This window comes from Variovorax sp. Soil_C_17 (assembly GCF_057657265.1).
This window is the reverse complement of sequence record NZ_JBDGIT010000008.1, coordinates 108,836-163,894: the sequence shown is the minus strand read 5'-3', so window position 1 is coordinate 163,894 and position 55,059 is coordinate 108,836. Positions and strand designations below refer to the sequence as shown.

General features: G+C 69.0%; 54 protein-coding genes, 3 pseudogenes and 1 riboswitch (2 of these 58 only partly in view). Of the genes and pseudogenes, 40 read left to right on the top strand and 17 right to left on the bottom strand.

Annotated elements, in window-relative coordinates:
• The 23 genes and pseudogenes from AC3A6Y_RS28275 to AC3A6Y_RS28165 all read left to right on the top strand — a co-directional run.
• Positions 1-399, top strand: partial view of an isovaleryl-CoA dehydrogenase gene (locus AC3A6Y_RS28275; RefSeq protein WP_487871551.1) — the end only. It extends 774 nt beyond the left edge of the window; the window shows 399 of its 1,173 coding nt (coding positions 775-1,173); its start codon lies off the left edge, out of view; it ends in the stop codon at positions 397-399.
• A gap of 27 nt (positions 400-426) precedes the next feature.
• Positions 427-2,130 carry an AMP-binding protein gene (locus tag AC3A6Y_RS28270; protein ID WP_487871550.1) on the top strand — a complete coding sequence of 568 codons (1,704 nt, stop codon included), beginning with the start codon at positions 427-429 and terminating at the stop codon, positions 2,128-2,130.
• 82 nt (positions 2,131-2,212) lie between these two features.
• Entirely contained in the window at positions 2,213-3,835 is a 1,623-nt protein-coding gene (locus AC3A6Y_RS28265; protein WP_487871549.1) for a carboxyl transferase domain-containing protein, read from the top strand.
• Between the two features lie 16 nt (positions 3,836-3,851).
• Positions 3,852-4,361, top strand: a complete 510-nt coding sequence (locus tag AC3A6Y_RS28260; RefSeq protein ID WP_487871548.1) for a DinB family protein — start codon at positions 3,852-3,854, stop codon at positions 4,359-4,361.
• Entirely contained in the window at positions 4,358-5,146 is a 789-nt protein-coding gene (locus tag AC3A6Y_RS28255; protein WP_487871547.1) for an enoyl-CoA hydratase/isomerase family protein, read from the top strand. The genes AC3A6Y_RS28260 and AC3A6Y_RS28255 overlap by 4 nt, the downstream gene beginning before the upstream one ends.
• Before the next feature lie 18 nt (positions 5,147-5,164).
• Positions 5,165-5,827 carry a DUF4126 domain-containing protein gene (locus tag AC3A6Y_RS28250; RefSeq protein ID WP_487871546.1) on the top strand — a complete coding sequence of 221 codons (663 nt, stop codon included), beginning with the start codon at positions 5,165-5,167 and terminating at the stop codon, positions 5,825-5,827.
• Positions 5,828-6,011: 184 nt separating this feature from the next.
• Positions 6,012-7,403, top strand: a complete 1,392-nt coding sequence (bioA, locus tag AC3A6Y_RS28245; protein ID WP_487871545.1) for an adenosylmethionine--8-amino-7-oxononanoate transaminase — start codon at positions 6,012-6,014, stop codon at positions 7,401-7,403.
• Positions 7,387-8,619 (top strand): 8-amino-7-oxononanoate synthase, encoded by a 1,233-nt coding sequence (gene bioF / locus AC3A6Y_RS28240; RefSeq protein ID WP_487871544.1) that lies wholly within the window; start codon positions 7,387-7,389, stop codon positions 8,617-8,619. The genes bioA and bioF overlap by 17 nt, the downstream gene beginning before the upstream one ends.
• A 76-nt stretch (positions 8,620-8,695) precedes the next feature.
• On the top strand, positions 8,696-9,394 hold the full coding sequence (gene bioD / locus AC3A6Y_RS28235) for a dethiobiotin synthase (RefSeq protein ID WP_487871543.1): 699 nt from the start codon (positions 8,696-8,698) through the stop codon (positions 9,392-9,394).
• Positions 9,395-9,420: 26 nt separating this feature from the next.
• Positions 9,421-10,422 carry a biotin synthase BioB gene (gene bioB, locus AC3A6Y_RS28230; RefSeq protein WP_487871542.1) on the top strand — a complete coding sequence of 334 codons (1,002 nt, stop codon included), beginning with the start codon at positions 9,421-9,423 and terminating at the stop codon, positions 10,420-10,422.
• Positions 10,423-10,451: 29 nt separating this feature from the next.
• The gene (locus AC3A6Y_RS28225; RefSeq protein WP_487871541.1) at positions 10,452-12,533 is read left to right on the top strand and encodes an acetyl/propionyl/methylcrotonyl-CoA carboxylase subunit alpha; all 2,082 of its coding nucleotides are present in this window, start codon (positions 10,452-10,454) and stop codon (positions 12,531-12,533) included.
• A 10-nt stretch (positions 12,534-12,543) separates the two neighbouring features.
• Entirely contained in the window at positions 12,544-13,473 is a 930-nt protein-coding gene (locus tag AC3A6Y_RS28220) for a 2-hydroxyacid dehydrogenase (protein ID WP_487871540.1), read from the top strand.
• Between the two features lie 27 nt (positions 13,474-13,500).
• Positions 13,501-14,421: a hydroxymethylglutaryl-CoA lyase gene (locus AC3A6Y_RS28215; protein WP_487871539.1), complete on the top strand. Its 921-nt coding sequence runs from the start codon at positions 13,501-13,503 to the stop codon at positions 14,419-14,421.
• Entirely contained in the window at positions 14,421-14,912 is a 492-nt protein-coding gene (locus AC3A6Y_RS28210; protein ID WP_487871538.1) for a YbaK/EbsC family protein, read from the top strand. The genes AC3A6Y_RS28215 and AC3A6Y_RS28210 overlap by 1 nt, the downstream gene beginning before the upstream one ends.
• Complete coding sequence (locus tag AC3A6Y_RS28205) at positions 14,909-15,166, top strand: DUF1289 domain-containing protein (RefSeq protein ID WP_487871537.1); 258 nt, start codon at positions 14,909-14,911, stop codon at positions 15,164-15,166. Before AC3A6Y_RS28210 ends, AC3A6Y_RS28205 begins: the two co-directional genes overlap by 4 nt.
• Positions 15,163-15,807, top strand: a complete 645-nt coding sequence (locus tag AC3A6Y_RS28200) for a 2-hydroxychromene-2-carboxylate isomerase (RefSeq protein WP_487871536.1) — start codon at positions 15,163-15,165, stop codon at positions 15,805-15,807. The genes AC3A6Y_RS28205 and AC3A6Y_RS28200 overlap by 4 nt, the downstream gene beginning before the upstream one ends.
• Before the next feature lie 140 nt (positions 15,808-15,947).
• Positions 15,948-17,642 (top strand): MFS transporter, encoded by a 1,695-nt coding sequence (locus tag AC3A6Y_RS28195; RefSeq protein ID WP_487871535.1) that lies wholly within the window; start codon positions 15,948-15,950, stop codon positions 17,640-17,642.
• A gap of 91 nt (positions 17,643-17,733) precedes the next feature.
• Positions 17,734-17,904, top strand: coding sequence for a hypothetical protein (locus AC3A6Y_RS28190; RefSeq protein ID WP_487871595.1), 171 nt, complete (start codon positions 17,734-17,736; stop codon positions 17,902-17,904).
• A 143-nt stretch (positions 17,905-18,047) separates the two neighbouring features.
• Positions 18,048-18,473: pseudogene (locus AC3A6Y_RS28185) on the top strand (ESPR domain-containing protein); the annotation flags it as partial.
• Between the two features lie 380 nt (positions 18,474-18,853).
• Positions 18,854-24,691: pseudogene (locus AC3A6Y_RS28180) on the top strand (excinuclease ABC subunit UvrA); the annotation flags it as partial.
• 66 nt (positions 24,692-24,757) lie between these two features.
• Positions 24,758-25,120, top strand: a pseudogene (locus tag AC3A6Y_RS28175) (hypothetical protein); the annotation flags it as partial.
• Positions 25,120-26,166: a histone deacetylase family protein gene (locus AC3A6Y_RS28170; RefSeq protein ID WP_487871534.1), complete on the top strand. Its 1,047-nt coding sequence runs from the start codon at positions 25,120-25,122 to the stop codon at positions 26,164-26,166. The pseudogene AC3A6Y_RS28175 and the gene AC3A6Y_RS28170, both read left to right, overlap by 1 nt.
• Before the next feature lie 90 nt (positions 26,167-26,256).
• The gene (locus tag AC3A6Y_RS28165) at positions 26,257-27,213 is read left to right on the top strand and encodes a tripartite tricarboxylate transporter substrate binding protein (protein ID WP_487871533.1); all 957 of its coding nucleotides are present in this window, start codon (positions 26,257-26,259) and stop codon (positions 27,211-27,213) included.
• A 4-nt stretch (positions 27,214-27,217) separates the two neighbouring features.
• Here AC3A6Y_RS28165 and AC3A6Y_RS28160 read toward each other — a convergent pair whose 3' ends face one another.
• The gene (locus AC3A6Y_RS28160; protein ID WP_487871532.1) at positions 27,218-28,063 is read right to left on the bottom strand and encodes a GNAT family N-acetyltransferase; all 846 of its coding nucleotides are present in this window, start codon (positions 28,061-28,063) and stop codon (positions 27,218-27,220) included.
• 75 nt (positions 28,064-28,138) lie between these two features.
• Here AC3A6Y_RS28160 and trxC point away from each other — a divergent pair, with 75 nt between their 5' ends.
• Positions 28,139-28,576, top strand: a complete 438-nt coding sequence (gene trxC / locus AC3A6Y_RS28155) for a thioredoxin TrxC (RefSeq protein ID WP_487871531.1) — start codon at positions 28,139-28,141, stop codon at positions 28,574-28,576.
• Positions 28,577-28,636: 60 nt separating this feature from the next.
• Here trxC and AC3A6Y_RS28150 read toward each other — a convergent pair whose 3' ends face one another.
• Complete coding sequence (locus AC3A6Y_RS28150) at positions 28,637-29,449, bottom strand: HAD-IIB family hydrolase (RefSeq protein ID WP_487871530.1); 813 nt, start codon at positions 29,447-29,449, stop codon at positions 28,637-28,639.
• Between the two features lie 92 nt (positions 29,450-29,541).
• Between AC3A6Y_RS28150 and AC3A6Y_RS28145 the strand changes: the two genes are divergently transcribed.
• From AC3A6Y_RS28145 to AC3A6Y_RS28135, 3 genes are read left to right on the top strand one after another with little or no spacing between them, the layout of a single operon-like run.
• Entirely contained in the window at positions 29,542-30,537 is a 996-nt protein-coding gene (locus AC3A6Y_RS28145) for an ABC transporter ATP-binding protein (RefSeq protein WP_487871529.1), read from the top strand.
• A 2-nt stretch (positions 30,538-30,539) separates the two neighbouring features.
• On the top strand, positions 30,540-31,373 hold the full coding sequence (locus tag AC3A6Y_RS28140) for an ABC transporter permease (protein ID WP_487871593.1): 834 nt from the start codon (positions 30,540-30,542) through the stop codon (positions 31,371-31,373).
• Position 31,374: 1 nt separating this feature from the next.
• Positions 31,375-32,178 (top strand): ABC transporter permease, encoded by an 804-nt coding sequence (locus AC3A6Y_RS28135; protein WP_487871528.1) that lies wholly within the window; start codon positions 31,375-31,377, stop codon positions 32,176-32,178.
• 7 nt (positions 32,179-32,185) lie between these two features.
• On the opposite strand, the gene AC3A6Y_RS28130 is transcribed toward AC3A6Y_RS28135, so the two are convergent.
• Positions 32,186-33,814: a peptide chain release factor 3 gene (locus AC3A6Y_RS28130; protein ID WP_487871527.1), complete on the bottom strand. Its 1,629-nt coding sequence runs from the start codon at positions 33,812-33,814 to the stop codon at positions 32,186-32,188.
• 95 nt (positions 33,815-33,909) lie between these two features.
• Positions 33,910-33,977: riboswitch (S-adenosyl-L-homocysteine riboswitch) on the top strand.
• A gap of 62 nt (positions 33,978-34,039) precedes the next feature.
• Here AC3A6Y_RS28130 and ahcY point away from each other — a divergent pair.
• From ahcY to AC3A6Y_RS28110, 4 genes are read left to right on the top strand one after another with little or no spacing between them, the layout of a single operon-like run.
• On the top strand, positions 34,040-35,467 hold the full coding sequence (gene ahcY, locus AC3A6Y_RS28125; RefSeq protein WP_487871526.1) for an adenosylhomocysteinase: 1,428 nt from the start codon (positions 34,040-34,042) through the stop codon (positions 35,465-35,467).
• Positions 35,468-35,486: 19 nt separating this feature from the next.
• Entirely contained in the window at positions 35,487-36,284 is a 798-nt protein-coding gene (locus AC3A6Y_RS28120) for a TlyA family RNA methyltransferase (RefSeq protein WP_487871525.1), read from the top strand.
• A complete protein-coding gene (gene metF / locus AC3A6Y_RS28115) occupies positions 36,262-37,095 on the top strand; it encodes a methylenetetrahydrofolate reductase [NAD(P)H] (RefSeq protein WP_487871524.1) in 834 nt (277 codons plus the stop codon). Before AC3A6Y_RS28120 ends, metF begins: the two co-directional genes overlap by 23 nt.
• Positions 37,092-37,775, top strand: a complete 684-nt coding sequence (locus AC3A6Y_RS28110) for a septal ring lytic transglycosylase RlpA family protein (protein WP_487871523.1) — start codon at positions 37,092-37,094, stop codon at positions 37,773-37,775. The genes metF and AC3A6Y_RS28110 overlap by 4 nt, the downstream gene beginning before the upstream one ends.
• 12 nt (positions 37,776-37,787) lie before the next feature.
• Here AC3A6Y_RS28110 and AC3A6Y_RS28105 read toward each other — a convergent pair whose 3' ends face one another.
• The gene (locus AC3A6Y_RS28105; protein WP_487871522.1) at positions 37,788-38,690 is read right to left on the bottom strand and encodes a 23S rRNA (adenine(2030)-N(6))-methyltransferase RlmJ; all 903 of its coding nucleotides are present in this window, start codon (positions 38,688-38,690) and stop codon (positions 37,788-37,790) included.
• Between the two features lie 78 nt (positions 38,691-38,768).
• Between AC3A6Y_RS28105 and AC3A6Y_RS28100 the strand changes: the two genes are divergently transcribed.
• From AC3A6Y_RS28100 to erpA, 5 genes are all read left to right on the top strand, one after another.
• Entirely contained in the window at positions 38,769-39,440 is a 672-nt protein-coding gene (locus tag AC3A6Y_RS28100; RefSeq protein WP_487871521.1) for a hypothetical protein, read from the top strand.
• Positions 39,441-39,451: 11 nt separating this feature from the next.
• A complete protein-coding gene (locus AC3A6Y_RS28095) occupies positions 39,452-40,681 on the top strand; it encodes a S1C family serine protease (protein WP_487871520.1) in 1,230 nt (409 codons plus the stop codon).
• 169 nt (positions 40,682-40,850) lie between these two features.
• On the top strand, positions 40,851-41,282 hold the full coding sequence (rplM, locus tag AC3A6Y_RS28090) for a 50S ribosomal protein L13 (RefSeq protein ID WP_066704192.1): 432 nt from the start codon (positions 40,851-40,853) through the stop codon (positions 41,280-41,282).
• 11 nt (positions 41,283-41,293) lie between these two features.
• Entirely contained in the window at positions 41,294-41,686 is a 393-nt protein-coding gene (rpsI, locus tag AC3A6Y_RS28085; RefSeq protein WP_487871519.1) for a 30S ribosomal protein S9, read from the top strand.
• 130 nt (positions 41,687-41,816) lie between these two features.
• Positions 41,817-42,182: an iron-sulfur cluster insertion protein ErpA gene (gene erpA, locus AC3A6Y_RS28080; RefSeq protein ID WP_106557718.1), complete on the top strand. Its 366-nt coding sequence runs from the start codon at positions 41,817-41,819 to the stop codon at positions 42,180-42,182.
• Between the two features lie 88 nt (positions 42,183-42,270).
• Here erpA and AC3A6Y_RS28075 read toward each other — a convergent pair whose 3' ends face one another.
• Positions 42,271-43,386 carry an anhydro-N-acetylmuramic acid kinase gene (locus AC3A6Y_RS28075; RefSeq protein ID WP_487871518.1) on the bottom strand — a complete coding sequence of 372 codons (1,116 nt, stop codon included), beginning with the start codon at positions 43,384-43,386 and terminating at the stop codon, positions 42,271-42,273.
• A gap of 20 nt (positions 43,387-43,406) precedes the next feature.
• On the bottom strand, positions 43,407-44,756 hold the full coding sequence (locus AC3A6Y_RS28070; RefSeq protein WP_487871517.1) for a peptidoglycan DD-metalloendopeptidase family protein: 1,350 nt from the start codon (positions 44,754-44,756) through the stop codon (positions 43,407-43,409).
• A 157-nt stretch (positions 44,757-44,913) separates the two neighbouring features.
• Here AC3A6Y_RS28070 and tyrS point away from each other — a divergent pair, with 157 nt between their 5' ends.
• Complete coding sequence (gene tyrS / locus AC3A6Y_RS28065; protein ID WP_487871516.1) at positions 44,914-46,146, top strand: tyrosine--tRNA ligase; 1,233 nt, start codon at positions 44,914-44,916, stop codon at positions 46,144-46,146.
• Positions 46,147-46,153: 7 nt separating this feature from the next.
• Here tyrS and AC3A6Y_RS28060 read toward each other — a convergent pair whose 3' ends face one another.
• Positions 46,154-46,768, bottom strand: coding sequence for an OmpA family protein (locus AC3A6Y_RS28060; RefSeq protein WP_487871515.1), 615 nt, complete (start codon positions 46,766-46,768; stop codon positions 46,154-46,156).
• The gene (locus AC3A6Y_RS28055) at positions 46,765-47,262 is read right to left on the bottom strand and encodes a FecR family protein (RefSeq protein WP_487871514.1); all 498 of its coding nucleotides are present in this window, start codon (positions 47,260-47,262) and stop codon (positions 46,765-46,767) included. The genes AC3A6Y_RS28060 and AC3A6Y_RS28055 overlap by 4 nt, the downstream gene beginning before the upstream one ends.
• A 111-nt stretch (positions 47,263-47,373) precedes the next feature.
• Between AC3A6Y_RS28055 and AC3A6Y_RS28050 the strand changes: the two genes are divergently transcribed.
• Together AC3A6Y_RS28050 and dtd are read left to right on the top strand one after the other, a co-directional pair.
• Positions 47,374-48,318, top strand: coding sequence for a cation diffusion facilitator family transporter (locus AC3A6Y_RS28050; protein WP_487871513.1), 945 nt, complete (start codon positions 47,374-47,376; stop codon positions 48,316-48,318).
• The gene (dtd, locus tag AC3A6Y_RS28045) at positions 48,315-48,755 is read left to right on the top strand and encodes a D-aminoacyl-tRNA deacylase (RefSeq protein WP_487871512.1); all 441 of its coding nucleotides are present in this window, start codon (positions 48,315-48,317) and stop codon (positions 48,753-48,755) included. Before AC3A6Y_RS28050 ends, dtd begins: the two co-directional genes overlap by 4 nt.
• On the opposite strand, the gene ybeY is transcribed toward dtd, so the two are convergent.
• Together ybeY and AC3A6Y_RS28035 are read right to left on the bottom strand one after the other, a co-directional pair.
• Positions 48,749-49,201: an rRNA maturation RNase YbeY gene (gene ybeY / locus AC3A6Y_RS28040; RefSeq protein ID WP_106557728.1), complete on the bottom strand. Its 453-nt coding sequence runs from the start codon at positions 49,199-49,201 to the stop codon at positions 48,749-48,751. The two genes, dtd and ybeY, sit on opposite strands and share 7 nt — an antisense overlap.
• Positions 49,201-50,148 carry a PhoH family protein gene (locus AC3A6Y_RS28035; protein WP_487871511.1) on the bottom strand — a complete coding sequence of 316 codons (948 nt, stop codon included), beginning with the start codon at positions 50,146-50,148 and terminating at the stop codon, positions 49,201-49,203. Before AC3A6Y_RS28035 ends, ybeY begins: the two co-directional genes overlap by 1 nt.
• Positions 50,149-50,182: 34 nt before the next feature.
• Here AC3A6Y_RS28035 and ruvA point away from each other — a divergent pair, with 34 nt between their 5' ends.
• On the top strand, positions 50,183-50,755 hold the full coding sequence (ruvA, locus tag AC3A6Y_RS28030) for a Holliday junction branch migration protein RuvA (protein WP_487871510.1): 573 nt from the start codon (positions 50,183-50,185) through the stop codon (positions 50,753-50,755).
• 4 nt (positions 50,756-50,759) lie between these two features.
• Here the strand turns inward: ruvA and AC3A6Y_RS28025 are convergent, their stop codons facing one another.
• The 7 genes in view from AC3A6Y_RS28025 to AC3A6Y_RS27995 are tightly spaced (at most 56 nt apart) and all read right to left on the bottom strand, a layout consistent with a single transcriptional unit that may run on beyond the window.
• A complete protein-coding gene (locus tag AC3A6Y_RS28025) occupies positions 50,760-51,101 on the bottom strand; it encodes a type II toxin-antitoxin system RelE/ParE family toxin (RefSeq protein ID WP_487871509.1) in 342 nt (113 codons plus the stop codon).
• Positions 51,101-51,376, bottom strand: coding sequence for a type II toxin-antitoxin system Phd/YefM family antitoxin (locus AC3A6Y_RS28020; protein ID WP_487871508.1), 276 nt, complete (start codon positions 51,374-51,376; stop codon positions 51,101-51,103). The genes AC3A6Y_RS28025 and AC3A6Y_RS28020 overlap by 1 nt, the downstream gene beginning before the upstream one ends.
• Positions 51,377-51,432: 56 nt before the next feature.
• On the bottom strand, positions 51,433-52,386 hold the full coding sequence (locus AC3A6Y_RS28015; protein ID WP_487871507.1) for a phosphatidate cytidylyltransferase: 954 nt from the start codon (positions 52,384-52,386) through the stop codon (positions 51,433-51,435).
• Between the two features lie 9 nt (positions 52,387-52,395).
• On the bottom strand, positions 52,396-53,079 hold the full coding sequence (locus tag AC3A6Y_RS28010) for a lysophospholipid acyltransferase family protein (RefSeq protein WP_487871506.1): 684 nt from the start codon (positions 53,077-53,079) through the stop codon (positions 52,396-52,398).
• Positions 53,080-53,105: 26 nt separating this feature from the next.
• Entirely contained in the window at positions 53,106-53,540 is a 435-nt protein-coding gene (locus AC3A6Y_RS28005) for a hypothetical protein (RefSeq protein ID WP_487871505.1), read from the bottom strand.
• Complete coding sequence (locus AC3A6Y_RS28000; protein WP_487871504.1) at positions 53,533-54,858, bottom strand: phosphatase PAP2/dual specificity phosphatase family protein; 1,326 nt, start codon at positions 54,856-54,858, stop codon at positions 53,533-53,535. The genes AC3A6Y_RS28005 and AC3A6Y_RS28000 overlap by 8 nt, the downstream gene beginning before the upstream one ends.
• A protein-coding gene (locus AC3A6Y_RS27995; protein ID WP_487871503.1) for a bifunctional alpha/beta hydrolase/class I SAM-dependent methyltransferase crosses the window boundary here: on the bottom strand, positions 54,855-55,059 show its 3' portion. It continues 1,559 nt past the right edge of the window; 205 of the gene's 1,764 nt are visible here — the last part of the coding sequence; its start codon lies off the right edge, out of view; its stop codon occupies positions 54,855-54,857. Before AC3A6Y_RS27995 ends, AC3A6Y_RS28000 begins: the two co-directional genes overlap by 4 nt.

Sequence of the window (55,059 nt, the reverse complement as noted above, 5' to 3'; positions counted from 1 at the left end):
ATGGCCGCCTGCATGGACGCAGTGCTCCCCTTCATCCACGAGCGCCGGCAGTTCGGCCAGAGCATCGGCGAGTTCCAGCTGATGCAGGGCAAGCTGGCCGACATGTATTCCACCTGGCAGGCAACGCGTGCCTACGTCTACGCGGTGGGCAAGGCCTGCGATCGCAAGGACCATGCGCGCACCTTCCGCAAGGACGCGGCCGGTGCCATTCTCTATTCGGCCGAGAAGGCGACCTGGATGGCCGGCGAGGCGATCCAGGCGCTGGGCGGCGTGGGCTACACCAAGGAGTTTCCGGTCGAGCGGCTGTGGCGCGATGCCAAGCTGTACGAGATCGGGGCGGGGACGAGCGAGATTCGGCGCATGCTGATCGGACGCGAACTGTTCGCCGAGACGGCCTAGGGTTGGACTTCATTCAGGAGACCGCACATGCCATTGACCCAAAGCCTCGACCGCGGCCCCACCGATGTTCCGCTGATCGAGCAGACCATCGGCGATTTCTTCGACGACATGGCGCAGCGCCAGGGCGATCGCGATGCGCTGGTCAGCGCGCACGAGCAGCGGCGCCTGAGCTACCTCGAGCTGCAGCGCGAGTCGAACCGCCTGGCCAGAGCGCTGCTGGCGCTGGGCCTCGGCCCGGGCGACCGCGTCGGCATCTGGTCGCACAACAACGTGGCGTGGGTGCTAATGCAGCTTGCGACCGCCAAGGTCGGCATCGTCCTGGTCAACATCAACCCGGCCTACCGCACCTCGGAGCTCGAATACGCGCTCAACAAGGTCGGCTGCAAGGCGCTCGTCACGATGCAGCGCTTCAAGACCAGCGACTACGTCGGCATGCTGCGCGAACTGGCGCCCGAGCTCGCGAGCGCGCAGCCCGGCGCGCTGCAGGCCGCACGCCTGCCGCAACTGCGCACGGTGGCCTGGATCGACAAGCCCGGCGAGGGCGAGGAGCTGCCGGGGCTGATGCGCTTCTCCACCCTGCTCGAAAAGGGCCAGCCCGACGACTCCCGCGTGCCCGCGATCGCCAAGACCCTGAAGGCCACCGACCCGGTCAACATCCAGTTCACCAGCGGCACCACCGGCTTCCCCAAGGGCGCGACGCTGACCCACCGCAACATCCTCAACAACGGCTTCTTCATCGGCGAATGCATGAAGCTCACGCCCGAAGACCGGCTCTGCATCCCGGTGCCGCTCTACCACTGCTTCGGCATGGTGCTGGGCAACCTCGCCTGCCTCACGCATGGCGCCACCATCGTCTACCCCAACGACGGCTTCGACCCGCTGACCGTGATGCAGACGGTGCAGGCCGAGCGCTGCACCGGCCTGCACGGCGTGCCCACCATGTTCATCGCCGAGCTCGACCATCCGCGCTTCGGCGAGTTCGATCTCTCGACGCTGCGCACCGGCATCATGGCCGGGTCGCCCTGTCCCACCGAGGTGATGAAGCGCGTGGTCGACCAGATGCACCTGCGCGAAATCACCATCGCCTACGGCATGACCGAGACCAGCCCGGTGAGCTGCCAGAGCTCCACCGACACGCCACTTTCCAAGCGCGTCTCCACCGTCGGCAAGGTGCAGCCGCACCTCGAGATCAAGATCATCGACCCCGAGACCGGTGCGATCGTCGCACCCGGCGTCTCGGGCGAGTTCTGCACCCGCGGCTACTCGGTGATGCATGGCTACTGGGACGACGAGGAAAAGACCCGCGAGGCCATCGACGCCGAGGGCTGGATGCACACCGGCGACCTCGCCACCATGGACGCCGAGGGCTACGTCAACATCGTCGGCCGCATCAAGGACCTGGTGATCCGCGGCGGCGAGAACATCTATCCGCGCGAGATCGAGGAATTCCTCTACCGCCATCCGAAGATCCAGGACGTGCAGGTGGTCGGCCTGCCCGACAGGAAGTACGGCGAGGAGCTGTGCGCCTGGATCATCCCCAAGCCGGGCCAGGCCCTCACGGCCGACGAAGTGCGCGAGTTCTGCAAAGGCCAGATCGCGCACTACAAGGTCCCGCGCTACATCGAATTCGTCAAGGAGTTCCCGATGACCGTGACCGGCAAGATCCAGAAGTTCAAGATCCGCGAGGCGATGAAGCAGCAGCTCGGGCTTGGTGAAGAGAAGACGGCATGAACGCAGCGCAGAACCGCTTCAAGCAAGTTCGCGTCCCCTCGGGGGGCCGCGAGGACACGTCGGTGCCGAGCGTGGGGGCTCAATGAAACTCGAAACCAAACTCAACGCCCGCTCCGCCGAGTTCCAGGCCAACGCCACCGCGATGCGTGCGTTGGTCGACGACCTGCACGCGCAATTCGCCAAGGTCGAGGCCGGCGGCGGAGAGGCCGCGCGCAGCAAGCACACCGCACGGGGCAAGCTGCTGCCGCGCGAGCGCGTGGCGCAGCTGCTGGACCCCGGCACGCCATTCCTCGAGATCGCGCCGCTCGCCGCCCATGCGATGTACCACGGCGCGGCGCCGGGCGCCGGCCTGATCGCCGGCATCGGCCGCGTCAGCGGCGTGGACTGCATGGTCGTGTGCAACGACGCCACCGTGAAGGGCGGCACCTACTACCCGATGACGGTCAAGAAGCACTTGCGCGCCCAGGAGATCGCCGAGCAGAACCGTCTGCCCTGCATCTATCTGGTGGACTCGGGTGGCGCCAACCTGCCGAACCAGGACGAGGTCTTCCCGGATCGCGATCACTTCGGCCGCATCTTCTACAACCAGGCCAACATGAGCGCCCAGGGCATCGCGCAGATCGCGGTGGTCATGGGTTCCTGCACGGCAGGCGGCGCCTACGTGCCGGCGATGAGCGACGAGTCGATCATCGTCAAGGAGCAGGGCACCATCTTCCTGGGCGGGCCGCCGCTGGTGAAGGCGGCCACCGGCGAGGTGGTGACGGCGGAGGACCTGGGTGGTGGCGACGTGCACACGCGCCTGTCGGGCGTGGCCGATCATTTGGCACAGAACGACCTGCATGCGCTGGCGCTCGCGCGCTCGGCGGTGGCGAATCTGAACCGATCCCCAACCGTTCAGGCCGAGCTTGCCGAAGCCACGGTGCGAACGGGTTGGAGCGATCCCGTCTTTCCCGCGGATGAACTCTACGGCGTGATCCCCACCGACACCCGCAAGCCCTTCGACGTGCGCGAGATCATCGCCCGCATCGTCGACGGCAGCGAGTTCCACGAGTTCAAGGCCCGCTTCGGCGCCACGCTCGTGTGCGGCTTCGCCGAGATCGAGGGCATGCCGGTGGGCATCGTGGCCAACAACGGCATCCTGTTCTCCGAGTCGGCGCAGAAGGGCGCGCACTTCATCGAGCTGTGCTGCCACCGCAAGATCCCGCTGGTGTTCCTGCAGAACATCACCGGCTTCATGGTCGGGCGCAAGTACGAGAACGAAGGCATCGCGCGCCACGGCGCCAAGATGGTGACGGCCGTGGCCACCGCCAACGTGCCCAAGTTCACCATCATCATCGGCGGCAGCTTCGGCGCGGGCAACTACGGCATGTGCGGCCGCGCCTATTCGCCGCGCTTTCTCTGGATGTGGCCCAACGCGCGCATCAGCGTGATGGGCGGCGAACAGGCCGCGAGCGTGCTGGCCACCGTCAAGCGCGACGGCATCGAGGCCAAGGGCGGGCAATGGAGCGCCGAGGAGGAAGAAGGCTTCAAGGCGCCGATCCGCCAGCAGTACGAGCAGCAGGGCCATCCCTATTACGCCACCGCGCGGCTGTGGGACGACGGCATCATCGACCCGGCCGACACGCGCCGCGTGCTGGCGCTGGGCCTGGCCGCGGCGCGCCACGCGCCCGTGCCCGAACCGCGCTTCGGCATTTTCCGCATGTGACACCGAGGAGACGAGCATGTCCTTGCCGAACTACTTCGCGAGCCTGGGGCGCTACCACGTGTGGGCCACGAACAAGCTGCTCTCGTCCAACCTGAAGAACCTGTCGGACGCCGACTGGCGCCGCGATTGCGGTCTCTTCTTCCGCTCGGTGCACGGCACGCTCAACCACCTGCTGGTGGCCGACAACCTCTGGTACGCGCGCTTCGCCGAGGGCCGCTCCCCGCGCATCCCGCTCGACACCGAGCTGCACTCCGAGCGCGCGGCCGTGTGCGAGGCGCTGGCGCAAGCGGTCACGCGCTGGAGCCCCTGGCTCGCCACGCTCGCGCCCGAGCGCTACGACGGCGAGCTCGCCTACACGCGCAACAACGGCGAGCAGGTGCGCATTCCCTTCGCGCCCGCGCTCGGCCACGTGTTCAACCATGCGACCCACCATCGCGGCCAGCTCACGGCCGCGCTCACCGGCATGGTCCATCCCGGCCCCGAGCTCGACTGGGTCTACCTCCTCCAACAGGAAGCAAAGCAATGACCTTCACCACGCTGGAGCTCGCCTTCGAAGGCGCCGTCGCGCGCATCTGGCTCAATCGGCCCGAGCTGCGCAACGCCTTCGACGAGGTCGCCATCCACGAGCTGAGCGAGGCCTTCTCGCAGGCCGGCGCCGCGACCGAGGTGCGCGTGATCGTGCTGGGCGCCAATGGCCCGGCCTTCTGCGCCGGCGCCAACCTCAACTGGATGCGTCGCGCGGCCGAGTTCACGCACGAGCAGAACCTCGCCGATGCGGGTGGGCTGGCCGAGATGCTGCGCACCATCCACGAGAGCCCGAAGCCGGTGATCGCGCGCGTGCAGGGCGACACGTATGCCGGCGGGATGGGGCTGGTCGCGGCCTGCGACGTCGCGGTGAGCGTGGACACGGCCTGCTACTGCCTGAGCGAAGTGAAGATCGGCCTGATCCCCGCGACCATCAGTCCCTACGTGCTGCGCGCCATGGGCACGCGCGCCGCGCAGCGCTACTTCCTGACCGGCGAGCGCTTCAGCGCGGCCGAGGCGCATCGCATCGGCTTCGTGCACGAGGTGGTGGCGGCCGATGCGCTCGATGCCAAGGTGGCCGAGATCGTGAAGGCCTTCACCGGCGCCAGCCCGGCGGCGGTGCGCGCCTGCAAGCAGCTGATCGCCGACGTCGAGGGCCGCGAGATCGACGATGCGCTCATCGAGAAGACCGTGCAGGGCATCGCCGACATCCGCGCCAGCGACGAAGGCCGCGAAGGCGTTCAGGCTTTCCTGCAGAAGCGCAAGCCCTCCTGGATTTCCGGCTGAGCCCTTCGGCGCCGCACCATGGACACCCTCGACCTGCCCCAGTTGCTCGCCCTGTCCGCTGCCATCGGCTGGGCCAGCGGCGTGCGCCTGTACCTGGTCGTGCTGCTGACCGGCCTGGCCGGCTACCTGGGCTGGGTGCCGCTGCCAGGCGGGCTGCAATTGCTGGCGCATCCGGTGGTGATCGCGGCCAGCGGCTTCATGGTCTTCATCGAGTTCTTCGCCGACAAGATCCCCGGCCTGGACTCGCTCTGGGACATGGTGCACACGGTGATCCGCATTCCCGCGGGCGCCGCGCTGGCGGCCAGCGTGTTCGGTGCCGACCATGCGGTGATGGCGATCGTCGCCGCGCTGCTGGGCGGCAGCTTCGCGGCCACGGCGCATGCGGCCAAGGCCACCACGCGAGCCGCCATCAACACCTCGCCCGAGCCTTTCAGCAACGTGGGCGCTTCGCTGCTCGAAGACGGCCTGGTGCCTGCCGGCCTGTGGCTCGCGGTGGCGCATCCGCTCGTGTTCCTGCTGGTGTTCGTCGTGCTGCTGGTGGTCTCGGTCTGGTTGATCCGCAAGAGCTGGCGCTTCCTGCGCGCGCTCTTCGGCCGGCTGGCGCGCATCTTCAGCGGCCGCCCCGATCCCGGCGTGACGCCGGCCTTTCGCCTGAACAGGCGCGAGGACGGGCAGTCTTGATTTTTTTTTAACAGCACGGGCGGCAAGAAGCCGGACCGTTGCGCGACGTTGAGGCAAAGATGATTCGTACGGCAGCGAACGTCGCGCAAGCGGCACGCATCTCGCAGGCAAGCGCTCGATTGCGGCGCTGCGCCGGCATGCCTACGATGCGCGGCCCAAGCCTTATCCAAAGAGGAACAACCGCGTGCTGAGTCCTGCTTCTCCGTCCCCGTCCGCCGCATCGCGCAACGCCGAATGGCAGCAGCGCAGCCGGCGCCATGTGTGGCACCCGTGCACCCAGAGCATCCGCCTCGAAGCCGTGCCGCCGCTGCCGATCGCGCGCGGCGAAGGCGTCTGGCTGATCGACCATGACGGCCGCCGCTACCTGGACGCCACCAGCTCCTGGTGGGTCAACCTGTTCGGCCATGCGCATCCGGCCATCAATGCCGCGCTCAAGGAGCAGCTCGACACGCTGCCGCACGTGATGCTGGCGGGCTGCACGCATGCCCCGGCGGTCGAACTGGCCGAGCGCCTGTCCGCGCTGACCGGCGGCGCGCTGGGCCACTGCTTCTATGCCTCCGACGGCGCCTCGGCGGTGGAGATCGCGCTGAAGATGAGCTTCCATGCCTGGCGCAATGCGGGCCGCGGCGACAAGCGGCGCTTCGTGGCACTGCGCCAGGGCTACCACGGCGAGACCCTGGGCGCGCTGCATGTCACCGACGTCGCCGTCTTCCGCGATGCCTATGGGCCGCTCCTGGGCGATGCGCACCGGGTGCCTTCGCCGGACGCGCGCGGCGCGCAGCCGGGCGAAGACGCCGCCGCCGTCGCGCGGCGCGCGGCCGATGCCCTCGGCGCGCTCCTTGCCGAGCAGCACGACAGCATCGCCGCCGTGATCGTCGAGCCGCTGGTGCAGTGCGCCGCCGGCATGGCGATGCACGACCCCGAGTACCTGCGCCTCGTGCGCGCCCTGTGCGACCGGCACGGCGTGCACCTGATCGCCGACGAGATCGCCGTCGGCTGCGGACGCACCGGCAGCTTCTTCGCATGCGAGCAGGCGGGCATCTGGCCCGACTTCCTGTGCCTGTCCAAGGGCATCAGCGGCGGCTACCTGCCGCTGGCGCTGGTGATGACGCGCGAGGCCATCTACCAGGGCTTCGTGGACGACGACGTGGCACGCAGCTTCCTGCATTCGCATTCCTACACCGGCAATGCGCTGGCCTGTCGTGCGGCGCTGGCCACGCTCGACCTGTTCGCGCAGGCAGACGTGCTGAACCTCAACCGCGCGCGGGCCGCGCGCATCCTGCAGCGCCTGCAGCAAGGCCTGGGCGCGCGCCCGGTCGCGCACCTGCGCCAGCGCGGCATGATCACGGCCTTCGACGTGCGCGAGCCCGGCGAGCGTTTCGCCGAGCGCTTCCATCTGGCCGCGCGCGACCAGGGCCTGCTGATGCGCCCGATCGGCGGCACCGTCTACCTGATGCCGCCCTACGCGATCGCCGACCACGAGATCGATCGCCTCGTCGAGGGCACGCTCGCCACCGTGGACGCGGTCGCCGCGCCGCACGCCGACCGGGAGGCCCGCGATGTCGCGCTTGCTTGACCGCCTCCAGCACGAGATCGCGGCGCTGGACGCGCAGACCCTGCGCCGCCGCCGGCTGATCGCCGAGACGCCCTGCGCCCCCGAGCAACTGCTCACGCTGGCCGGCGCTGCCGCGCCGCGCAGCATGCTGACCTTCAGCAGCAACGACTACCTCGGCCTGGCCGCGCATCCGGCTCTGTCGGCCGCGCTGGCCGAAGGCGCCTCGCGCTATGGCGCGGGCAGCGGCGGCTCGCACCTGATCCTCGGCCACTCGCGCGCGCATGCGCAGCTGGAGGAGCGCCTGGCCGCCTGGATGGCGCCGCACATCCCCGAAGCGCAGAGCCTGTTCTTCTGCACCGGCTACATGGCCAACCTCGCGGTGCTCTCTGCGGTCGGCGGCGCCGAGGCGGTGATCTTCTCGGAGACGCTCAACCATGCCTCCCTGATCGACGGTGCGCGCCTGGCCAAGGCGCGCGTCGAGCGCTATCCGCACTGCGACCTGCAGGCCCTCGACGCGCAGCTCGCGGCCTGCGATGCGCCGGTCAAGCTGGTTGTCAGCGATGCCGTGTTCAGCATGGACGGCGACCTGGCACCGGTGGCCGGGCTGCTGGCCCTGGCCGAGCGCCATGATGCCTGGCTGGTGCTGGACGATGCGCACGGCTTCGGCGTGCTGGGCGCGCGAGGCCATGGCGTGCTGGAAGAGGCGGGCCTGCGCTCCGAGCGGCTCGTCCTCGTCGGCACGCTCGGCAAGGCGGCCGGCGTGTCGGGCGCCTTCGTGGCTGCGCATCGCACCGTGATCGACTATCTGGTGCAGCGTGCGCGGCCCTACATCTTCACCACCGCCGCGCCGCCGGCCATCGCCCATGCGCTGCTCGCCAGCCTGGACCTGATCGAAGGCGAGGAGGGTGCACGGCGCCGCGACCAGCTGCGCGCGCGCATCGCGCAACTGCGCACGGGACTGCAGCGCGTGCTGCCCGGCGACGGCAGCGCCTGGCTGGCGGATTCGCCGACCGCGATCCAGCCGCTGATCGTGGGCGACAACGCGCGCGCGATGCGGCTGTCGGCCCAGCTCGACGCCCTTGGGCTGAGGGTCGGCGCGATCCGGCCGCCCACCGTGCCGGCCGGCACCGCGCGCCTGCGCATCGCGCTGTCGGCCAGCCACGGGGAAGGCGATGTCGCGCGGCTGGTCGATGCGCTGGGGCAGGTGCTGGCGCAGCCGTGGAAGGAGGCCGCATGAGGCATCCGGTGACAGGCGTGAAGGATGCAGCGCCGGTCTTGCCCTCCGGCCTGACACCCAGCGCAGAGGCTCTCCAGTGAAGGCGCACTTCTTCGTCACCGGCACCGACACCGGCGTGGGCAAGACGCTGGTCAGCAGCGCCATGCTCACTTCGTTGGCTGCATCGGGCCTGCGCGCGGTCGGCATGAAGCCGGTAGCCGCGGGCCTGGACCTCATCGACGGCACCTGGCGCAACGACGATGTCGAGCAGCTGCAGGCCGCCGGCAATGTCGAAGCCCCGCTCGCGCTGCGCTGCCCCTACCTGTTGCACGCCCCGATGGCACCGCACCTGGCGGCCCGAAAAGAAGGCGTGCGCATCGCCCCGCATCCCCTGCTCTCGGCTTACGAGCAGCTCGCACGGCAGGCCGATGCGGTGATCGTCGAAGGCGTGGGCGGCTTCCGCGTGCCGCTGGCCGAGGACTTCGACAGCGCCGATCTCGCCGTGGCCCTGGGGCTGCCCGTGGTGCTCGTGGTGGGGCTGCGGCTCGGCTGCCTCAACCATGCGCTGCTCACGGCCGAGGCGATACGCGCGCGCGGGCTCGTGCTCGCGGGCTGGGTCGGCAGCGCCATCGATCCGCGCATGCTGGCCTTCGACGACAACTTGCAGACCCTGCGCGCGCGCCTGAATGCGCCGTTGCTCGGCGTGGTGCCGCACCTGGCCTCGCCCGATGCGGCCCTCGCTGCGCGCCATCTCGACCTGCGCGCGTTGCGCAGCACCGCGGCGCTGGCCGCGTGAACCGGACACAGGAACTCTTCTTTCTCATGGAACACAGCATCAGCTTCATCGACCGCAAGGCCGCCGCCCCGCAGCAGCACGCCATTTCCGCCGGCGCCGAATGGCGCGTCGACAGCGTGGCGGCCCTCTTCGAGCTGCCCTTCAACGACCTGCTGTTCCGCGCGCAGCAGGTGCATCGCGCGAACTTCGACGCCAACACCGTGCAGCTCTCCACCCTGCTGTCGATCAAGACCGGCGGCTGCGAGGAGGACTGCGGCTACTGCCCGCAGAGCGCCCACCACGACACCGGACTGAAGGCCGGCAAGCTGATGGCGCTCGACGACGTGCTGGCCGCCGCCCAGGCCGCGAAGGACCACGGCGCCACCCGCTTCTGCATGGGTGCAGCGTGGCGCAGCCCGAAGGAGCGGCACCTCGAGCCCGTCATCGAGATGGTGCGCGGCGTCAAGGCGCTCGGCCTGGAGACCTGCGTGACGCTCGGCATGCTCGAGGCCGAGCAGGCGCAGCGCCTGGCGGACGCCGGCCTGGACTACTACAACCACAACCTCGACAGCGCCCCCGAGTTCTACGACAAGATCATCACGACCCGGACCTACCAGGACCGCCTCGACACCCTCGGCCACGTGCGCGACGCCGGCCTGCATGTGTGCTGCGGCGGCATCGTCGGCATGGGCGAATCGCGGCTGGAGCGTGCCGGCCTGATCGCGCAGCTGGCCAACCTCGACCCGTACCCCGAGTCGGTGCCCATCAACAACCTGGTGCAGGTCGAGGGCACGCCGCTGGCCGGCACCGAGCCGCTCGATCCCTTCGAATTCGTGCGCACCATCGCCGTCGCCCGCATCACCATGCCCAAGAGCATGGTGCGCCTGTCGGCCGGGCGCGAGCAGATGGACGAGGCGCTGCAGTCGCTGTGCTTCCTCGCCGGCGCCAATTCGATCTTCTACGGCGATCGCCTGCTGACCACCGCCAACCCGCAAGCCGCGAAGGACCGCGCGCTGCTGGAGCGGCTGGGCATGCGAAGCGACGCCTGAACTTCACCCCAAAAAGGAAAGCCGAGCCCATGTTCAACAAGATCCTGATCGCCAACCGCGGCGAGATTGCTTGCCGCGTCGCTGCCACCGCGCGTCGCATGGCCATCCGCACGGTCGCCGTCTACTCCGACGCCGACGCGCATGCCAACCATGTGCGCGCGTGCGACGAGTCGGTGTACCTGGGCGGGAGCGCGCCGAAGGACAGCTACCTGCGCTGGGAGAAGATCCTGGAGGCTGCCAAGGCCACCGGCGCGCAGGCGGTGCATCCGGGCTACGGTTTCCTGAGCGAGAACGAGGACTTCGCCCGCGCCTGCGCCGAGGCCGGCCTGGTCTTCATCGGTCCGCCGCCCTCGGCCATCCAGGCCATGGGCCTGAAGGCCGAGTCCAAGCAGCTGATGGAAAAGGCCGGCGTGCCGCTGGTGCCCGGCTACCACGGCAAGGACCAAGACCCGGCGCTGCTGGCGCGCGAGGCCGAGCGCATCGGCTATCCGGTGCTGATCAAGGCCAGCGCCGGCGGCGGCGGCAAGGGCATGCGGGTGGTCGAGAGGCACGCCGACTTCGCCGCCGCGCTCGCCTCCTGCCAGCGCGAGGCCATCAACAGCTTCGGCGACGACGCGGTGCTGGTCGAGAAGTACGTTCAGCGGCCGCGCCACATCGAGATCCAGGTCTTCGGCGACACCCAGGGCAACTACGTCTACCTGTTCGAGCGCGACTGCTCGGTGCAGCGGCGCCACCAGAAGGTGCTGGAGGAGGCGCCGGCGCCGGGCATGACGCAGGCCATGCGCCGCGAGATGGGCGAGGCCGCGGTGGCTGCGGCGCGTGCGGTGAAGTACGTGGGCGCGGGCACGGTGGAATTCATCGTCGAGCAGCGCGACGATGGTCCGAGCGCCGCGCCGGGCCGCCCCAAGCAAGCGAGCGCCTCCTCGGGGGGCGGCGAGGACACGTCAGTGCCGAGCGCGGGGGCCAACATGTCCTTTTTTTTCATGGAGATGAATACGCGGCTGCAGGTGGAGCATCCGGTGACCGAGGCAATCACGGGGCTGGACCTGGTCGAGTGGCAATTGCGCGTGGCGTCCGGCGAGCCGCTGCCCCTGAAGCAGGAGCAGCTGCAGATCAACGGCCATGCCATCGAGGCGCGTATCTGCGCCGAAAACCCCGACAACAATTTCCTGCCCGCCACCGGCACGCTGCGCGTCTACCGCAAGCCCAATGCCACGGCCTTTCAGCGCAGCCGCGTGCGCATCGACGACGGCGTGCGCGAGGGCGATCCGATCTCGCCCTTCTACGACTCGATGATCGCCAAGCTGATCGTGCACGGCACGACGCGCGAAGAGGCGCTGGCGCGGCTCGACCAGGCGCTGGCGCAGACGCACATCGTGGGCGTTGCGACCAACGTGCAGTTCCTGCGGGGCATCCTGCGCACCGACTCGTTCGCCCATGCCAAGCTGGACACCGCGCTGATCGAGCGTGAGCGCGCGGTGCTCTTCGACCGGGAGCCGCTGGGCCTGCCGCTGGCGGTTGCGGCTTCCATCGTGCGGACGCTGATTGCCGAGCGGTCTTCGGCCCTGCCCTCGGAGCCCTACGCGCGGCGCGACGGCTGGCGCGGCTTCGGCGAGTACCAGCGCCGCTTCGACTTCGAGTTCCGCGGCGAGGCGCAGCAGGCGCTCCTGACCTACCGGCGCGACGGCAGCCTCTGGCTGCAGGCCGGCGGCGTCGAAGGCCCGCTCGCGACCGGCGAGTTCCCCACGGGCGAGATCGAGCTGCAGTTCAACGGCCTGCGGCGCACCCTGAACGTCTATGAGGAGGGCGCGACGACCCATGTCTTCGCGCCCGAGGGTGCGACCCGCATCGTGGCGCTGGACCGCATGGCCCATGCCGGCGACACGCACGCCGACGCGGGCCGCCTCACCGCGCCCATGCCGGGCAAGGTGGTGTCCTTCGCCGTCAAGGCCGGCGACAAGGTCAGCCGCGGCCAGGCGCTGGCGGTGATGGAGGCGATGAAAATGGAACACACCATCGCGGCGCCGGCGGACGGAACGGTGGAAGAACTGCTGTACCTGCCCGGCGACCAGGTGGCCGAGGGCGCAGAGCTGCTGCGCATTGCGGCTTAAGCTTGCGGGCATGCGAATCACCGTCTGCCTCACCGACAACCGCCCCGACGCCTGGATCGAGGGCCTGCGCGCTGCGCTGCCCGGCGCCGACGTGCAGAACTGGACGCCGGGCGCGCCGCAGGCCGACCATGCCGTGGTCTGGTCGCCGCCGCAGTCCTTCATCGACCAGCAGCCCGGGCTGCGCGGCATCTTCAACATCGGCGCGGGCGTGGATGCGCTGCTCAAGCTCAGGCTGCCGCCCCAGGCCCTGGTCGTGCGCCTCGACGATGCCGGCATGTCGGTGCAGATGGCCGAGTACGTGTGCCATGCGCTGATCCGGCATTTCCGCGAGTTCGATCTCTACGAGGCCGACGCGCGCGAAGGCCGCTGGGGCTTTCGCAAGCCGCGCGAGCGGGAGGACTTCCCCGTCGGCGTGATGGGCCTGGGCGTGCTGGGCCAGCGCGTGGCCAAGGCCATCGCGCAGTTCGAGTTCCCGATCAACGGCTGGAGCCGCTCGCCCAAGGCGATCGAGGGCCTGCGATGCTTCGCGGGCGAGGGCGAGTTCGACGCCTTCCTCGGCGCCACCCGCGTGCTGGTCAACCTCCTGCCGCTGACCGAGTCCACGCGGGGCATCCTCAACCGCGAGACGCTGACCCGCCTGAACGGCGGCAAGCCCGGCGGCTACCTCGTCAACGTTGCGCGCGGCGCGCACCTGGTCGAGGCCGACCTGATCCCGCTGCTCGACGGCGGCCAGCTCGACGGCGCCACCCTCGACGTCTTCGAGGTCGAGCCCCTGCCCGCCGGGCATCCCTTCTGGCGCCATCCGAAGATCACGGTGACGCCGCACGGCTCGGCGCGCACGGTGCGCGGTGCCTCCGTCGCGCAGATCGCCCGCAAGATCCTGGCGATCGAGCGCGGCGAGCCCGTCGCCGGCGTGGTCGATCCGAAGCGCGGATACTGAAGCCTGCACCTCACGAGAACCCAAGCCATGAAACTCCCACCCCGCGTCAAGCTCGTCGACGTCGGCCCGCGCGACGGCCTGCAGAACGAAAAGCAGGCGGTGCCTGCCGAGGTCAAGATCGGCCTGGTCCATCGCCTGCAGGAGGCCGGCCTGAAGGAGATCGAGGTCACCAGCTTCGTCAGCCCCAAGTGGGTGCCGCAGATGGCCGACAACGCCGAGGTGATGCATGGCCTGCGGCGCAAGCCCGGCGTGCGCTACTCGGTGCTCACGCCCAACATGAAGGGCTTCGAGGCCGCGATTGCCGCACCGCGCGAAGAGTGGCCCGACGAGATCGTGGTCTTCGGCGCGGCCAGCGAGGCCTTCAGCCAGAAGAACATCAACTGCTCGATCGCCGAGAGCATCGAGCGCTTCCGGCCGGTGGCCGAGGCGGCGCGCGACAAGGGCATTCACGTGCGCGGCGCGATGTCCTGCACGGTGGGCTGCCCCTACGAGGGCGAGATCGCGCCCGAGCGCGTCGGCATGCTGGCGAAGCTGATGAAGGACATCGGCGTGCAGCACGTCGGCGTGGCCGACACCATCGGCGTCGGCACGCCGCTGAAGGTGCGGCGCGCGCTGGAGGCGACGCTCGCGCACTACGGCGTCGACGACATCTCCGGCCATTACCACGACACCTACGGCCAGGCGCTCTCCAACACGCTCGCGAGCCTGGAGCTGGGGGTGTGGCAGTTCGACACCTCGGTCGGCGGCCTTGGCGGCTGCCCCTTCGCCAAGGGCGCGACCGGCAACGTCGCGACCGAGGACGTGGTCTACATGCTGCAGGGCATGGGCATCGAGACCGGCATCGATCTCGACAAGCTCATCGACGCCGGCGTCTACATCAACCAGGCGCTGGGCCGCGAGCCGAACTCGCGCGTGTCCAAGGCCATTCGCACGAAGAGAAACAGCTGATGTGCGGCGCCGAGGTCAACGCGTTCCCCGAAGGCGTGCAGCGCGTCGCGCGCCTGCTCCAGCACCGGGGCCATGCCCATGCCCCGCGCATGCTCGACGACGCCTGCCGCACAGCGCAGCAGGCGGCCGATGCGCTGGGCATCTCGGTGGCGCAGATCGCCAAGAGCATCGTGTTCCGCCGCAAGAGCGACGAGGCGGCGGTGCTGGTCGTGACTTCCGGCGACAAGCGGGTGGACGAGAAAAAAGTCGAAGCGCTGGTCGGCGGCAAGCTGGGCCGCGCCGATGCCGACTTCGTCAAGCGCACGACCGGCTTCTCGATCGGCGGCGTCTCGCCTTTCGCGCATGCCACGGCGCCGGTGATGCTGATCGACCGCGAGCTGTTCCGCTTCGACGAAGTCTGGGCGGCGGCCGGCCATCCGCATGCGGTGGTGCAACTGCGCCCGCAGGAGCTCGAGGCGCTGACCGGCGCGCCGGTTGCGGACGTGGTGTGAGCGGGGATGCACTCCATCCGCTGGCCGATCGCGCCGTCGCCGCGCGCAGCGCGGCACGCGACGTGCCGTCGCCCTGCATTTCCATCTGCCGCATGGACCCCGCCAGCGGCTTCTGCGAAGGCTGCCTGCGCACCCTCGAGGAGATCGCCGCATGGAGCGGCATGGACGATGCGACCAAGCGCCGTGTCTGGCGCGCCATCGAGCTGCGCGCGGATGCGGGCTTCTTGAACCACGCGGGAGAAGAACGGCCATGAAGCACATCACCTTCCACCTCGACTTCATCTCGCCTTACGCCTACCTGGCTTTCGAGCAGCTGCCGCAGACGCTCGAAGGGCTGAGCTACAGCGTGGCCTACCGGCCGGTCTTGCTGGGCGCGCTGCTGAAGCACCACGGCCAGCTCGGACCGGCCGAGATCCCGGCGAAGCGGGCCTGGACCTACCGCCACGCGCTGTGGCTCGGCCAGGCGCACGGCATCCCGATGGAACTGCCGGCTTCCCATCCCTACAACCCGTTGCCGCACCTGCGGCTCGCGCTCGCCACCACCACAGACGGCGACATCAACCGCCACGCCGCCGAGACGATCTTTCGCGATGTCTGGCAGGGCGGCGGCGAGGCCGGCGATGCCGCCCGCCTGAGCGCGCTCGCGGCGCGGCTGCGGCTGCAGCGCGATGTCGGCAGCGAAGAAGTCAAGGCCCGTCTCAAGGCCAACACCGACGAGGCCATCGCGCGCGGCGTGTTCGGCGTGCCCACCTGCGAGGTCGACGGCCGCCAGTTCTGGGGCTTCGACGGCCTGGCCATGCTGCGCGACTATCTGCGCGGCAACGCCTGGTTCGACGGCCCGGACTGGGAGGGCGCACCCCAGCGCCCCGCGCAGTTGCGCAGCAGCAATCGCTGATTTCTTACAGCTTGAAACGTACGCTGCGGGTTTCACCTTAAATCGTCAGCGTCGGTTCAGTTTCGCGAAAGGCCTGGGTCAGTCGCCGCTCCAAGAATCCACCACGCCCCACGCCGTGGGATTAATTAGGAGACGACGCAATGGCAGCCACACTTGATTCGCGGGGAGCGCCACAGAGCGCCCCCCGTCCCATGTCCGCGGAGGAGAAGAAGGTCATCTTCGCTTCCTCCCTCGGCACCGTGTTCGAGTGGTACGACTTCTATCTCTACGGTTCGCTGGCGGCGATCATCGCCAAGCAGTTCTTCAGCGGCCTGGATGCGGGCGCTGCCTTCATCTTCGCGCTGCTGGCCTTTGCGGCCGGCTTCCTGGTGCGGCCCTTCGGCGCCATCGTGTTCGGCCGCCTGGGCGACATGATCGGGCGCAAGTACACCTTCCTGGTCACCATTCTGATCATGGGCCTGTCGACCTTCATCGTCGGCCTCCTGCCCAGCTACGCCACCATCGGCGTGGCAGCGCCCGTCATCCTGATCGCGCTGCGCATGCTGCAGGGCCTGGCCCTCGGCGGCGAGTACGGCGGTGCCGCCACCTACGTGGCCGAGCATTCACCGCACGGCAAGCGCGGCGCCTACACATCGTGGATCCAGACCACGGCCACGCTGGGCCTGTTCCTGAGCCTGATCGTGATCCTCGGCGTGCGCACCTGGCTCGGCGAAGAGGCCTTCGGCGCCTGGGGCTGGCGCGTGCCCTTCCTGGTCTCGATCGCGCTGCTCGCGATCTCGGTGTGGATCCGCCTGTCGCTGTCCGAATCGCCGGCCTTCCAGCGGATGAAGGCCGAGGGCAAGACCTCGAAGGCGCCGCTCGCCGAATCCTTCGGCCAGTGGAAGAACCTCAAGATCGTGATCCTGGCGCTGATCGGCCTGACCGCCGGCCAGGCCGTGGTGTGGTATTCGGGCCAGTTCTACGCGCTCTTCTTCCTGACGCAGCAGCTCAAGGTGGACGTCACCACCGCCAACCTGATGATCGCGGCCGCGCTGCTGATCGGCACGCCTTTCTTCGTGGTCTTCGGCACGCTGTCCGACAAGATCGGCCGCAAGCCGATCATCATGGCCGGCTGCCTGCTGGCCGTGGTGACCTACTTCCCGGTCTTCAAGATGCTGACCGAGTACGCCAACCCCGACCTGGCCAAGGCCCAGGCCACCGCCGGCGTGACCGTGACGGCCGATCCCAAGTCCTGCTCCTTCCAGGGCAACCCCGTGGCGCGCGAGATCGACTTCAAGAGCTCCTGCGACATCGCCAAGCGCTACCTGGTGCAGAACTCGGTGAGCTACGACAACGTCGAAGGCGCTCCCGGCTCCAAGGCCGTCGTCAAGATCGGCGACAAGACCGTGGAGGCGCCGATGGGCAACGTGGTCAACCACAAGTTCGACGAGGCCTCGGCCAAGCAGATCGCCGCCTTCAAGAAGGGCGTGGCCGACGACCTCAAGGCCGCGGGCTACCCGGCCAAGGCCGATCCCGCCAAGATGAACAAGCTGATGGTGGTGGTGCTGCTGACCTACCTGGTGATCCTGGTCACGATGGTCTACGGCCCGATCGCCGCCATGCTGGTCGAGCTGTTCCCGACGCGCATCCGCTACACCTCCATGAGCCTGCCGTACCACATCGGCAACGGCTGGTTCGGCGGCCTGCTGCCGACCACCGCGTTCGCGATCGTGGCCTCCACCGGCAACATGTACAACGGCCTCTGGTACCCGATCATCATTGCGGGCATGACCCTGGTGATCGGCACCCTGTTCATCCGCGAGACCAAGGACGTCGACATCTACGCCAACGACTAGGCTCGCCTGCCGAGCTGATCGGAGCAAAGGGCCCCGGCCCTTTGTTCAACAAAGAGGCCTCGTGCCGTGTCCATGGCGCGAGGCTTTTTCGTTGAACATCCAGGAGATTCAGACCATGTGGAAATTAGCCGTCGGCTTCGTCGTCTTTGCAGCCATTTCGCTCTTCGTGCTCATGAAGGCGGGAGACAAGGCCGACATGTCGGGCGAGAAACACGGCGGGGACGCCACGCACGCGCCGGAGCCTGCCAGCGCCCCGAAGTAGCGGTTGAAGCGGGACACACTCCTGCGACAAAAAACGAGATTTGATTCGGGCCGATCGGCCCCAGAATCCGGCCCCTCGACGGGAGTGGGGCCGCAGCGCTGACGCGTTGGCTTGGCCTCCCCCGGATGTTGGGAGGCAAAGAGTTGAACAAGTATCTTCACAGGATCGTCTTCAATGCCGCGCGCGGCCTGCGCATGGTGGTGCAGGAAACCGCCAGGAGCGCGGGCAAGGCCACGGGGGCGACCTCGGGCGTGCTGGCCACGGCGCTGGCCGGGCTTCTCGCGGTTTCGCCTGTGCCGGCGCAGATCGTGGGCGCACCGGGCGTGGCGCCGGGCCTGAGGCCCACCGTGCTGGTGGCACCCAATGGCGTGCCCCTGGTCAACATCCAGACCCCCTCGGCCGCAGGCGTCTCGCGCAACCTCTACCACCAGTTCGACGTCCAATCCCGCGGCGTCATCCTCAACAACAGCCGCAGCAATGTGCAGACGCAATTGGGCGGCTGGGTGCAGGCCAATCCTTATCTGGCGACCGGGCCGGCGCGGATCATCCTCAACGAGATCGTGAGCGGCATCGTCCATGCGCAGCATCTCGATCTTCTCGCCGTGGACCCCGCCCTGCGCGTTGGCGGCATCGATCGCCAGCTGCGCGCCGAAGATGGTCTCGTTGACGCCGGTGGCGACGGAGCCGGAGATGCCGGCGGTCTGCCCGACCAATACCTGGGCGGCGGCATGGGCGGTGGCCAGTGCCAGCAGGGCGGCCGCGCATAGCAGGCGCATGTGCATGGAATCTTCTCCTGAATACGTTCGGTGTAGGCAAAAGTGCCGTTCATTTAGTCACCGCCGGCACCCGGCTTTCTCCTCGTAAACCCCTGCCGAACGGCCGGCCATGTGAACCTTTGCACGTTGTCGCGCGCCGGTTTCTAGAATGTCTGCCCCACCCCAAGGCACTCATGACACAGGGCTCCATCCGGATACGCGGTGCGCGTCAGCACAACCTTCAGAATCTCGACCTCGACATCCGCACCGGCGAGATGACGGTGGTCACGGGCCCGAGCGGCTCGGGCAAGTCGAGCCTGGTGTTCGACACGTTCTATGCCGAGGGCCAGCGGCGCTACGTCGAAACCTTCTCGGCCTATGCGCGGCAGTTCCTCGACCGCATGGACAAGCCCGCCGTCGACAAGGTGGAGGGCGTGCCGCCCGCCATCGCGATCGACCAGACCAACCCGGTGCGCTCCTCGCGCTCGACCGTCGGCACGATGACCGAGCTCAACGACCACCTGAAGCTGCTGTACGCGCGCGCCGCACAGCTCTTCGACCGCGAGACGGCGCTGCCGGTGCGGCATGACTCGCCGGATTCCATCTACGCGGAGCTGGTGTCCCGCGCGGCTGCGGGTGGCGATCCCAGACTCGTGTTGACCTTCCCTGTGGAGCTGCCGGCCGGCACCAGCGCGGACGAGGTGGCGCAATGGCTGTCGGCCAGCGGCTTTACACGCGTGCAAGGTGAGCGCCAGGTCGCCACGCCCACGGGGCCGCGCAAGGTGCTGGACGTGGTGGCGGACCGCTTTCGCATGGCCAATGCCGAGCGCGCGCGCGTGATCGAGGCGATCGAGGTGGCGCTGAAGCGCGGCAGCGGGCGGCTCACGGTGCATGCGCTTTCGGCAGAGGAGGGTGTCGAGCCCGAGGTGTGGAAGTTCTCCACGGGCCTGCATTGCCCGGACACCGATATCCGCTACGCGGACCCGATTCCCTCGATGTTCTCCTTCAACTCGGCGGTGGGCGCCTGCGAGACCTGCCGCGGCTTCGGCCGGGTGATCGGGGTGGACCTGGGCCTGGTGATTCCCAACGACAAGCTCACGCTGCGCGCCGGCGCCATCAAGACCATCCAGACGCCGGCCTGGAAGGAAGCGCAGGACGACCTGATGCGGCATGCCGAGGCGGCGGGCATTCCGCGCGACACGCCCTGGAACAAGCTCACGGCCGAGCAGCAGGCCTGGGTGATCGAGGGCTCGCCGAACTGGAACGGCAAGTGGAACCAGCAGTGGTATGGCGTGCGCCGCTTCTTCGGCTACCTGGAAAGCAAGGCCTACAAGATGCACATCCGCGTGCTCTTGTCCAAGTACCGCAGCTACACGCCGTGTCCGGCCTGCGGGGGAGCACGGCTCAAGCTGGAGAGCCTGCTGTGGCGCATCGGCAGCAAGCAGGACGCGGATGCGGTGCTGGCACCGGCGAAGCGCTTCATGCCGGTGGGGGTGAAGTGGTCGCGCGAGCAGCTGGAGGGACTGCCGGGGTTGTGCCTGCATGACCTGATGCTGCTGCCGATCGAGCGGCTGCGGCAGTTCTTCGACCGCATCACTTCAACGCCCTCCCCCTCCGGGGGAGGGCAGGGTTGGGGTCAGGCGGCGGTTGCAGGCGCCGCGAGCCCCCACCCCAACCCTCCCCCGGAAGGGGAGGGAGCAAGGCAAGGAGAAGCGCAGGCGCTGAAGCTCCTCTTCGAGGAAATCACCACCCGCCTGCGCTACCTGCACGACGTCGGCATCGGCTATCTCACCCTCGACCGCCAGAGCCGCACGCTGAGCGGCGGCGAAGTCCAGCGCATCAATCTCACCACCGCGCTCGGCACCTCGCTGGTCAACACGCTGTTCGTGCTCGACGAGCCCAGCATCGGCCTGCATCCGCGCGACATGAACCGAATTACGGAGGCCATGCTGCGCCTGCGCGACGCCGGCAACACGCTGGTGGTGGTGGAGCACGACCCGGCCGTGATGCTGGCCGCCGACCGCGTGATCGACATGGGCCCCGGCCCCGGCGCGCGCGGCGGGCAGATCGTGTTCGACGGCGACACCGGCGCGCTGCGCCATGCCGACACGCTGACCGGCCAGTACCTGGGCGGGCGCAAGCAGATCGGCATGGGCTTCAAGCGCATGGTGAGCGACAACACGGCGCGCCTCATTCTCGAAGGCGTGCGCGAGCACAACCTGCGCGGCATCACGGTCGAGTTTCCGCTGGCGCGGCTGGTGTGCGTGACCGGCGTCAGCGGCTCGGGCAAGTCGACCTTGATCCAGGACGTGCTGGCTCCCGCGCTGATGCGCCACTTCGGCCGATCCACCGAGTCGCCCGGCGCGCACGACCGAATGCTGGGTGCCGATCATCTGAGCGACGTGGTCTTCGTCGACCAGTCGCCGATCGGCAAGACGGCGCGCTCCAACCCCGCGAGCTACGTGGGCGCATGGGACGCGATCCGCGAAATCTTCGCCACCGCCACGCTGTCGCGGCAGCGCGGCTACACCGCCTCGAAGTTCAGCTTCAACAGCGGCGATGGGCGCTGCCCGACCTGCGGCGGCTCGGGCTTCGAGCATGTGGAGATGCAGTTCCTCTCCGACGTCTACCTGCGCTGCCCCGATTGCGACGGCAAGCGCTATCGGCCCGAGATCCTGGAGGTGAAGATCGAGCGTCCAGCCGTTCGGGCCGAGCTTGTCGAAGCCGCGCCCACTTCTTCACCCCGCCCCACCCCGACAGCCGTCGGCTACAACGTTGCCGACATCCTCGAACTCACTGTCGCCGAAGCCGCTTCCATCTTCGCCGGCGACCGCGAGGTGCTGCGCGTGCTGCAGCCCATCATCGACGTGGGGCTGGACTACGTGAAGCTCGGCCAGCCCGTACCCACGCTCTCGGGCGGCGAGGCGCAGCGACTCAAGCTCGCGGGCTTCCTGGCCGAGGCCGCGAAGAACGGCAGCGCCAGCAAGCAACCGCTGGCGCGCAAGGGCACGCTGTTCCTGTTCGACGAGCCGACCACCGGCCTGCACTTCGACGACATCGCGCGCCTGATGCGTGCGCTGCGCAAGCTGCTCGATGCCGGCCACTCGCTGGTGGTGATCGAGCACAACCTCGACGTGATCCGCGCCAGCGACTGGCTGATCGATCTCGGCCCCGAAGGCGGCGAGGGCGGCGGCCAGGTGGTGGCGGTCGGCACGCCCGAGCAGGTGCGCGAGAACCGCGCCTCGCTGACCGGCGCCGCGCTGCTCGATTACGACCTGGCCATCGGCCCCGGGGCCTACAAGGTGGCCGAGCGTGCCGCGCGCTCGTATGCGGCGCGCGCGCTGCAACAGGCGCCCGGCCGCGATGCGATCCAGATCGTCCATGCGCGCGAGCACAACCTCAAGAACCTGTCGGTGGACATCCCGCGCGGCAAGTTCAGCGTGGTGACCGGCGTGAGCGGCTCGGGCAAGTCCACGCTGGCCTTCGACATCCTGTTCAACGAAGGGCAGCGGCGCTATCTCGAATCGCTCAACGCCTACGCGCGCAGCATCGTGCAGCCGGCCGGCCGCCCCGAGGTGGACGCGGTCTACGGCATCCCGCCCACGGTCGCGATCGAGCAGCGGCTGTCGCGCGGCGGGCGCAAGAGCACCGTGGGCACCACCACCGAGGTCTGGCACTTCCTGCGCCTGCTCTACGTCAAGCTGGGCATCCAGCATTGCATCCACGACGGCGCGGCGGTGCAGCCGCAGACGCCCGACAGCATCGCGGCGCAGCTGCTGAAGAGTTTTCGCGGCCAGCATATCGGGCTGCTGGCGCCGCTGGTGAGCAACCGCAAGGGCGTCTACACCGAGCTGGCCGACTGGGCGCGGCCGCGCGGCTTCACGCACCTGCGGGTGGACGGCGAATTCCTGCCGACCACCGGCTTCCCGCGCATCGACCGCTTCAAGGAGCACACCATCGAGCTGCCGGTGGCCAGCCTCGACGTGGAGCCGGCGAACGAGACCGAGCTGCGCGAGGCCCTCGCACGCGCGCTGGAGCACGGCAAGGGCGTGGTGCACGTGCTGTGCGAGCTCGCCGGCCTGCGCGGGGCCATGATGGCGGGCGTGCCCACGGCGGGCATCGGCCGCGTGCATGTGTTCTCCACCCTGCGCGCCTGTCCGGTGTGCAGCACCAGCTATGCCGAGCTGGACCCGCGGCTGTTCTCCTACAACAGCAAGCATGGCTGGTGCCCGGACTGCGTGGGCACCGGCGTCAAGCTCACGAAGGACCAGCGCAAGGTCTACGACGATTCGACGATGGCGGCGGACAACCGGGGGCGGGAGCAGACCTTCGCGGAGCCCGAGGCCGAAGACGTGGGGGATGTGGCGTGCCCGGCGTGCCAGGGGATGCGGCTGAATCCGACGGCGCGGGCGGTGATGTTCGGCGGGGATGCCCGCAGGGATGCCCCTCAGCCCAGCGCTCTCCCCGGCGCGGAGAGCGACGCGGCCCCGCGTGCAGGCGCAGGCCCCGCCTTGCTCGCTCGCGCGGCCGGGGCCACGGCGACCGATCCCGATCTGCTCCCTCTCCCGCCTGCGGGAGAGGGCTGGGGCGAGGGCGGCATCGCCATCACGCAGCTCGCCCGCATGAGCGTGACCGACATCCGGATCTGGTTCGACCACATCGCCTTGACCGGCAGGCAAGCCGAGATCGCACGCGACCTGGTCCCCGAAATCAGGAGCCGCCTCGAATTCCTCGAGGAGGTCGGCCTCGGCTACCTCACGCTCGACCGCGGTGCGCCCACGCTCTCCGGCGGCGAGGCCCAGCGCATCCGCCTCGCGGCGCAACTGGGAAGCAACCTGCAGGGCGTGTGCTACGTGCTGGACGAGCCCACCATCGGCCTGCATGCGCGCGACAACCAGATCCTGCTGGATGCGCTGCACAAGCTGGGCGAAAAGGGCAACACGCTGGTGGTGGTGGAGCACGACGAGGACACCATCCGCCGCGCCGACCACATCATCGACATCGGGCCCAGCGCGGGCAAGCGCGGCGGGCGGCTGGTGGCCGAAGGCACCGTGGCGGATCTGGAGGGGGCGAACGATTCGCAGACCGGGCGCTACCTGCGGGATGCGATCAAGCACCCCCTTCAGCCCAGGCGCTCTGTCTTGCTCACTTCCCTGCCGGGCGAGGGCGGGGGTGGGGGCACGGCGTCCGCCACGACGCAGCGCACGAAAGCGAGCGCCGCGCGCCCCCGGCCCGACCCCTTGGAGGCGGAGGGAGTCCAGCGCTGGCTGACCGTCCGCGGCGCCAATCTGCACAACCTGCGGGATGTCACCGTGACCCTGCCGCTGAACCGCCTGGTCGCCGTCACCGGAGTCAGCGGCTCCGGCAAATCCACGCTCGCGCGCGACGTACTGCTCGCCAACGTCCACGCCATCGTCGTGCAGCGCATGACCAAGGCCGGCCGCGATGCCGACACCGCGGGCAAGCGCCCCAAATGGACCGGCTGCGCCGACGTCGACGGCTACGAGCCCATCGACCGCGTTCTCGAGGTCGACCAGACGCCCATCGGCAAGACGCCGCGCAGCTGTCCGGCCACCTACATCGGCTTCTGGGACACCATTCGCAAGCTCTTCGCCGACACGCTGGAAGCCAAGGCGCGCGGCTACGGCCCCGGCCGCTTCAGCTTCAACACCGGCGAGGGCCGCTGCCCGGGCTGCGAGGGCGCGGGCGTGCGCACCATCGAGATGAGCTTCCTGCCCGACGTCAAGGTGCCCTGCGAGGTCTGCCATGGCGCGCGCTTCAACCCCGAGACACTGGCCGTGAGCTGGCGCGGCAAGAGCATCGGCGACGTGCTGCAGATGGAGGTGGACGAGGCGGTGGAGTTCTTCGCCGCCATGCCCAGCATCGGCCATCCGCTGCAGCTGCTGAAGGACGTGGGCCTGGGCTACCTCACCCTGGGCCAGCCCTCGCCCACGCTCTCGGGCGGCGAGGCGCAGCGCATCAAGCTGGTGACCGAGCTCAGCAAGGTGCGCGACGACCTCACCCGCCGCGGCTGGATCGACAGCCCCCTGGCGCCTGCGGCGCCGCCCTCCGAGGGGGATCGCCCGCTCGGGGCGGCCCGGCGCGGGCGGGCGCCGCACACGCTCTACGTGCTCGACGAGCCGACGGTCGGCCTGCACATGGCCGACGTGGAGAAGCTCATCCATGTGCTGCACCGGCTGGTGAACGGCGGCCACAGCGTGGTGGTGATCGAGCACGACCTCGACGTCATCGCCGAGGCCGACTGGCTGATCGACCTCGGTCCCGAGGGCGGCGACGGCGGCGGCCGGGTGGTGGCGGCTGCGCCGCCGGAAGAAGTGGTGCGGCTTCGCACGCACACCGGCGTGGCGCTGGCGCCGGTGCTGGCGCGCGGCGCCGGGCGGCACGAGGTGGTGCAGTTGCCGGTCCAGCCGGTGCCGGTCCCGATGCGACGCGAGGCCTGATGCGCACCTTCTACAACGACCGCCACGCGCTGCACCACGGCAAGGTGGAGATGTTCCGCGGCGAGCTGGTGCCTTGCTTCGAGGTGCCGACGCGCGCGGACTACGTGCTGGAGGAACTGAAGCGGCGCCGGCTCGGCGCCATCGACACGCCCGCCGAACTCGACGAGGCCGCGCTGGCCCGCGTGCATGCGCCGCGCTACCTCGACTTCCTGGCCGGCGCGTGGAACGAATGGGTCGCGCTCGATCCTTCCAATGCGCAGCGCGACGCGCTGCCTTCCTACTGGCCGATCCGCAGCTTCCGCCACGACGTCCTGCCCGCGAGCTTTCCGGCGCGCATGGGCCTGTTCTCCTACGATGCGGGCACGCCGCTCACTGCCGGGACCTGGGCCGCGGCGCGGGCCGGTGCCGGCTGCGCACTTGCCGCGGCCTCGCACGTGCTCCAGGGCGCGTGCGCCGCCTTCGCGCTGACGCGCCCGCCCGGCCACCATGCCGGCGCCGATTTCTTCGGCGGCTACTGCTTCCTCAACAACGCGGCCATCGCGGCACAGGCGCTGCGCGACGCCGGCGTCGCGCGCGTGGCGGTGCTCGACATCGACTACCACCACGGCAATGGCACGCAGGCGATCTTCTATGAGCGCGCCGACGTGCATTTCACCAGCATCCACGGCGACCCGCACACCGAGTACCCCTATTACCTCGGCTACGCGGACGAGCAGGGCGCCGGCGCCGGGCTGGGCCTCAACCGCAACCTGCCGCTGGCGCGCGGCACCGGCTTCGCGGCGTGGCGCGAGGCGCTGCGCTCCGCACTCGCGGGCATTGCCGGGTTCAAGCCCGGGGCGCTGGTGGTCTCGCTGGGGCTCGACACCTTCGAGGGCGATCCGATCGCCGGCTTCAAGCTGACCACGCCCGACTACCTGCGCATCGGCGAAGACCTGGCGCGCGCCGGGCTGCCGACCGTCTTCGTCTTCGAGGGCGGCTATGCGGTGGCCGAGGTGGGCGTCAACGCGGTCAACGTGCTCGAGGGCTTCATGCAGCAGGCGGCCTGACGCTCCAGCGACAGGCCGGGGGTCAGCCCCGATTGCCCGTGGCGCGGCCACGCGGCCAAATGGCAGGCCTTTCTGTCCTGGAGCTATCCCATGTTTCGCCGTTCCCTCCTGTGCGCCGCCCTCGGCCTGGCCGCGGCCGCCGCCGCGCATGCCCAGAACTTCCCTGCCAAGCCGATCAAGCTCCTGGTCGCCTTCCCGGCCGGCGGCCCTACCGACATCACGATGCGCCAGCTGGCCGAGAACGCCTCGAAGATCCTCGGCCAGCCGGTCGTGGTCGAGAACAAGCCCGGCGCCGGCGGCACGCTGCCCGCGCAGGCGCTGCAGACCGCGCAGCCGGACGGCTACACGGTCGCCCAGACCCCCCTCGGCGTGTTCCGCCTGCCCTACACCACCAAGATCACCTGGGACCCGGTGAAGGACATCAGCTACGTGATCAACGTCACCGGCTATGCCTTCGGCATCGTCGTGCCGGCCGACAGTCCGTTCAAGACCTGGAAGGACTTCGTGGCCTACGCCAAGGCCAACCCCGGCAAGCTGACCTACGGTTCGACCGGCAACCTGACCAGCCCCCACCTCACCACCGAGCTGATCGCGCAGAAGGCCGGCATCGAGCTGCAGCATGTGCCCTACAAGGGCAGCGCCGATCTGATGCTGGCCGTGCTCAGCGGTCAACTGATGGCTGCGGCCGACAGCACCGGCTTCGCGCCGCAGGTCGAGGCCGGCAAGCTGCGCGTGCTCAATACCTGGGGCGAGAAGCGGCTGGCCAAGTTCCCGGATGCACCGACGCTGAAGGAGCTGGGCTACGACATCGTGCAGAGCTCGCCTTTCGGCATCGGCGCGCCCAAGGGCACGCCGCCGGAGGTGGTGAAGAAGCTGCACGATGCCTTCAAGCAGGCGATGGAAGAGCCGAGCTACGTGGCGGCGCTCGGACGCTACGACATGCTACCCAACTACATGAGCACGGCCGATTACACGAAGTTCGCCCAGACCACCTTCACGCGCGAGAAAGCGCTCATCGAGAAGCTGGGGCTGGCCAAGCCGCAGTGAGCGGCTAGCCGAGCTCGAAGCTCGTGATGCCGTAGACCCGCTGCAGCTCGCAGGCGGGGGCCGGGCCTGCGTACATGCGGGCGGTCTCGAAGACGCTGCGCAAGCCCCGCGCCTGCACCAGCGCCACGGCGGCGGGGTTGGGCAGAGGCACGTCGAGGAACACCGTGTCGCCGGCCGGCACGGCGGCGCACAGGGCGGCGTACAGGGCGCTCGCGATCGCGGGGGTGTCGGCCACCAGCGGGCCGATCTTGTGGCCCTCGCGGCAGCGGCGGATCAGGCCCCATCCCGCCAGCTTTCCATCGGCGAGCCAGGCCAGGCCGGTGGCGTCGGGCATGGCGGTCCAGCAGCGCAGGAAGGCATCGCGCGGCGCCGGGAAGACGCGGCGGTCGTCGGCGCACAGCGCGGCGAAGTCGATGTCGGCGAGCGGCACGATCGGCGTCTTGGCGTCGAGCGTTCCAGCGCCGGCCGTGCCGGCGAAGCGGACGTTGTTCCAGGCCAGCACGAAACCGCTCTTGCGATAGTTGTCCTGCTGCGCGGGCACGCCGTCGAGGCCCACGACCTGGCCCGACAGCCGCTTCATGCCCGCCGTCCAGAGGCGAAGCCCGATGCCGCGCCCGCGCCACGCCGGCAGCACGATGTACAGCCCGATGAAGCCGAAGCGGCCGGCGTAGGAGACGGCGGAGATGCAGCCCACCGGCTCGCCGCCGCATTCGGCGACCAGGAAGCCATCGGGATCGGCGGCGTGGAAGCAGGCGGCGTCGTGCAGGCCGGGGTTCCAGCCCTCGGCCGCGGCCCATTCGATCGCCATTGCGACTTCGTCGCGGCGCATGTTGCGGATGGTGCAGTCCATGGGCGGCATTGTCGCGCCGCTTGCATTCGCCGCACCCGGCCCCAGCTCCCTGGAATGAGCGCCCCGGAGGTCCCCATGAACGAATCGCTGCACGTCGTCTGCCCCCATTGCCACACCACCAACCGCGTGCGCCAGGCGCAGCTGGGCAGCGCGCCCGATTGCGGCAGTTGCCACCGCCCGCTCTTCGCGGGGCGATCGACCGCGCTGGACCAGGCGGCCTTCGAGCGTCACATCGGCCGCAACGAGATCCCGGTGCTGGTGGATTTCTGGGCGCCCTGGTGCGGCCCCTGCCGGCAAATGGCGCCCGGCTTCGAGCAGGCGGCGGCGCAGCTCGAACCGCAGGTGCGGCTGGCCAAGGTCGATACCGAGGCGGTGCCGGCGCTGGCGTCGCGCTTCAACATCCGCAGCATCCCGACCCTGGCCCTCTTCCGCGGCGGTCGCGAGATCGCGCGCCAAGCCGGCGCCATGGGCCCGGCGGACATCGTTCGCTGGACGCGGGCGCAGCTGGGCTGAGCCTTCGTCGCGAACGCTCGCGCAGACCGCGCGAACGGAGCCTGCGCCAGTGCGGGGGCTTCACCGGCGCGCCCGGAGGATGGCGGCCGCGACTTCGGCGAAGCCGGCGCCGCGCTCGCTGGGCGCGACGTAGCGCGGCAGATGCGACAGCGCAGCCTCGAAGCGGCGCACGTTGGCGACGCCCACGCTGTGGGCGAAGTGCTCGAACATCAGCGCATCGTTGGTCGAGTCGCCCACGTAGGCCCAGCGCTGCGTCTCATCGTCGAGCGAACGGCCCCAGAGCTCGCGCACGATCCAGCGGGCGCCTTCCAGCTTGTTGTGGTCGCCCCACCAGCCGTTGATGTGGATGCTGCTGACGGTGGCGTGCATGCCTTCGCTGCGCATCAGGCCGGCCACCTGCGCGATGGTGGCGTCGTCGAGCCGCGTGAACTCGCTGTGGTCGATCGCGATGTCGCATTCCCGGCCGGCCGAGTCGGTGGCGCGACGGGCCGCCGGGATCTCGCGCTCGATGCGCGCGAGCACGGCCTGCATGCGCTCGAAGTTGCGCGCGCGCGTGGCGGCATCCTGCTGGTAGCGCTTCTCGATCCGGCCCTCGGCCGTGCGCACCAGGGCGACGGCGCCGTTCTCCGCCACGATCGCATCGACCGGCCAGACGCCGGCGAAGGGCTCGCTCCAGCCGACCGGCCGGCCGGTGATGGCGACCAGGTTCAGCCCTGCAGCGTGCAGCGCGCCCATGGCCTGGAGCGCGTCGGGCGTGATCGCGCCCTCGGTGGTGAGCGTGTCGTCGATGTCGGTGAACACGCCGACGAGCGCGCCGCGCGCGGCCGCCTCCCACTGAGTCAAGGGCAACAGGTGCTGGGGCGAGGAGGGCATGGCATGAATTCTTGAGGAGCCGCGATCCTACCGGCGCTTTCGTGTAGCATCCCGCCCCCGCCGCGCTTTCGAGGCCGGTGCGGCGCCCTTTCATGCCTCACATCCTCGTCGATCAGCTCCAGAAGACCTACCGCATTTCCGAGCGCGACCCCGGCGTGATGGGGGCGCTGCGCGGGCTCGTTTCGCGCCGCCATCGCACGGTGGCGGCGCTGTCGGGCGTGTCCTTCTCGCTCGAGCGCGGCGAGCTGCTGGGCTTCATCGGACCGAACGGTGCGGGCAAGTCCACCACCATCAAGATCCTCGCGGGCATCCTGCGCCCCGACGGCGGGCGCGTGGAAGTCGACGGGCGCGACCCGTTCGCGCACCGCGAGCGCCACGTGGCACGCATCGGCGTGGTCTTCGGCCAGCGCACGCAGCTGTGGTGGGACCTGCCCGTGGGCGACGGATTCGACCTGCTGCGCGACATCTACCGCGTGGACGCCGCGCGCTACCGCCGGACGCGCGACGAACTGGTCGCGCTGCTGCACCTGGAGCGCGTGCTCGACCAGCCGGTGCGGCAGCTGTCGCTGGGCCAGCGCATGCGCGCCGAGATTGCCGCGGCGCTGCTGCACGAGCCCGACATCCTGTTCCTCGACGAGCCGACCCTCGGGCTCGACGCTCCCTCGAAGCTGGCCGTGCGCGACTTCGTGCGGCGTGCCAACCGGGAGCGCGGCACCACCGTGCTGCTGACCACGCACGACATGCACGACATCGAGGCCCTGGCCCGGCGCGTGATCGTCATCGGCCACGGCCGTGTGCTGGCCGACAGCCCGGTCGAGGCCTTGCGCGCGCAGGTGATGGCCGAGCGGCGGCTGGTGGTCGACTTCGCGCAGGATGCCGACTTGCCGGCGCAGGTGGCCGGCGCCCGCGTGCATTCGCGCGATGGGCGGACGCTGGTGCTCGACTTCGATCCGGCGGTGACCACCGCGCCCGCGTTGATCGCGCGCATCGCGGCCGCGCATGCGGTGGAAGACATCCGGCTCGAAGGTCTGGCGATCGAGGCCGTCATCGCGCGCTTCTATGCGATGCATGGAGCGGCCGAGGCGTGACGATGCTGCGCGAACTGGCGCGTCCCTACGTCGCGGCCTTCGCCTCGCGCTTTCTGCAGATGCTGCAGTACCGCACCGCCGCGCTCGCGGGCTTTGCCACGCAGTGCTGGTGGGGCGGGATCAAGGTGATGGTGCTGGCTGCGTTCTACGGCGGCGCGTCGATGGCGGCGGCGCCGATGTCGCTCGCGCAGGCGGTCAGCTACACCTGGCTCGCGCAGGGGCTGCTCGCGCTGCTGCCCTGGCTCGGCGACCCGGAGGTTGCGCTGGCCGTGCGCACCGGTGCCGTGGCCTACGACCGCCTTCGGCCGGTGGACGCCTACGCGCTCTGGTTCGCCCGCAGCGCAGGCTGGATCGCGGCGCGCGTGTTGCCCCGCTTGGCGCTGATGGCGGTCTTTGCGGCCATCGCACTGCCGCTGGCGGGTTGGAGCGATTGGGCCTGGAAGCCGCCGGCAAGCGCCGCGGCCGCAGTCGCGTTCCTCGCATCGGCCGTGCTCGCGCTGCTGCTGTCCGCGTCGATGGTGATGCTGCTCAACATCGCGGCGGCCGCGGCGCTCGACGAGCGCGGCATCAACGCGCTCGCGGCCCCGGTGGTCATCGTGTTCTCGGGCAACCTGCTGCCGCTGGTGCTGCTTCCCGACGCATGGCAGACCGCGCTGCTGCTGCAGCCCCTTGCCGGCGTGGTCGACATTCCCGCGCGGCTGTATTTCGGGTTGATGAGCGGCGCGCAGGCGCTGGTAGGGCTGGGGTTGCAGTGCTTCTGGCTCGTCGCGCTGGTTGCGCTCGGGCATCAGGCCATGGACCGCACCATGCGCAAGCTGGAAGTGCAGGGCGGCTGACATGGGCTCGGCCGCGCTCTTTCTTCGCCTCGTGAAGGCCTCGCTCCTCGGGCAGGCACGCTATCCGGCCTCGGCCTCGATGCTGACGCTGGGGCAGTTCCTGGCCACCGGCATCGAGGTGATCGCCATCTGGGCGCTGTTCCATCGCTTCGGCGACGTGCAGGGCTGGACCCTCGGCGAGGTGGCGGTGTTCTACGGGCTGGCGAACTGCATGTTCGCCATCGCCGATGCGCTGGGGCGCGGCTTCGACGTGCTGGGCACGGAGTTCCTGCGTACCGGGACTTTCGATCGTCTGCTGCTGCGCCCGCGTCCGCTGGCGTTGCAGCTGATGGGGCATGACGTTCGCGTGAGCCGCCTGGGCCGGCTGATGCAGGGCGTGGCGGTGCTGGCCTTCGGCACGGTGCAGGCGGGCGTGGCGTGGACGCCGGAGGCGGTCGCCGTCGCGCTGTTCGCGCTGGCCGGCGGCGTGTCCTTGTTCCTTGGCATCCTGGTGCTGCAGGGCACGCTGGCGTTCTGGACCGTGGAGAGCCTGGAGATCGCCCATGTGCTGACCTATGGCGGCGTGCAGGCCGCGCAATACCCGCTGGCGCTTTATGCGCGATGGTTCCGGCGCGTGCTGACCTTCATCGTGCCGCTGGCCTGCGTGGCCTACTACCCGGTGCTGGCCATCCTGGGAAAGGCCGATCCGCTGGGTGCGCCGAGGTGGGCCGGGATGGTGTCGCCGCTCGCGGGGTTCGTGTTTCTCGCGGCGGCTTTCATGGCGTGGCGCCTCGGGCTGCGCCACTACACCTCGACGGGCAGTTGAGCCCGCGTCAGCCGGCGCTCTGCAAGGCGAGCCCTGCGTGCTCCCGCAGCGGATGGAAGTGGATCTTCGGAAAGCGCTCCTGCGCCAGCCGCACGTCGTACGGCGAGGTGCACAGGAAAGCCAGCGTATCGGCCGCGTCCTTGGCCATGCGCGCCGGATAGGCGTTGACGAACTCGCGCAGCTCGGCCGGGCTGTCGGCCGTGATCCAGCGCGCGCCCGTGTACTGGCAGCCCTCGAGCCGCACGTCGGCGTCGTATTCGGCCTTCAGGCGGTGCTGCACCACTTCGAACTGCAGCTGGCCGACGGCGCCCAGCAGCATCGGGCCGCCGACCTCGGGCCGGAACACCTGGATCGCACCTTCCTCGCCCAGCTGGGCCAGGCCCTGCTGCAACTGCTTGGTGCGCAGCGGGTTCTTCAGGATCACGGTCATGAAGAGCTCTGGCGCGAAGAAGGGCAGGCCGGTGAACTGCAGGCTCGCGCCGTCGGTGATGGTGTCGCCCAGCTGCACCCCGCCGTGGGTGGTGAAGCCCACGATGTCGCCTGCGTAGGCTTCTTCGACCGCTTCGCGCCGCTGGCTCATGAAGGTCACCACGCTGGTGGGCCGCAGTTCCTTCGCGGTGCGCTGCACCTTGAGCTTCATGCCCGGCGTGTACTTGCCCGAGGCCATGCGCACGAAGGCGATGCGGTCGCGGTGGTTGGCGTCCATGTTGGCCTGCACCTTGAAGACCACGCCCGCGAAGTCCTTGTCCTCGGGCCGGATTTCCTTCACCACCGGCTGGCGGTTGACCACCGTGGTGCTGGTGCGCGAGCGCGGCGAGGGCGCCAGGTCGACCAGGGCGTCGAGCACTTCCATCACACCGAAGTTGTTCACGCCGGAGCCGAAGAACACGGGCGTCTGCTTGCCCGCGAGGAAGGCCTCGCGGTCCCAGGTGGGCGAGGCGCCGGTGGCCAGTTCCATGCTTTCCATGGCACTTTCGAAGTCGGTGCCGAAGCGCTTCGCCAGCGTCTCGCGCTCGGTCAGCGCGATCGTCTCGAAGTCCTGCGGCAGTCGCTCGCTGCCCGACTCGAACACCGTCATGGCCTGCGTGCGCAGGTTCATGATCCCGCGGAAGGTCTTGCCCTGGCCCACGGGCCAAGTCATCGGCACGCAGGGCATGCCGAGCTCGCGCTCCACCTCGTCGAGGATGTCGAGCGGCTCGCGCACCTCGCGGTCCATCTTGTTGACGAAGGTGATGATGGGCGTGTCGCGCTGGCGGCAGACCTCGATCAGGCGGCGCGTCTGCGCTTCCACGCCGTTGGCTGCGTCGATCACCATCAGGGCGGAGTCGACGGCGGTGAGCACGCGGTAGGTGTCTTCGGAGAAGTCCTTGTGGCCGGGCGTGTCGAGCAGGTTGATCACGTGTTCGCGATAGACCATCTGCATCACCGAGCTGGCCACCGAGATGCCGCGCTGCTTCTCGATCTCCATCCAGTCGGAGGTGGCGTGGCGCGAGGCCTTGCGCGCCTTCACCGAGCCGGCGATCTGGATCGCGCCGGAGAAAAGCAGCAGCTTCTCGGTCAGCGTGGTCTTGCCGGCGTCGGGGTGGGAAATGATCGCGAAGGTGCGGCGGCGGCGGGTTTCGGAGGCGAAGGACATGGGGAGGCGGAAATCGAAAGCGGCCGCAGAAGCCGGCCGAACCCGCAATTATCGATGCCGGTGGCGTTCGGGCGGCGCTCGGGTAAAATCCGCCGCTTCCGAGGAGCGTTGCAGCGCCGCCAGGCGTGAGGCTCGGACCCCATCGCAACCACGCTCAACCGCTGTTCCCGCGGTGAGTTCTTCCCCCGACCGCAGCGGCATCATTCAAACTTGTTTGGAGCCAACATGAGCGCCGTTCTCAAATCCACCGCCGACCAGGCGATCGCCGACCTGTCCCTTGCCGCCTGGGGCCGCAAGGAAATCAAGATTGCCGAAACCGAGATGCCCGGCCTGATGGCCATCCGCGACGAGTTCGCCAAGAGCCAGCCGCTGAAGGGCGCGCGCATCACCGGCTCGCTGCACATGACGATCCAGACCGCGGTGCTGATCGAGACGCTGCAGGCCCTGGGCGCCACCGTGCGCTGGGCCTCGTGCAACATCTTCTCCACCCAGGACCACGCAGCCGCCGCCATCGCGGCCGCCGGCACGCCGGTGTTCGCGATCAAGGGTGAATCGCTGGAGGACTACTGGGACTACACCCACCGCATCTTCGACTTCGGTCCCAAGGGCGCGGCCGGTGAAGGCCCGAACATGATCCTGGACGACGGCGGCGATGCCACGCTGCTGATGCATCTGGGCCAGAAGGCCGAGAAGGACCAGGGCGTGCTGGCCAACCCGACCAGCGACGAGGAGCGCATCCTCTACGCCGCGATCAAGGCCAAGCTGGCTGTCGACGCGACCTGGTACACCCGCAAGTCGGCCGAGATCATCGGCGTGACCGAGGAAACCACCACCGGCGTGCACCGCCTCAACGAAATGAGCGCCAAGGGCACGCTGCTGTTCCGTGCCATCAACGTCAACGACTCGGTGACCAAGAGCAAGTTCGACAACCTCTACGGCTGCCGCGAGTCGCTGGTGGACGGCATCAAGCGCGCCACCGATGTGATGATCGCCGGCAAGGTGGCGCTGGTGGCCGGCTACGGCGACGTGGGCAAGGGCTCGGCCCAGGCCCTGCGCGCGCTGAGCGCCCAGGTGTGGGTGACCGAGATCGACCCGATCAACGCATTGCAGGCCGCCATGGAAGGCTACCGGGTCGTGACCATGGAATATGCGGCCGACAAGGCCGACATCTTCGTCACCACCACCGGCAACAAGGACGTCATCACGCACGACCACATGGCCGCGATGAAGGACCAGGCGATCGTCTGCAACATCGGCCACTTCGACAACGAAATCGAGGTCGCCTCGCTCGAGAAGTACGAGTGGGAAGAGATCAAGCCGCAGGTCGACCACGTGATCTTCCCGGATGGCAAGCGCATCATCCTCTTGGCCAAGGGCCGGCTGGTGAACCTGGGCTGCGGCACCGGCCATCCGAGCTACGTGATGAGCTCCTCCTTCGCCAACCAGACCATCGCCCAGATCGAGCTTTTCACCAAGCCCGACGCCTACCAGCCCGGCAAGGTCTACGTGCTGCCCAAGCACCTGGACGAGAAGGTTGCGCGCCTGCAGCTGTCCAAGCTCGGCGCCCAGCTGACGGTGCTGACGGATGCCCAGGCCGCCTACATCGGCGTCGACAAGAACGGTCCGTACAAGCCGGACACCTACCGCTACTGAGCGGGAGCCGCGCCGCATCGTGCGCGCCGACCAATTGCTCGTCGAACGCGGCCTGGCGGCCTCGCGCTCCCAGGCCGTGCGTCTGATCGCGGGCGGCCTGCGCTGGCACGATGGTGCGCGCTGGCGCACGGTAAGCAAGAACGCCGAGGACCTGCCTGTAAATGCCGAGCTGGAACTGCTCGACGCAGCCGAGGCACGCTATGTCTCGCGCGGCGGCCTCAAGCTCGAGGGCGCGCTGGCCGCGGCGGGCATCGATGTGCGCGGCAGGCGCTGCCTCGATGTCGGCCAGTCGACCGGCGGCTTCACCGATTGCCTGCTGCAGCAGGGGGCAGCGCATGTGGTGGGCGTCGACGTCGGACACGGGCAGTTGCATGCGCGACTGCGCGGCGATGCGCGCGTCACGGCGGTCGAGGGCGTCAATGCACGCGCGCTCGATCGGTCGGCGTGGGCCGCGGCATCGCCGGCAGACGTGCAGTTCGACCTGATCGTCGGTGACCTGTCCTTCATCTCGCTCACGCTGGTGCTGCCGGCCCTGCTACCCTTGCTCGCCACGACGGGTGAACTTCTGATGCTGGTCAAGCCTCAATTCGAACTGCAGCCGGCACGGATCGGCAAGGGCGGCATCGTGCGCGATGCCTCGCTCTATCCGGTGGTCGAGCAGCGCCTGCGCACGGCCTGCGACGCGCTCGGCCTGCAGGTGCGGGGCTGGTTCGACAGCCCCATCGCGGGCGGCGACGGCAACCGCGAATTCTTCATTCATGCCGCTTTCGCGAGCGGCCCACCAGGAGCCGGCCGTGCGCCTTCCGTTGAGCTTTGAGTTCTTCCCACCCAAGACGCCCGAAGGCGTGGCCAAGCTGCGTGCCGTGCGCCAGCAGCTCTATGCGCGCCAGCCCGAGTTCTGCTCGGTGACCTATGGCGCCGGCGGCTCCACGCACGATGGCACCTTCGGCACGGTGCGCCAGATCCTGGAAGAGGGCGTCGATGCGGCCTGCCACTTCTCGTGCATCGGCGCGACCCGCGCCACCGTGCGCGAGCAGCTCAAGGAACTGAAGGCGATGGGCGTCAAGCGGCTCGTGGCGCTGCGCGGCGACCTGCCCAGCGGCTACGGCATGGGCGGCGAATTCCATTACGCGAGCGACTTGGTCGCCTTCATTCGCGAAGAGACCGGCCGCGACTTCCACATCGAGGTCGCCTGCTATCCCGAGGTGCATCCGCAGGCGCGCTCGCCCGAGGCCGACCTGAAGGCGTTCGCGGCCAAGGTGCATGCCGGCGCCGACTCGGCGATCACCCAGTATTTCTTCAGCCCCGAAGCCTATTTCCGCTTCGTCGACGAGGCCCGCAAGGCGGGGCTCGACACGCCGATCGTGCCGGGCATCATGCCGATCACCAGCTCCACGCAGCTGATGCGCTTCTCCGATGCCTGCGGCGCCGAGATTCCGCGCTGGATCCGGCTGCGGCTGCAGGGCTTCGGCGACGACACGGCATCGATCAAGGCCTTCGGCCTCGACGTGGTGAGCGAGCTCTGCGCACGCTTGGCCAGCGGTGGTGCGCCGGCGCTTCACTTCTACACCATGAACCAGTCGGTGGCGACGCTCGCGTTGCTGGAGCGGCTGGGCTGGGAAGGATGAGGGGGGTCCGGCTCGCGAAACGACTCGCGCTGGTTCTGGCGGCCGCCGCGCTGGCTGCCTGCACCACCCCGCCGGCTCCGCCGCCCCCTTCGAACGTTGAAAGCGGCACCGGCCTGCGCCCGCTGGCGCGCCAGCCCGCGTTGCCGCCCGGCGCACCGGCACGCTCGCAGGTGCCGTCGGTGCGCTACGACCTCGCGGTGTCGGGCACGGGGGAGGACGATGGCGTCCCGGGCGACGAGGGGCCGCACGAGATCTTCGAGCGGGGTGGCGCTTCGTGGTACGGCATCCAGTTCCATCAGCGCAAGACCGCGAACGGCGAGCGCTTCGACATGACGGCGATGACCGCCGCCCACAAGACACTGCCCTTCAACACCCGCATCTGCGTGCGCAGCCTGGTCAACGGGCGCGAGGTGCTGGTGCGCATCAACGACCGCGGGCCCTACTCGGCCGGGCGCATCATCGACCTCAGCCGCGCCGCGGCGGATGCGCTGGGCATGCTGGGGCTGGGGATCAAGCAGGTCGCGCTGTCGATCGTGGACAAGAACACGACGCGCTGCGGCGACACGGCGATCGACCCCGCGACGATCGATGCGCCTGCGCCGGAAGCCGTGGCCGCGAAGCCGGCCAGGACCTCCGCGCCCCGGCGCACCCGCGAGGTCCAGCCGCGCCTGCGGCGCTGAGACCGGTGCGGCTCAGCCGCCGTGGTCGAGCGAGAAGGCCGCGTGGCGGTCCTGCGCGAGGCGCTTCGCCATCTGCGGCAGGGCCGCCTCGAGCTGGGCCTTCAGCGTGAAAGGCGGGTTGATCAGGAACATGCCGCTCGCGGGCAGCCCCGGACGGTGCGTGGCGCCGGTCGCGTCGGTCAGGATCTTGCTCGACTTGACGGTCAGCGTTGCGTGCAGCCAGGGCTTGCCGGCCTTGGTGGCCAGGGTCTTGAGGCGGCGCGGCAGGTCATGCGACTCGGGCCGCGGAATGATCGGGTGCCAGATCGCGTACGTGCCGGTCGCGAAGCGCTTGAGCGCCTCGGCCACGAAGTCGAGCACGCGCCCGTAGTCGCTCTTGATCTCGTAGCTCGGGTCGCACAGCACCAGCGCACGGCGCGAGGGCGGCGGCAGGAACTTGGTGGCGCTGCCGAAGCCGTCCTCGTGCAGCACAACGATGCGGCGGCCGGCCTCCAGCTGGGCAATGTTGGCGCTCAGCGTGCGCGAGTCGGTCGGATGCAGCTCGAAGAGCTTGAGCTTGTCGTGGTCGCGCAGCAGGTGCTGCACGATGAAGGGCGAGCCGGGATAGATGCGCGCGCCGCCCTTGGGGTTGAAGTCGCGCACCACGGCGAGGTAGCGCGCCAGGGCGTCGGCGAGCGGGGCCGGGTCGGGGTGGGGCTGGGTCTCGGAGACCAGCCGCAGCACCCCTTCGGCCGCTTCGCCGCTGGTGCCGGCGTAGTCGCCGTCGAGCCGGTACAGCCCGGCGCCGGCGTGGGTGTCGACCACCGTGAGGGCGGTGTCCTTCTCGAGCAGGTGCTCGAGCGCGGCAATCAGCACCGTGTGCTTGAGCACGTCGGCGTGGTTGCCGGCATGGAAGGCGTGGCGGTAGCTGAACATGAGAATTAGTGCCTGGAAGAAGAATGGGTTACGGCTAGACTCTCGCGCCGTTACAACCAATAACAGAGGGATCGAGGAATGCGAGGAGCCAACTGGCGATTTTGGGGCCTGTGCGCATGCGCGGGCGTTCTGTCTATTCTGACGGGCTGCGCCTCCGTCACGCACGGCACCACCCAGTCGATCAAGATCGAGACGCTCACGCCAGGCGGCCAGGTGGTCGACGGCGCCGAATGCAAGGTGGCCAACGACAAGGGCGAGGCCCTCGCGTTGTCCGGCCAGAGCGTGCCGGTGCGGCGTTCGGGTGGCAATCTCTCGATCCATTGCACGCAGGCCGGGCAGGCCCCGGCGGGCGGACAAGCGGTGTCGCGCGTGAACGGGGGCATGGTGGGCAATATCCTGATCGGCGGGCTGATCGGAGTGGCCATCGATGCCGGCAATGGATCGGGCTTCAATTATCCGAGCTGGATGCAACTGGTTTTCGGGGAGCAGCGCTACTTTGATCGGAGCGCGCAGCAGGGCGACCAAGCCATGCCGGGCGTCGTGCTCGGCACGACTCAGATGGCCGCCGCGGCGCCCAGGAAGGAACTCGAGAAGAGTCCCGCCGATCGCGTTCCTCAGGCGCCGCAATCCACGCCCGAGCCCGCGCCCGTCGCGCGCGCACCTGCTCCGCCACCTCCCGGCCCGGGTGCTGCGCCGCCGGCGCGGGTCTCGATGGACGACCTCAACGCCTTGCTGCCCGCAAAGCCGTGACGCGCGCGAAAATGATCAGAGCCGCCCTTTGGTTGGGCGGCGCCCTCGCCGCGGGGAGCGCGCAAGCGCTGGAGCCCGAGGCGCTGTTCGCCAAGGTGTCGCCCGGTGTCTGGATCGTGCGCACCTTCGACGCCCAGGAGCGCCCGCTGCGCGGCGGCAGTGCCGTGGTGGTGGGAACCGGCCGGCTGGTCACAAACTGCCACGTGCTGGCCAAGGCGAGCAGCCTGATGATCCGGCGAGACAACGTCAGCTATGGGGCGACTCTCGAGTTTCCCGATGTGGAGCGGAATCTGTGCCAGATCAAGGTTGCCAATTTCCGCGAGCCTGCGCTCCCGATCGCGCCGGCGGGCTCGGCCCGGGTCGGGCAACGGGTCTACGCCATCGGCAGCCCGCGCGGCCTGGAGAACACGCTCAGCGAAGGCATCCTCTCGGGCCTGCGTGACGGCGATGAGGGCCAGCTGCTGCAGACCACGGCTGCCATATCTGCCGGCACCAGCGGCGGCGGGCTGTTCGACAGCGAGGGGCGCCTTCTGGGCATCTTGACCTTCGGCAACCGCGAGGCGGGCAGCGCCAACTTCGCCGTGCCGGCCGAATTCGTCGCGGAGATTCCTGCCCGGGCGCAGGCAGCGCTGGCCCGGCGGCCACGTCTGGAGGATGGCGCCGGGGCAAGGCCGGCAGACGCGCGCCGGCCGGGCGAGCCGCTGCGCGCCGGCGATGCCCTCGAATACGTGCGCGTCGACCATCTCACCGGCAACCAGTCGCCGGTCGTGTATCGGCTGGATCGCATCGCGGGCGATGAGCTGTTCTTCAACATGGGCGGACGCGTCGAAAAGGCGGATGGGCGAGTGGTCTCCGTGACTTCGCCGATCGGGGGCATGTTCGATTCCTCCTCGCCGCCGGGCGGCTGGGGCCGCAAGGACGTGAAGCCGGGCATGCGCTGGCACATGGACTTCATGGGGAGCACGGCACCCCGATACCGCCACGATCTGGATGCCACGGTCTTCGGCGAGCGGACGATGCGTGTGGATGGAGCCGACATTCGGGTCCTGCAGATCGTCTACACGGGCTGGATCTATGCTGCTGCCGGTGCCGGCGCTGCCACCAGCGGCACGCGCTTCGATGCCACGGCCTGGTACTCCTACGAACTCGGGCGGGTCGTGCGCTTCGAGGCCGAGCACCGCGCGTTCAACAATCCGGTCAGCACCAGGGAGTCGTTAGAGTTGGTCCGCGTGCTCCGCTAGCGCCGCCGGCAGATTTGCCCGTCTATTCTCTTTTTTCATATAATCGCGGGCTTCGCAGCGTTCGAGTGGCCCCGCGGCGGAGCATTTCATCCCACCTAAGAGATTCCCGTCAGAGGAACACCGACCGTGGAAAAGGGCCCGCCAAACCACTTCCTTCCAAGGAAAACTCATGACCAAAACGTTCAGCGCCAAGCCCGCTGACGTGACGCACGAGTGGTTTGTGATTGACGCGACCGACAAGGTCCTCGGACGAGTAGCCAGCGAAGTTGCTCTCCGTTTGCGCGGCAAACACAAGGCCATTTACACGCCTCACGTCGATACCGGTGACTTCATCGTCATCATCAACGCAGCCCAGCTGCGCGTCACCGGCGCCAAGCCGCTTGACAAGGTGTACTACCGCCACTCGGGCTACCCGGGCGGCATCACGGCCACCAACTTCCGCGACATGCAAGCCAAGCATCCGGGCCGCGCCCTGGAAAAGGCCGTCAAGGGCATGCTGCCCAAGGGTCCCCTGGGCTACGCCATGATCAAGAAACTCAAGGTGTACGGCGGTGCAGAGCATCCGCATACCGCCCAACAGCCCAAAGTGCTGGAAATCTAAGGAGCCTTGAGATGATTGGTGAATGGAACAATGGCACCGGCCGTCGCAAATCCAGCGTCGCCCGCGTGTTTCTGAAAAAAGGCTCCGGCAAAGTCACGGTCAACGGCAAGGACATTGCCGAGTACTTCGGCCGCGAGACCTCGATCATGATTGCCAAGCAACCGCTCTTCCTGACCGGCAACGTCGAGACCTTCGACATCATGGTCAACGTGGCAGGCGGCGGCGAATCGGGCCAGGCGGGCGCGACGCGCCACGGCATTACCCGCGCGCTGATCGACTACGACGCATCGCTCAAGCCGGTGCTGAGCCAGGCCGGCTTCGTGACCCGCGACGCCCGCGAGGTGGAGCGCAAGAAGGTCGGCCTGCATTCCGCACGCCGCCGCAAGCAGTTCTCGAAGCGCTGATCGGTCCTCCGATCGCTTTGGGCTTATTGCTCGCACTGCCAAAAGGCCGCCTTCGGGCGGCTTTTTGGTTATTGCAGTAGCATCTTTCCGTTGGCCGCTCCGTTCGGCCCCCCACAGGAGTCCTCTTCCCATGAGTGCCGTTGCCGAAAACGTTCAAACCCAGATGCCCGACCCGATCGTCTTCACGGACAGCGCAGCCGCCAAGGTGGCCGACCTGATCGCCGAAGAGGGCAATCCCGACCTCAAGCTGCGCGTCTTCGTTCAGGGCGGCGGTTGCTCGGGCTTCCAGTACGGATTCACCTTCGACGAAATCGTCAACGAGGACGACACGACCATGACCAAGAACGGCGTGTCCCTGTTGATCGATGCCATGAGCTACCAGTACCTGGTCGGCGCCGAGATCGACTACAAGGAAGATCTGCAAGGCGCCCAGTTCGTGATCAAGAATCCCAACGCCACCAGCACCTGCGGCTGCGGATCCAGCTTCTCGGCCTGAGGGCGTGAGCGCCAGACAAAAGCCGCCTTCGGGCGGCTTTTTGCTGCCCGTCGTTTACTTACCAGGGGCGCCTCGGTTTCGACGCGACTCAGGCCGGGTAGATCGCGCCCAGCACGCGCGCCCCGCGCGCGCCCGTGACGCTCGCGAGGTTCCCGGATTCGCGGCGCATCGTGCTGCGCCCCAGCCATGCAAAGGCGGCCGCCTCGACCTGCTGAGGCGGCAGGCCGCGCTCGGCCGAGGAGAGGACCTGCATCCCGGGCAGCAGGGCGCGCAGCCGCGTCATCAGGTGGTCGTTGAGCGCGCCGCCGCCGCAGACGATCAGCAGGCGGATGCCCTCGCCATGGCGTTGCAGCTCGGTGGCGCAGACCAAGGCCGTCAACTCGGCCAGCGTCGCCTGCACATCGGCAGGCTGCGCAGCGGCGCCGCCCAGGCGAGCGGCCAGCCAGCTTGGATTGAACAGGTCGCGGCCGGTGCTCTTGGGCGGCGACTTGGCGAAGTAGGCGTCGGCCAGGCAGCGCGAAAGCAGATCGGGCAGCACGCGACCGGTGGCGGCCCAGCGGCCGCCGGTGTCGAAGGGCTGGCCGATGTGGCTCTGGCACCAGTGGTCCAGCAGCGCATTGCCGGGACCGCAGTCGAAGCCCAGCACCGTGCCTTCGCCCGCCGGCAGCAGGCTCAGATTGGAAATGCCGCCGATGTTGAGCACCGCCACCGCCTGTTCGTCGCGGGCGAACAGCGCCCGGTGGAAGCCCGGCACCAGAGGCGCGCCCTGGCCTCCTGCCGCGAGGTCGCGGCTGCGGAAATCGGCTACCACGCAAATGCCGGTGAGCTCCGCGACCAAGGAGGGGTTGTTGATCTGCAGGGTGTAGCCGACATCGTCGAACTCGCCCGGCCGGTGCCGCACGGTCTGCCCGTGGGCGCCGATGGCGGTCACGGACGCGCGAGAGGTTCCGGTATCGGCAAGGAGTTGCTCGACCACGCCCGCATACACCCGCGCAAGCCCGTTGCCGGCCAGCGCGGCGCGGTGCAGTTCGTTGTCGCCACCGAGGGTGTTGAGCGCCATCAGCTCGGCGCGCAGCGAGACCGGGAAGGTCGCCGTGGCATGGGCGCGTACGGCGATTCGCCCACCGGAGAAGTCGGCCAGGACGCCGTCGACGCCGTCGAGCGAGGTGCCGGACATCAGGCCGATGAAGAGTTCTTCAGCCATGCCGACGGCGATGTGAATGCCTAGTCGGCGCTGGCCTGAACCACGGAGAAGGCCGCCGCGAGCTCGGTGCGGGTGGCCAGGGCCAGGCGCTCGAAGGCCGGGCGAGCGCCCGCCGAGATCGGTGCTCCGCCCTCCTGCTGCGCAATGGTCGAGGGGTCGTGGTACTCGCCGTTGATCCGGAACTCGAAATGCAGGTGCGGACCCGTGGCCCAGCCGCTCGAACCGACGGCGCCCACGCTCTGGCCCTGGGTCAGGGTCTGGCCGGCCTTGACGTCGATGCGGCTGAGGTGCGCATAGGCCGTCTGCTGGTTGTTGCGGTGGTTCACGATCACGATGTTGCCGTAGCCGTTCTGCGTGCCCGCGAACTCCACCGTGCCATCGCCCACGACGCGCACGGTGGTGCCGGTGGGTGCCGCATAGTCGACGCCGTTGTGCTGGCGCCAGCTGTTGAGGATCGGATGCATGCGCATCGCGAAACCGCTCGACACGCGCGTGAACTCGACCGGCGAGCTCAGGTAGGCGCGGCGCAGGCTGTCGCCGTTGGGCCGGTAGTAGGCGCCCTTCTGGCCGGGTTCCTGGAACCACAAGGCCTGGTGGAGCTTGCCGTTGCTCTCGAACTCCGCGGATAGCACGCGGCCGCTGCGCAGGGTCTGGCCGTCGGCGTCGAAGGTCTCGTAGACGACGGCGAAACGGTCGCCCTTGCGCAGCGCGCGGAAGTCGACGTCGCCGGAGAAGATGTCGGCCAGCTGGCTGGCCACCGTATCGGGGATGCGCGCGTCGTCCGTCGCTGCGAACAGCGAACTGCGCACGATGCCGCTGGCCAGACGGGTGCCGGGGGTCAGGGCGTCGGTCTCGATCCGGGCTCGGAAGCTGCTGCCGACCTTCTCGACCACCAGGCGCTTGAAGCCGCCATCGGTGTCCGGCATCCAGCGGGCGCTGAGCTTTTGGAGGCTGTTGTCTTGCGCCGCCTCTGCCGTGATGGTGCGGCCGGCGCGGCCGAGCAGCGCCATGCGGGCCTCGGCGTTTCCACGCACGAAGGCAGCCGCGGCATCGTCGGCGATGCCCAGGCGCCGCAGCAGCGACTCGGCGGTGTCGCTCGAGCGCGTGATCTCGGTTCGGAAGAGGGTAAAGCCATGGGTGTCGAGCGCTTCCACCTGGTCGGCGAAGGCGAGCGGCTTGACCGCCTCGAACACCTGCTGGACGGGGAGCTCGGACGCATCAGGCCCAAGCGATGCGACGGCGAAGGCGCCACCGCCGGCCGACAGCAGCAGTGCGGCAATGGCCGCCGTGATCTGCCGTGGGTATTTCCGGAATGTATACGCCACCCGGGAAGCAAGCGCCTCCTCGGCGGCCAAAATGCCCTTGATCAAACTACGAATTCCAGCTCAGGTTCTGCAAATCCGCGCTGCAAGGGGCCGTGTCGGGACGGGCGGCAGGGCGGTGCGGGAAGCGCCGCTTAGAATCCGGCGCTTGAAAAAGTCGGGCTGAGTATAGCTTCTGACATACGAAAATCTGCCGCAATAATTCATGAAAACGGGTTTTGTTACATCCACAAGTCTGTCCGATGGTGTAGGACGAGCCCTCGAAATTTCGCTTCGTGGGACCGATGAGTTGTTGCCCCAGGACGAGTGGGTGAAGAAGCTCCAGCGCTCGGAGGCCACCGGCCAGCCGCTACGCATCAAGTTGGGCCTCGACCCGACTGCCCCGGACATCCATATCGGCCACACCGTGGTGCTCAACAAGATGCGCCAGCTGCAAGATCTGGGCCACACCGTGATCTTCCTGATCGGCGACTTCACCACGACCATCGGCGACCCTTCGGGCCGCAACAGCACCCGGCCGCCGCTCTCGCGCGAGCAGATCGAGGCCAACGCCCAGACCTACTACCGGCAGGCCAGCCTGGTGCTGGACCCAGCGAAGACGGAGATCCGTTACAACTCCGAGTGGAGCGACCCGCTCGGCGCGCGCGGCATGATCCAGTTGGCTGCCAAGTACACGGTGGCGCGGATGATGGAGCGCGACGACTTCAGCAAGCGCTTCAAGGCCGGCCAGTCGATCTCGGTGCACGAGTTCCTCTACCCGCTGATGCAGGGCTACGACTCGGTGGCGCTGAAGTCCGACCTCGAGCTCGGCGGCACCGACCAGAAGTTCAACCTGCTGGTCGGGCGCCATCTTCAGCAGGAGTACGGCCAGGAGCCGCAGTGCATTCTCACCATGCCGCTGCTGGAGGGGCTGGACGGCGTCGAGAAAATGTCGAAGAGCAAGAACAACTACATCGGCATCAGCGAAGACCCCAACACCATGTTCGCCAAGGTGCTGTCCATCTCGGACACGCTGATGTGGCGCTGGTACACGTTGCTGTCCTTCCGCTCGCTGGCCGAGATCGCCGCGCTGAAGGCCGAGATCGAGGCCGGACGCAACCCCAAGGACGCCAAGGTCGCGCTGGCCAAGGAGATCACCGCGCGCTTCCACAGCGCGGCCGCGGCAGAGGCGGCGGAGCAGGACTTCATCAACCGCAGCAAGGGCGGCGTGCCGGACGAGATCCCGGCGCTTTCGCTCTCGGGGGCACCGCTGGGCATTGCGCAGCTGCTCAAACAGGCAGGCCTGGCGGCGTCGACTTCCGAGGGCAACCGCCTGATCGACGGCGGCGGCGTGCGCGTGGATTCCGGCGTGGTGAGCGACAAGGGGCTCAAGCTGGATGCCGGCACCTACGTCGTGCAGGTCGGCAAGCGCAAGTTCGCCCGCGTGACGATCGGCTGAGCGGTCCTCAGCGGACCTCGATGGCCACGCGGCGGTTGCGGGGCTCGTCGACCTCGTCGGCGGTCGGAATGGCCGGGTCGCGCTCGCCGCGGCCCACCACCTCGATTCGGTGCGCCGGAAAGCCTCGCGCCAGGAACAGCTGCCTCACCTGTTCCGCGCGGCGCCGCGACAGCTCGTCGTTGCGGGCCGGGGGGCCGATCGTGTCGGTGTGCCCCGTCACCACGATCTCGCCGCCGCTGCGCGCCAGCGCCTCCTTGAGCGCCTCGTTCATCGCGATCTGCGACGAGGCGGTGAGGACCGCCCCGCCGATGTCGAAGTAAACCGCGTAGCTGAGCACCGGCGGTGGCAGCAGCTCGAAGAGCGCCGGATTCTCGCTGCGCAGCCGGGCCGGATCGACCCGGTCGACCACCGGAGCGCCCCGGGCCTTGGCCGTCGCGCGCTGGTAGGGCTCGGACAGCGTTCGCTCGTCGTCGTTGTTGGCGCGCACGACCACGGACGATGGCGTGCCGTCCGTCTGCGGCAGCAGCACCACGCGCGTGGTGGGTGGCGTGGAGCAGGCGGCCAGCAGCGCGGCCGACAGGGCGGTGGCGAGAAGGGCGAGGCGTCGGAGCAGCACCGTCACGGCGTGGCGTCCGCCTGCACGATGAAGTCCGTGCCCCGAATGCCGATGGTGGCGGTCTGGGTCTCGACGCGCACCGCATCGGGATGCGCCTTGCCGATCAGGCCGGTGACCATGCGCAGCGACCCGCGCAGCAGCGAGACCAGCAGGCCACCGTCGCGCGTGGTCGAGTCGAAGTGGAACTGCTTGAGATCGATCCGCGACGAGGGCCCCACCACCATCATGGTGCCGTCGCGCAGCACCAGGCTCGCGGCCGAGTCGGCCTCGGTCTGCAGGCGCTCGATGGGTGCGATGGGATCGCCGGCCTGCGCCGGGCGTGAGACGCCGTCGGCACCCAACAACAATACCTTGCCGCGTACCGACTTGAGGATGCCGGCATGCTCGGCGCCGATGGGCGACGCGGCCGTCGCGTCGGCGGCAGGGGCCGTCTGCGCCAGCGCACCGGCGCCGGACAGGAGGAGGCCACACAGCATCGTGGCAAGGCACTTGTCAGTCATTATTGGTTGCAGCAAAAGTCCTCGATCTGCCGGCGGATGGTACGCGACCGGGAGCCTGCCCGGGCGGCCCCGATAATCGGCCTCCTGCTGCGGCGCCCTGTCTGATTGCTCTTGTCGTCCCTGGTTCCTTCACCGTCGTCCTGGGCGCTGAGCCCGAAGCTGCTGCTGCGCATCTCGATCGCGGTCGCGCTGGCCACCATCCTGTTGAAGGGCGTGGCCGGCTGGCTCACCAATTCCATGGGCCTGATCTCGGACGCGATGGAGTCCTTCGTGAACCTGGCGAGCGCCATGTTCGCGCTCGCGATGGTCACGATCGCCGCGCGACCGGCCGACGCGGACCATCCCTACGGCCATCACAAGGCCGAGTACTTCTCCTCGGGCTTCGAGGGCATCCTCATCTTCGCCGCGGCCGCAGCCATCATGTGGGCGGCGGTCGTGCGGCTGCTCTCGCCCGAGCCGCTGCAGCAGCTGGGTTGGGGCCTGGCGCTCTCGGTGCTGAGCTCGGTGCTGAACGCGATGCTGGCGCTGGCACTGTTCCGCGCCGCGCGCATCCATCGTTCCATCGCGCTCGAGGCCGATGCGAAGCACCTGATGGCCGACGTCTGGACTTCGGCTGCGGTGGTGGTGGGCATCGTCGCGGTCTGGGTGACGGGCTGGTTGTGGCTCGATCCATTGCTCGCGATCGGCGTGGCGCTCAACATCGCGCGCGAGGGCGTGAAGCTGGTCTGGCGCTCGTCGCAGGGCCTGATGGACGAGGCGCTGGACCCCCAGTCGCAGGCCTTGCTCCACGCCGCCCTCGAGCATTTCGCCGCCAGCGTGCCCGAGGGCCGGGAACTGCGCTTCGACGACATCGTCACGCGCCGGGCCGGCCAGCGCCGCTTCGCCGACCTGCACATGCATGTGCCCGGCGACTGGACGCTGCAGCGCGCCGCCGGCTTGCGCGACGGCCTGGAGCAGACGCTGATGGATGCCGTGCCCGGGCTGCGCGTGACCATCCAGCTGCTGCCGCTGGGCATGGAGGCGCGCGCGACGCAGATCGAGGAGACGCCCTCGTGAAGGCGCTGCTCCAGCGGGTCGCCGAGGCGCGCGTGGATATCGCGGGGCAGACCGTCGGCGCCATCGGCCCCGGCCTGCTGGTGCTGCTGTGTGCGGAGCGCGGCGATGGCGAGGCGCAGGCGGACCGGATGCTGGCCAAGATCCTGAAGCTGCGCATCTTCTCCGACGAGGCCGGCAAGATGAACCGCAGCGTGCAGGACACGGCCGGCGGCCTGATGGTGGTGAGCCAGTTCACGCTCGCGGCCGATGCCAGCGGCGGCAACCGCCCCAGCTTCACCCAGGCCGCCCCGCCCGACGAAGGACGGCGGCTCTACGAGTACTTCGTCGCCCGGGCGCGCATCGCGCATCCCGAGGTCGCCACGGGCGAGTTCGGAGCGGACATGCAGGTCAGCCTGGTGAACGACGGGCCGGTCACCATCCCGCTGCAGATTCAATAAGGGTTCTTGATGCCCAGGCCCGCGAGGATCTCGATCTCGCGCGCCTCCATCGCCTCGGCGTCGGCCTCGCCGGTTTCGTGGTCCCAGCCCTGTGCGTGCAGCGTGCCGTGCACCAGCAGATGGGCGTAATGGGCGGCGAGGGTCTTGCGCTGCTCCTTCGCCTCGCGCGCGACCACCGGCGCGCACAGCACGAGGTCGGCCATCACCACCGGGCGCTGCGCATAGTCGAAGGTCAGCACGTTGGTCGCGTAGTCCTTGCCGCGAAACTCTCGGTTGAGCTGCTGGCCTTCCTCGGCATCGACGATGCGCACGGTGATCTCGCCGTCGGCCTCGAGCGCATGGCGAATCCAGCGCGCGACGCGGTGCCGCGGCAGCGCCGCGCGATGGCGGGCCACTTCGCGAAAGCGCGCGAACTGCAGCGAGAGCGACAAGTCGGCCAGCGCCATCAGCGAGCGCTCGCGCGTTTGCGCGCGCCGTCGTAGGCATCGATGATGCGGGCCACCAGCGGATGCCGCACCACGTCGGCACTCGTGAAATGCGTGATGGCGATGCCGTTGACCCGCTTGAGCACGCGTTCGGCATCGATCAGGCCGCTCAGCTGCTGCTTGGGCAGGTCGATCTGGCTCACGTCGCCGGTCACCACCGCCTTGGCGCCGAAGCCGATGCGCGTGAGAAACATCTTCATCTGCTCGGGGGTGGTGTTCTGCGCCTCGTCGAGGATGACGAAGGCGTTGTTGAGCGTGCGCCCGCGCATGAAAGCCAGCGGCGCGATCTCCAGCGTGTTGCGCTCGAAAGCCTTCTGCACGCGGTCGAAGCCCATCAGGTCGTAGAGCGCGTCGTACAGCGGGCGCAGGTAGGGGTCGACCTTCTGCGTCAGGTCGCCCGGCAGGAACCCCAGGCGCTCGCCGGCTTCCACGGCCGGGCGCGTGAGCACGATGCGCTGCACGGCGCTGCGCTCCAGCGCATCGACCGCGCTGGCCACGGCCAGGTAGGTCTTGCCGGTGCCGGCCGGGCCGATGCCCAGGGTGATGTCGTGCTCGGCGATGTTGTGCAGATAGACGCTCTGGTTGGGCGTGCGCGCGCGCAAGTCGGTACGGCGCGTGGCGAGCGTGATCGCGCCGTCCTCGGCTTCGCCCAGTGTGCTGTCGCCGGCCAGCGTGAGCTGCACCACGGCGGCGTCGATGGGGCGCTGGGCGAGCTCGTAGAGGGCCTGGAGCACCTCCATCGCGCGCTGCGCGTTCGCCTTGTGGCCTTCGATCTTGAACTGCTCGTGGCGGTGCGCGACCTTGACGTCCAGCGCTTCCTCGATGCGGCGCAGGTGCCCGTCCAGCGGCCCGCAGAGGTGGCTCAGGCGGGTGTTGTTGGGCGGGGCGAAGGTGTGTCGCAGAATCACGCGGATTTCATTTTCAAAAGCGAAAAGGGCACCCATGATAGGCAAACTCACCGGCATCCTGGCCGAGCGCAATCCGCCGCAGGTGGTGGTGGACTGCAACGGCGTCGGCTACGAGGTCGATGTGCCGATGAGCACCTTCTACAACCTGCCCTCGACGGGCGAGCGCGTCTCCCTGCTGACGCACTTCGTGGTGCGCGAGGACGCGCAGATCCTCTACGGCTTCGGCACCGCCGAGGAGCGTGCCACTTTCCGACAGCTGATCAAGATCTCCGGCGTGGGGCCGCGCACCGCGCTGGGCCTGCTGAGCGGCATGAGCGTGGGGGAGATCGCACAGGCCGTCACGTTGCAGGAAGCAGGCCGGTTGGTGAAGATCCCGGGCATCGGCAAGAAGACGGCCGAGCGCCTGTTGCTCGAGCTCAAGGGCAAGCTGGGCGCCGACATCGGCGCGCCCGCGCATGCCGCCACCGATGCGCAGGCCGACATCCTGCAGGCGCTGCTCGCGTTGGGCTACAGCGATCGCGAGGCGGCGGCGGCGCTCAAGGCGCTGCCGAAGGACGTGGCGGTGGGGGAGGGCATCAAGCTGGCGTTGAAGGCGTTGGCGAAGTAGAGGCTTATGCGCCGAGCAGCCTGCGCGCAAGTACCGCCTGCATATCTCTGCGGCCATCTGCAATCAAGTGAATGATGACCTGCTTGTTGATGACGCGGTAGATCACACGGTAAGGCTTGAACGAGGTCTGACGGTACTCCCTGATGCCCAGCGCAGCCAATTCTCTGGGGTGGCTGCCTCGTTCCGGGAAACGCGACAGTTTCTCTACGACTTCCATCAACCGACCCGGCACGCGGTCGGCGCTGGCAACGCAGTCGAACTGTGCGATGTAGTCATGGATCGACTCCAAGTCCTGCTCGGCGCCTTCGGTGAGCAGGACCTCGAATTGCGAGGGCCTCCCCGACATCAGTCGGTGGCTTGTTTTGCACGCAGCCGGGCCACGACCTCCGCCACCGGCTTGACCTTTCCGGCGGCCACTTCCCGGTTGCCCAGCGCCAGGATCTTCAGCAGGGCGAGTGTTTCCTGGGTTTCCTCGAATGAGGCGACGTCTTGCAGAACCGCCTTGGCTTCACCGTTCTGGGTGATGATCAGCGGCTCGCGCTGGTCGGCCAGGTGGGCGAGAACCTCGGCCGCATTGGCCTTGAGGTAGCTGATCGGCTTGACTTGAGATGAGAAGCGCATGGCGAAGCTCCGGGTGGGGGCAGACAGGACTGAATGCAGTCTTTTTTTGGTCCCCACTAGGGCACCCACCAGAACCGCAGCGCATGGAAGTAGATCGGCGCCGCAAAAATCACCGAGTCCAGCCGGTCCAGCATGCCGCCGTGGCCTTCGATCATGGTGCCCCAATCCTTGACGCCGCGGTCGCGCTTGATGGCCGACATCACCAGGCCGCCGAAGAAGCCCATCACGCAGATGGTGAGCGCCATCAGCGCCGCCTGCCATGGATTGAAGGGCGTGGCCCAGTAGAGCGCCGCGCCCAGCGCGGTGGCGCTGGCGACGCCGCCGACCAGGCCTTCCCAGGTCTTCGAGGGCGAGAGTTCGGGCGCCACCTTGCGCTTGCCGAAGAGCTTGCCCCACACATACTGCAGCACGTCGCTGCCCTGCACCACGATCACGAGGAAGGCGATCAACAGCAGGTTCCGGCCCTCGAAACCCGGAATCTGCAGCGTGAGCAGCGCCGGCACGTGGCTGATGCAGAACACGCAGACCATCAGCCCCCACTGCACCTTGGACGTGCGCTCCAGGAAGCGCTTGGTGTCGCCGCCCACGGCCGCGAGGATGGGCAGCACCAGGAAAGCGTAGACCGGGATGAAGATGGCGTAGAGGCCGTACCACTCGATCCAGATCAGGAAGTACTGCACCGGCAGCGCGACGAAGAAGGCCAGCGCGATCGCATGGTGGTCGCCGCGGCGCGTGTAGGCCAGGCTCATGAACTCGCGCAGGGCGTAGAAGGAGATCAGGTAGAAGAGCACGATCACCCCGCCCTTGCCGAGGGCGAAGGCCAAGCCGATCACGGCCACCATCACCCACCAGGCGTTCACGCGCGCGTTGAGGTTGTCGATCACCGAATGGGGCCGGCCCTGTGCGACGCGCCACTTGAGCAGCGCGCCGATGGCCGAGGCGAGGATCAGGACGCCGGCGACGCCGCCGAACAGCATCCAGGTGGCGTGGGTGGAAGCGGTCACGGTCATGGCGATCGATCAGTGTTCATCACGGTCGTATTCGGGCCGCAGGTCCAGCATCGCGGCCCTTGCCCGGGCGATGAACGCGGCCTTGTCCTCGCCCTCGGCCAGCGCGATCGGCGTGCCATAGCGCACCGTGCAGGCCAGCGGCACCGGCACCAGCATGCCCTTGGGCAGCACGCGCTTGAGGTTCTCGATCCACACCGGCACCAGCCGCACTTGCGGGCAGGCCCGCGCGAGGTGGTAGAGGCCGCTCTTCAGCGGCAGCAGCACGTCTTCGCCGATGTTGCGGGTGCCCTCGGGGAACATGATCAGCGAGTCGCCGGCCTGCAGCGCCTCGGTCATCTGGTCGACGGGGTTGAGGGCCGCCTCGCTGCCGGGCGCGGCGCTGCCGTCGCGCCGGATCATCAGCGCGTTGAACACGTCCCGTCCGATGAAGCGGCGCAGCGCCGAGGCCTCCCAGTAGTCCTGTCCGGCCACCGGGCGCGTGAGCGCGCGCAGGTCCGGCGGCAGCGTGGCCCACAGCAGCACGAAGTCGCCGTGGCTGGTGTGATTGGCGAAGTAGAGGGTCTGCTCGGCCTTGGGGCCGGTGCCGCTCCAGATGGCGCGCACGCCGGTCAGCAGCTTGGCGAACAGCACGATCAGCCAGGCCGAGACGACGGCGGCCGCCTGGCGCGGCAGGCCGGGGGCGGGGGAACTCATGAGCGGGGCTCCTTGCGATCCATGGCTCAGCGCGAATCCTGCATCGCGAGCGCCATGGCGAAGATGACGGTTTGCGCGATCACGGCGATGCCGTGGCGTTGCATGAGTTGGCGGGCGCCGAGCACGCGGTCCGACAGGGGCCGCGTGCCGTCGGCGCGGCGGCGCAGGCCGAGCGTCGCGAGTGCGCGGTCCATGGCGGAGCCCGAAGCGATCGTGCTGCGGGCCAGCCCGTCGAACAGCGCCGCGTCGAGCCGCACGCGCATTGCCAGGTAGCGCTCGGGCAGGCCGATCAGCGCGACGACAGCGAAGGCGGCCCAGGTGACCGAAGGCAGGGAGCGCCCGGTCAGCGCCAGCACCAGCCCCGAAACGAGGGAAAGCGCAAGGCCCCACAGGGCCAGCGCGCTGCCGGCCCGGAGCAGGCCGGCGGTGGCGGCGCACAGGGCGCGGTCGTCGTCATTCATGGCGTACCTTCCCGGAAGTCAGCTGGTCCAGCAGGGCGAGCCAGCCTGCGCGCAGCACGATCTGCGGCCGCGCCTGGCGGACTGCCGCATGCGCCGTGGCCAGGGTGCCGGCAGCGCCATGCAGGCCCAGCCAGGCGACCACCGAGGCCGCGCTGCGCGAGAAGCCCAGCGCGCAGCAGACCCAGACGGGCTGGCCGGTGGCGCGCAGCCCCTCGATCACCACGGCCGCGCGTCGCAGCTGGGCGGCGGCCGGCAGCGCGAGGTCCAGCATCGGCACGCAGCGGGCGCCGGGTACGGGCGGCAACTGCAGCTCGGCGCACAGGCCGAGCAGCCGGGGGCGGCCCGCTGCTTCCCATTCGGCCGGGCTGGGGCGCCGGCCCAGCCGCAGGCCGGGCGCAACCTCCACCGAGGCCGGCAGGCCGCGCGTCCAGAGCCGGGCGCTGAGGGTGGCGCCGAGGCGATAGGGCGCGAACAGCCAGCGCGCGCTCCAGTGCATGCGGCCATGGCGATCCATCCGGAAGCCGCGGGGGCCGAACCCCGCGTAATTGAGCGCCACCAGCGCCAGTGCCGCTGCCGGCCAGGCCAGCCACAGCGCCAGGCCCCGGAGGCTCAACGCGACGGTGAGGAAGAGCAGGGCCCCGGCGGCATAGCAGCCCGCCAGCTTCCAGCGCTGCGGATCGCGCGCGAGCCGCCACGCGCGCGGCAGCGCCACGACACGCTCCAGCGGCCAGAGCCACACGCAGACGAGTCCCAGCAGCGCGCCGGTCGGGATGTCGATGAAGTGGTGCTGCCAGGTGCTGAGCACCGAGGCGCAGATCGCGAAGGCCCAGAGGTGCAGCACGATGCGCGCCCACGTCGCATGGATCAGGCGCCGGTAGACGTCCCAGAGGATCACGGCCAGCGCGATGTGCAGCGAGGGCGCCTGGTTGAAAGGCTGGTCGAAACCGCGCAGCGCGTCGAACAGGAAGGCCGGCGCACCCTCGACGGCGGGCTGGCCGAAGCTGAAGCGCAGCGGCCAGAGGACGAAGCAGGCGACCGCCACCGCCTGCGCCGTCAGCAGCCGCGCCGCGTGGCGGTCGAGCACATGGCGGTCGCGCGCCAGGAAAAGCGAGAGCGCATAGAAGGCGTTGATGGTCCAGTACGGGAAGATGGTCCAGGGCCAGAAGGGCAGGCTGCGTTCCCACTCGAAGACCAGCACCGGCACCTGGGCGCGGGTCGAGGCCCACCAGTTCGCGAAGCCGTAGCTGGCGTAGAAGAGCGGGCCCAGCAGCGCCAGCCAGGCGGCGGCGCGCTTCCACGGGCGCGGTCGCCTTGTCATGGTCCCGTGCGCACCGCGAGCGAGACGGTGAAGATCCCCCACTCGTCGATGCGCTGGTCGATCTTGCGAAAGCCCGCTGCTTCGACCAGCTGGTCCATCTCGGCCTGCGTGCGCCGGCGCATCACCCAGGCCTGGCCCTGGCGGTGGCTGGTCAGGGCCCGTGCAATCATCTCCAGCTGCGGATGCCAGGGCTGGCCGGTG

What these genes read in the sequence shown, in the direction of transcription:
- AC3A6Y_RS28270 (WP_487871550.1), top strand. Translation starts at nt 427, where the DNA reads ATGCCATTGACCCAAAGCCTCGACCGCGGCCCCACCGATGTTCCGCTG.
- AC3A6Y_RS28265 (WP_487871549.1), top strand. Translation starts at nt 2,213, where the DNA reads ATGAAACTCGAAACCAAACTCAACGCCCGCTCCGCCGAGTTCCAGGCC.
- AC3A6Y_RS28260 (WP_487871548.1), top strand. Translation starts at nt 3,852, where the DNA reads ATGTCCTTGCCGAACTACTTCGCGAGCCTGGGGCGCTACCACGTGTGG.
- AC3A6Y_RS28255 (WP_487871547.1), top strand. Translation starts at nt 4,358, where the DNA reads ATGACCTTCACCACGCTGGAGCTCGCCTTCGAAGGCGCCGTCGCGCGC.
- AC3A6Y_RS28250 (WP_487871546.1), top strand. Translation starts at nt 5,165, where the DNA reads ATGGACACCCTCGACCTGCCCCAGTTGCTCGCCCTGTCCGCTGCCATC.
- bioF (WP_487871544.1), top strand. Translation starts at nt 7,387, where the DNA reads ATGTCGCGCTTGCTTGACCGCCTCCAGCACGAGATCGCGGCGCTGGAC.
- bioB (WP_487871542.1), top strand. Translation starts at nt 9,421, where the DNA reads ATGGAACACAGCATCAGCTTCATCGACCGCAAGGCCGCCGCCCCGCAG.
- AC3A6Y_RS28225 (WP_487871541.1), top strand. Translation starts at nt 10,452, where the DNA reads ATGTTCAACAAGATCCTGATCGCCAACCGCGGCGAGATTGCTTGCCGC.
- AC3A6Y_RS28220 (WP_487871540.1), top strand. Translation starts at nt 12,544, where the DNA reads ATGCGAATCACCGTCTGCCTCACCGACAACCGCCCCGACGCCTGGATC.
- AC3A6Y_RS28215 (WP_487871539.1), top strand. Translation starts at nt 13,501, where the DNA reads ATGAAACTCCCACCCCGCGTCAAGCTCGTCGACGTCGGCCCGCGCGAC.
- AC3A6Y_RS28210 (WP_487871538.1), top strand. Translation starts at nt 14,421, where the DNA reads ATGTGCGGCGCCGAGGTCAACGCGTTCCCCGAAGGCGTGCAGCGCGTC.
- AC3A6Y_RS28200 (WP_487871536.1), top strand. Translation starts at nt 15,163, where the DNA reads ATGAAGCACATCACCTTCCACCTCGACTTCATCTCGCCTTACGCCTAC.
- AC3A6Y_RS28195 (WP_487871535.1), top strand. Translation starts at nt 15,948, where the DNA reads ATGGCAGCCACACTTGATTCGCGGGGAGCGCCACAGAGCGCCCCCCGT.
- AC3A6Y_RS28170 (WP_487871534.1), top strand. Translation starts at nt 25,120, where the DNA reads ATGCGCACCTTCTACAACGACCGCCACGCGCTGCACCACGGCAAGGTG.
- AC3A6Y_RS28165 (WP_487871533.1), top strand. Translation starts at nt 26,257, where the DNA reads ATGTTTCGCCGTTCCCTCCTGTGCGCCGCCCTCGGCCTGGCCGCGGCC.
- AC3A6Y_RS28160 (WP_487871532.1), bottom strand. Translation starts at nt 28,063, where the DNA reads ATGGACTGCACCATCCGCAACATGCGCCGCGACGAAGTCGCAATGGCG.
- trxC (WP_487871531.1), top strand. Translation starts at nt 28,139, where the DNA reads ATGAACGAATCGCTGCACGTCGTCTGCCCCCATTGCCACACCACCAAC.
- AC3A6Y_RS28150 (WP_487871530.1), bottom strand. Translation starts at nt 29,449, where the DNA reads ATGCCCTCCTCGCCCCAGCACCTGTTGCCCTTGACTCAGTGGGAGGCG.
- AC3A6Y_RS28145 (WP_487871529.1), top strand. Translation starts at nt 29,542, where the DNA reads ATGCCTCACATCCTCGTCGATCAGCTCCAGAAGACCTACCGCATTTCC.
- AC3A6Y_RS28140 (WP_487871593.1), top strand. Translation starts at nt 30,540, where the DNA reads ATGCTGCGCGAACTGGCGCGTCCCTACGTCGCGGCCTTCGCCTCGCGC.
- AC3A6Y_RS28135 (WP_487871528.1), top strand. Translation starts at nt 31,375, where the DNA reads ATGGGCTCGGCCGCGCTCTTTCTTCGCCTCGTGAAGGCCTCGCTCCTC.
- AC3A6Y_RS28130 (WP_487871527.1), bottom strand. Translation starts at nt 33,814, where the DNA reads ATGTCCTTCGCCTCCGAAACCCGCCGCCGCCGCACCTTCGCGATCATT.
- ahcY (WP_487871526.1), top strand. Translation starts at nt 34,040, where the DNA reads ATGAGCGCCGTTCTCAAATCCACCGCCGACCAGGCGATCGCCGACCTG.
- AC3A6Y_RS28110 (WP_487871523.1), top strand. Translation starts at nt 37,092, where the DNA reads ATGAGGGGGGTCCGGCTCGCGAAACGACTCGCGCTGGTTCTGGCGGCC.
- AC3A6Y_RS28105 (WP_487871522.1), bottom strand. Translation starts at nt 38,690, where the DNA reads ATGTTCAGCTACCGCCACGCCTTCCATGCCGGCAACCACGCCGACGTG.
- AC3A6Y_RS28100 (WP_487871521.1), top strand. Translation starts at nt 38,769, where the DNA reads ATGCGAGGAGCCAACTGGCGATTTTGGGGCCTGTGCGCATGCGCGGGC.
- AC3A6Y_RS28095 (WP_487871520.1), top strand. Translation starts at nt 39,452, where the DNA reads ATGATCAGAGCCGCCCTTTGGTTGGGCGGCGCCCTCGCCGCGGGGAGC.
- rplM (WP_066704192.1), top strand. Translation starts at nt 40,851, where the DNA reads ATGACCAAAACGTTCAGCGCCAAGCCCGCTGACGTGACGCACGAGTGG.
- rpsI (WP_487871519.1), top strand. Translation starts at nt 41,294, where the DNA reads ATGATTGGTGAATGGAACAATGGCACCGGCCGTCGCAAATCCAGCGTC.
- erpA (WP_106557718.1), top strand. Translation starts at nt 41,817, where the DNA reads ATGAGTGCCGTTGCCGAAAACGTTCAAACCCAGATGCCCGACCCGATC.
- AC3A6Y_RS28075 (WP_487871518.1), bottom strand. Translation starts at nt 43,386, where the DNA reads ATGGCTGAAGAACTCTTCATCGGCCTGATGTCCGGCACCTCGCTCGAC.
- tyrS (WP_487871516.1), top strand. Translation starts at nt 44,914, where the DNA reads ATGAAAACGGGTTTTGTTACATCCACAAGTCTGTCCGATGGTGTAGGA.
- AC3A6Y_RS28055 (WP_487871514.1), bottom strand. Translation starts at nt 47,262, where the DNA reads ATGACTGACAAGTGCCTTGCCACGATGCTGTGTGGCCTCCTCCTGTCC.
- ybeY (WP_106557728.1), bottom strand. Translation starts at nt 49,201, where the DNA reads ATGGCGCTGGCCGACTTGTCGCTCTCGCTGCAGTTCGCGCGCTTTCGC.
- ruvA (WP_487871510.1), top strand. Translation starts at nt 50,183, where the DNA reads ATGATAGGCAAACTCACCGGCATCCTGGCCGAGCGCAATCCGCCGCAG.
- AC3A6Y_RS28025 (WP_487871509.1), bottom strand. Translation starts at nt 51,101, where the DNA reads ATGTCGGGGAGGCCCTCGCAATTCGAGGTCCTGCTCACCGAAGGCGCC.
- AC3A6Y_RS28020 (WP_487871508.1), bottom strand. Translation starts at nt 51,376, where the DNA reads ATGCGCTTCTCATCTCAAGTCAAGCCGATCAGCTACCTCAAGGCCAAT.
- AC3A6Y_RS28015 (WP_487871507.1), bottom strand. Translation starts at nt 52,386, where the DNA reads ATGACCGTGACCGCTTCCACCCACGCCACCTGGATGCTGTTCGGCGGC.
- AC3A6Y_RS28010 (WP_487871506.1), bottom strand. Translation starts at nt 53,079, where the DNA reads ATGAGTTCCCCCGCCCCCGGCCTGCCGCGCCAGGCGGCCGCCGTCGTC.
- AC3A6Y_RS28005 (WP_487871505.1), bottom strand. Translation starts at nt 53,540, where the DNA reads ATGAATGACGACGACCGCGCCCTGTGCGCCGCCACCGCCGGCCTGCTC.
- AC3A6Y_RS28000 (WP_487871504.1), bottom strand. Translation starts at nt 54,858, where the DNA reads ATGACAAGGCGACCGCGCCCGTGGAAGCGCGCCGCCGCCTGGCTGGCG.